Here is a 57,671-nt window from a genome sequence, read left to right as displayed (position 1 = left end):
ATTTTTGAAAAAAAGCAAATAAATTAATAACAAACAATAAATAATATAAAAAATATATATTGCCCATTTTGGGAAAAAAACCAGAAATAAAACTTTGAACAAATAAATACAAATAAAAAGTAATTAGCAATATCTGTATCAATGGAATAACAAAATCAACAGATTCACTAGTAGGGAAAAAACTCATCGAAAAAGGATACAAAAATTCCATAAAAAAACATCTGGATACAAAAAAAGAAACTATAATTATAAAAAAATGGATTAAAATTAATTTTAAGTTTTTCATGAATTCTCCAATATGTTATCGTATACATGCAATAATAACATTATTATAACATATTGGAGGATAAGTCATGGAGAAATATATGAAAAAGGTCGCATACTCATTGCTTGTGTTAAGCTTTCTAATTCCCGCTGTTGCACACGAAGCAACCGATATTACTTACAAAGGATAGGGTATTTGGTCTTGGTCATCTGTAAGTGATCGGTCAGTAAGCTCAACAAAAAAATACAAAGCAACACATAAACAAACAAGAACAACTGCAACCTCGATTACATCAATGACAGTATATATTATTCGTGGGTTCGAGCACTGCAGCTTCGTCTAGTTTTAAAGGTTCAACAAGCGGTTCTTTTTCAGCTAACCTAGGCAAAGGAACATACTCTTTAAGATTTGAACAAGAAAATTACTGAGCTACTTGCGATAGTTTCCGTCATTTACATTCCACTCTTTTAGATTTGACCCCCGCATCTATTACACGTTGAAGTAATAGGCTTTATAGTCCTCTTTCTGTCGATGTCCAAAATTTGAAGTAATTCATCCCCTTAGATACCATTATATATCAAAGGAAGCTTATATTCTAAGTACTTTTCGTTATCTGTCGTAACTAGGGGAAATCTGAGTTATTCGACATCGACAGACGAATCATTTAAAGCATTCTGTCATCAATTTTGGACTAATGAAACCAATACCCTTATTTTCGTATATTTTCAGATTAGTATTAAAAGAAAGATTCGGTCCAAATTTTCTCAGGTCTTCTGTCGAACGAACTTTTTGTGTTGGATTATTTTCTACGCAAAAACAAAAAAGAAGTGAATCCCAAAAATTATTTTACAATTTTTGAGTTCGCTTCTTTTTATAAACTTCCAGCAACATAACAATAGACTAAAGCCGAACTTTCTCTATTTGTACTCTGGCAAATAACCTGCATGGGCTTCAATTAATTCGTCTACTAGGCAAGTAATTGCTTCTAACGAGAGTTCTGAAGAGAGATGTGGATCTAGGTAAGCTGCTTGGTAGATTTTCGACCGATTCAACGTCAATGCAGCTTCGACTGTTAATTCTTGTACGTTGATGTTTGTTCGATTTAACGCTGCTAACTGGGTAGGCAGTTGACCTACATAGGTTGGTTGAACGCCGTTCTTGTCCACTAAACAGGGAACTTCGACACAGCAGTCTTCAGGAAGATTGGTTATGAGGCCTTTATTCAAAACATTCCCTGCGATAACAGAAGGAGTACCAGTCACAATTGAATCCATAATGTATGACGCATATTCATTACTGCGAGTATGGGTTAGTTCCCCATTCATAACAATACTTTCCCTCATCTGATTCCAGTCACTAATTTGATTTTCACAGCGGCGCAAATACTCATCTAGTGGAATATCGAAACTATCGATTAATTCTGGGTACAATTTTTTAATAAAGTAGGGATGATATTCTGCATTGTGTTCACTGGATTCTGTGATGTAATAGCCAAAACGTTTCATCAATTCAAAACGTACAGAATCCGAATGGGGATTGGGCTTTGCTGCTGCTAGCTCTCTGATTTTTGGATAAAAATCTTTCCCGTCTTTTGTCAATTCCAGTAAAAAAGCCATATGGTTGATCCCGGCGATCTTCCACTGAAATTCGTCAGCATTATATTGTTCTGAAATCCCAAGTTGCTTAAACAACTCTGACACACAAACTTGCACACTATGACAGAGTCCAACAGTTTTAATCTTCGTACCTTTCAAGATACCCATCGTCAACATCGCCATTGGATTGGTGTAATTTAATAACCAAGCTTGAGGGCAGACTTCCTCCATTTCTCTTGCAAACTCTAGCATCACTGGCAATGTCCGTAGGGTGCGGAAAATCCCACCGATCCCCATGGTATCACCAATGGTTTGTCTTAGACCGTATTTTTTGGGAATCTCAAAATCAATCACTGTAGATGGCTGGTAACCGCCTACTTGGATTGCATTGATGACAAAATCTGCGTCGGTTAAAGCTTCTTTGCGATTCTGATAGGTTCGGATTTTTGCCCGATCATGATTGGCATTTTTATTGATCGTTCTCAACATTAGCTCCGATTCTCTAAGCCGCTGTTCATTGATATCGTATAACGCAATATCAGCCTCAGATAAACTTGGGGTCAGCATCGCATCCCCTAACACATTTTTTGCAAATATCGTACTTCCTGCACCAATAAATGTAATTTTAACCATGTACTTGCTCCTCTCAATCTCCTCCATATTTTCTCGAAAAATCAATCTTCTATTTTCCTATTGGCAACATTTACTCCATCGATTGTTTGTCTATTTTTATCTGTAGCAAGACATAATTTTTCAACACTAGATACATTGATACACTTCCAGAAAAGAACAACAGAAACATCGGAAAAAGAAACCCTATACACGCTATGAGAATAAGCAAAGCCAAGACCTTAGCTGTTTGAACTGGAAATGCCAGTGCAAAGCATCCTGCTGAAAAAAAGGTCTGATACATCGATCTTCCCCAATAAACACTGATAGGAAACACATAGACAAGCATGGATAAAGTACCAATAATCGCTAATAGTATGGGAATGCGTAAACCGATAAACAGCGGCTCTTCGGAGGTTAAAACTATGTGAAAATTGATCCCTAAGCTGCCGAGAATCAACCAACAGATGCATCCTAATTTATTACTACGAAAAAATACTTTTTTATAGCAAATAAAGAAGTCCTGCGCTGTCCATTCGGTTTCACCATCAACGATGAAGCTCTTTAACAGAATGAAGCTAGTCATCGTAGCTGGAAAAAATCCAAAGAGACCAACCCCTAAAAGGGTAAACCCTAACCAGAGAATGTTGAGGTACGCAAATTTCATTACCCACTCTAGATACTGTGCCAGTTGATTGATTTTCACTTATTAATCATCCTTTTTTATCTATCCCTTGATCCCTGTCAATGTGATTCCTTCGATAATATAGCGTTGGGCAAACAAATAGACCAGAATAATTGGAATCACCGAAATCGTGGCACCTGCCATCATGTAAGACCAATTTGTCACATAGAGTCCTTTAAAGTTATTTAGCAACAAAGGAACCGTGAATTTTTCAGGCGTTGAAAGATAAATCAATGCATCCATGAAGTTATTGTACGTGCCCATAAAGATAAAGATCGTCATGGCTGCAAGCGCCGGTTTGATCAATGGTAATATGACACTCCAATAAATACGCGGGATGCTCGCACCATCCATCACTGCCGCCTCTTCTAATTCTTTGGGGATTCCTCGAATAAATTGTCTCAATAAAAAAACTGCAAAGGCGTTAAATAAAGCACCAGGAATGATCAATGGCAAATGCGTGTTTAACCAGCCTAACTTGTCCATAATCAAATACAATGGAATCATGGTGACTTGCTTAGGAATCATCATTGTCGCTAAAAATAGCAGAAACAGAGCCTCGGAACCTTTGAATTTCAATTTTGCAAAAGCATAAGCAGCCATCGATCCAGTGAAAAGCTGACTAACAACGACGATGATCGTAATGTAGAAGCTGTTCCAATAGGCGCGACCAAAAGGCATCGCTTGCAATGAATCAAGGTAATTTTGCCAGACAATCGGATTCGGGAACCAAACAGGTGGTATTGCAAAAATCTGTGTCATGTTTTTTAAGGAACTGCCGATCGTCCAGAGAAAAGGAAAGACCATCAAAAAAGAACCGATTGCTAGTAATCCGTGTAAGCACAATTTGCCTACACTAATTTTCTTATTCTTCATAATGAACCCACCTTTTTTGCGCATAAAATTGAATCAATGTAAGAACCAAAATCGCTACAAACAGGATAACCGCGCCTGCTGCACTTGACCCAAAGCGAAAATCAATAAAGGCCTGCTGATAAATGTGATAAACAAGTGTATAACTGGCTTTCCCCGGACCACCTCGAGTAAGAACAAACGCTTGGTCAAACACTTGAAACGAACTAATGATCGCCATAATGGATAGAAAGAATGTCGTTGGTGAAAGCATCGGTAAGGTGATTTTAAAAAATTGCTGCAACTTACTGGCACCATCCATTTCTGCTGCTTCATAATAGGATTTGGAGATATTTTGAATGCCTGCTAAAAAAATCACCATATTGTAACCTAGCTGCCACCAGATGCTTAACATAGCGATAGACAGCATCACGATCCGAGTATCCGTCAACCAATTAGGTCCTTGGATACCGATCATCCCCAATACCTGATTCAATATCCCAATATCACCATTTAAAATCCACATCCACATGACGGACACAGAGACTGAGCTTGTCACAACCGGCATGAAGAAGAACAATCGATACACATTTTTTCCAGTACGTTTATTCAAAACGACCGCTAATACCAGCGCCAAACTCAGACCGATCGGAACAGTGAATAAGGTATAGAGCAATGTATTGTATGTTGCTGTCCAAAAATCAGGATTGGCCAATTGATTGATATAATTCTGAATCCCTACAAATGTCCGAGCACCAAATCCATCCCATGACATAAAGCTCAAGCCAATTGCTATTGCCACTGGAATCAGAGAAAAAATGATGAGCCCCACTAATTGTGGCGTTAGAAATAACCAGGCCCATTTTGTTGTGCTTTTCCTCATCCTACCACCTCCTCATATATAATTATTGCTACGGTTGATTGGCTTCGATCAATTCATTGGCTGTTTTTTCCAAGCGTACTACAGCTTCATCAAGCTCTAACTGCCCTAAGAAGAGTAAATCCAGAATACTTTCTAATTGATCACTTAGTCCTGGAACCAATGCCTGTTTATCTTCTACTTTACCGATATCTCTGGCATCGATTAAATAGTTGGCATGCTCAGGTATCGTGGCATTTTCAATGATGTCATCTGCTGTCGTCACAGAAGGAACAGCATTCCCCTCATCTTCTAACCGATCCCGTTGTCCTTGCTCCGAAGTATAATAGGATAGAAAGCGCAACGCTTCTTCTTTATTTTTTGAATGATCACCTACTGCTAAATACGCGGTTGCAATAAAGCTAGGTTCGATTTGTTCACCTGTGTTAGTAGGATAGGGAATGTAATCAAATTCTAATGCCTCATTTTCGCTGAACATTGGGGTAAACCACCGTCCCGCTGACACAAAGGCTGTTTGGTTGGACATAAACATGGCATCCCCACCTTGCCCCTCTGGCAAAGCCCCGGCATAGGTAAAATTCCCGTCAACTACATTTTTCGTCAAATAAGCAAAGGTTTCTATTCCTCGTTCATTTTCAGGTAAAATAAACGAACCATCGTCCCCATACATTTCTCCACCATTCGACCACAACCAACTGAAGTAGTGATGTGCACCATTTTCTAGGACATGACCATATTTTCCATTAGCAGTGACCGTCTCATTTATCTTTTGGAAACTATCCCAAGTCCAATTTCCAGATTCATATAATTTTTGCGGTTCGTTAGGATCAAGTCCTGCTTCTTCCAGCACTTTTTTGTTGTAATACAACAACATCGGATTGGAATCGACAGAAACACCGTAGATCTGCTCCTCTCTTCGAGCAGGTCCCCAAATTCCTGAAGCAAAGTCATCAACTTTGACATAGCTATCCTCTGATTCCAAGAAATCTGTTAATTCAATCAATCGTCCCGTCGCAATCAGTTGCGCCATTTGTACTTCTCCTACATAAAATAAGTCGGGAGCTTGACTTCCTTGTAACTGCGTCAGTAATTGCTGCGCATACGTATCACCAGGAGCAGGAATCAGCTCAATGGATACGTTTTCATTTTGTTTCATATAGGCATCAATCGCTCGCTGATATACTTCTTGTTCTGCGGGATTTCCCCAGGCTGTCATGGTTAGCGAAACTTTTCCTTCATTGCTGCCAGACTCCCCTTGATTTGATTCATTGGAACAAGCCGATAGAAACAGGATACTGACAAAACAAACTACCCCTAGTAAACACAATCTTTTTCTCATATAAATTCCTCCTTATAATTTTTTGGTTGAAAATCAACTAAAATCTAAAACTTTTTAATACACTTGGTCTGAAAATAAAGTAGTAAACTCGTAGTAATTTTCCCCCTTTCGTTTACTACGATTGTAGTTTTATTATTGGTTCTTTTAGGAAAGTCTAAGGTGTGTTGTTAAAATCAAATTATTTTATGCGCTTATCGCATATAATGTCGCAACATAAATCCCCTCCCCTAAAATATAAGTGAGGTGATTTTATGTATTATAGAATTCGTGATTTACGAGAAGATAAAGACTTGAATCAAGAACAACTTTCTAAATTATTAAACATTAGCCAAACTACTTACTCTAGATATGAATCAGGGAAGCTAGACATACCGACACAATCCTTGATAAAACTAGCAGACTTTTACTCTACTAGCGTTGATTATTTGCTCAATCTAACAGATTACAAAAAGCCTTATCCTCGTAACTAACCTTATTTTATGCGAAAAACGCATAGAAGTCAATATGCATTTTTCGCATAAAGTAGAATGTTATCGAGGTGATAACTATGTTTCAGAGAATCCGTGATCTGCGAGAAGACAACGATTTAACCCAACGCCAAATTGCTACTCTTTTAAATGTTTCACAGTCAACGTATTCTCGGTACGAGAACGGTGCGCTGGATATCCCTATTCAAACGTTGATAAAGTTAGCAAGTCACTATGACACTAGTATTGATTATTTGGTAAATCTGACTGAGGTTAGGACTTCCTATAAAACCAGTGAGCGTTGATACCACAATTCATTGTAATACCACTTTTAAATCATTTTGAGAGACAAGTAGACGTTCACTAAGCCAGTCCTTCCTCTCCGGTTTTCCGTTTATTTTAAAAAAAGCACTCCTCAAAAATAGGAATGCCTTTTTTCGCTGATATAATAAGATTTATAACGTTTTGAAAACTGTGAAGCTTTACGAGCTTTCTTAAGACCTGGTTAGCTCAACTATTTTTTTAATCAGCTATAAAAGGCTTTAATAGCAACTATTTTTAGAGATTCAAATGATAAAAATTTTATTGACTTTCAAATTATTTGAAAGCAATGGTGTCAATTTTTCAAACAAGTAAACATGCGAGCTGAAATGTTTTATTAGTGTATACTTATTATCGACGAAGAACATATCATATTCACTCACTCTAAACTACATTCTCAAAAATCCATCATACGAATACGAGATTTGATACTCTGATTAGGTTCAAACATCCAAAAAATAACAAACAACATAATTGTTGTTTGCTTTCAATTCGTATAATCTTTACTTTAACCCTATGAAAGTATCCGTTCTTTCTCGTAACACGTTTAAATCATCAAGATGAACTTCTAATCTGCTAACCTGATAATCAAACATAAATAATCCCGCTTGATTATTTATAATTTCTAGCGGAAGGTATTCAGCATCCGTATGAGCTAAAATAGAGCGTATCAATACGTTCTTTATAAACTCATCAGTAATCAGAATTTTGTGCTTCGTAAGTTCATATACACCAGGCTTGCTACGAAATAGAAATCCCCAATCAACCAAGGAACCCAAAACCGTCAACACCCCTTTATTCACTGTCTCAGTCATTCCATAAGTGCTACGAACTTCTTCCATAATTGTTTTCGATTGAAACGTATCCTGCATACGTAGATACTTCCCAATTATATTTATGGTGTCTGAAAAAAATGAAAAAGAATAAAGCATCATCAAAACTTGCAACGATTTTTTCTCATCATAATTTGAAATAGCATATCGTTCTAGTACTTTCTCTTGAAAATCAGAAAGTGGCTTCTGGCCGTTCCCCCATACTTTCATTAAATTGTTTAGAGCTTTTCTGCGGAACGTATCCCCCTTAACTGTTTTTGCAAAGGTCTCATCTAATATTTGATACGCGTCTGTAGGTGAATATTTCACCATTACTTCAGCAGCTTTGTCCAACTCTTCAAATGTCATTACACGAAATAATCCCACCATTTTTTTCATCTATCGATCATCCCTTTTTAAAACTTTTACGAAAGGCACAATTACTTCTTCCACATGCATTCCACCATGGGTCATAATTATTTCACCTTCAGGTACAAATGCAAATTTTTCCTTAGCAATTAACGAAAAATAACCCTTATTCGGTAACGTTACACTCTCCCATTCTATGGTTGATTCAGTGTATAAATCATGTGTATTAGACCTAAGTACTTCTGAGTCATATATCCGAGCACGTTGCCCTTTCTCTGTAGCAAGAATACCTTCTTGGATTCGTCCAATCCCAGTTGCCTCCACATTTCCATGGTCAGACGTAATATACACATCATAATCTAAATTCATCAAGTCACGTAACATAAATTCTAAGAAGCCCTTCTCAAGCCAAATTCGTAATTCTGATTGAACTGTCTCCAGACCTTGCTTGGCGCCGTGCATAAACTCGTCCACCACATCGATGACGCAACCATAGATATCTGTACCAGCGTATCTATACTCAAGAACAGTATCTTGATAATCGGCATGCCCTAAACCCTTCTGATACTTGATTGAATTTTCTAGGAATCCTTTTTCTTTCCAAAATTTACGCCATTGAATTGGTTCCGAGGAAGTTCTTGTAATTGTTTCTGGGAACTCGCTAGGCCTTCTTCCAGAAAAAATTGCTTGTCTTGAAACAGAGGTAATGGTCGGAATCATCGCCATAGTTGCCATGGTTTGGAAATCAAAACTTTTATTAACTAACCATTTTTCAACAACACTCCATTGAGTAAAGCTCATTCCATCCATAACAATCAGAGCTAATTTTCTACCCGAAATACCCTGCATTCTGTGCAAATAATTCAAAATTTGATTTACATAATTTGGCTGTTTTGCCGGAGGCAGGGAAAGATTCCTGTCATAATCTTTTTTTAAATACTCTTGAAATTTTTTATTGGCATCATCGACTAATAGTTCAAACTCCTTATCCATTCTACGATATAAGCGATGTTCACCAATCAATCTAGCAATCTCGCCCCATTCACGTAAGATCGGAGCTTTTTTGTTAAATAGCATAAAATCTTCAACATAAGGATCAAGTATCATTGAAATGTATTCATCAGCTTCATGATAAATCACACATTCTATAAATTCCAGTGAAGAAACATAATCTTGTCTTGTTGTTAAACTTTGCTGGGCATTGTATAATTGCTCCCAATTTTCAATACCTAGCTCTTTCACAGCTTTACTATCCAAAAAGGGAAATATATCAGCAATTCCAATAGATTCACGAAATGCCTTTTGGTACACGTCCCAAGGAACCTCATAAAAATCAACACCTACTAAGCGAATAAGTAGCGTTCCATCAAATTTTCTGCCGAATTTGGTTCCGTAAGTATAACGAAAATGAACTGGATCTCCATAAGTTATTACAGAAATATCTAACTCAAACAATTTAACTTTAACATCATCTATCATCAGCAACTCATCATCATCTCTTACAAGATAAATATTTTTCTGCGGGAACTTATCTGTAATCTCCTTTATCCAGTTCATTTTCATCACTTCCCTCTATGTGTAGAATCTATCAAATTTCTTTATCATTAGTATTTGCTACATTTCTACTCGCATTAAAGCATTATCAAAATACATCAGAAGCTTATCGTCTTCTTGAATTACTTTTTCTGGAAGGCGCTCTCCTACTTTTACGATAGTTTGATATTCTTTTTCTGTCCACGCCTTCTTAAAACCAACACGGATTGCTTCTGTACGGAATACTTTTAATTTCTTCTTGCTATTATTGATTTCTTCAAGATAATGGACAAACTCACGCAATAAGTTCTTCTCTCGCAGTTTTTCCAAGTCGGCTTGTTGATTAGGATTTGGCACATACCAACGATTTTTCGCTTTTTCTTTTAACACTTCATCATCTTTGTCTAGCCCACGTAATTCATGATAGTTTTTTGTTAAGTAAGTGCTAATTTGATTGGGAACTGATCCGATTCCATTATAGAACAAAAAATTTTGCTGAAGTAAATCATCTAATTCAGGTAAATCTTCATGTTTTGCAATATTCATAATTTCTTTCATGAACAGAGGTTGTATATCTTGCCTTGTTTGTGGTTTTTTTAATAGTTGCTGCCTAATCCATTCAATAGCACTATTCTCATCAGATACAAACAATGATAATTTAGAAAAGTTTTTAGCCGTTATCCTTTTCTTATCATATTCAACAACCTGAGATTCAAGAAATATCATTCCATCACGTAAAGAGAATCGCCTCACAATTTCCTCCTGAAAATTCAAAGCAGAGATAGGGACAGGCAACCCATTTTGAACATGATAAGCAACCATTCGATCATACAGAATTCTAATAGTTCTTTCTACTATTACCGAAGCATCACCTCGAGTACCTACAAAAACTGGAAGTTTTTTTAAATGCTGTTCAATAAATGTCCAAGCTGATTCTTCGGAATTTCTTTCTGAAATCATTTTATTGACGCTTTCAATCGCTGGTTTATAAGCGGAAATAACTAAATCTTGTTTTACTGCTGTAGTTGTTATCATTGAATGGAAACCACCACGTTTTTTATCCAACGCATCAACACTCGCAATTACAAAACCAGCATTTTGTATGACGAATTGTAGCGCGTTCCATACACTAGCTTTCGTATTAGAAAATTCAACTGTAATCCATTTATTTGGTTTCAAAATTCGAAAAGCTTCATTAAATGCATCACTCATCAATTGAGTATAATCTGACAATCTCTTACCTTGACTTTTATTCTCTATTGCTTCCTTTTTATTATTAGTATATACACCCAACCAAGATTCTCTTATAAAGCTTAACTCTGAATACATAATATTGGCACCAAAAGGAGGGTCAATAAAAATATAATCTATTGAATTATTAGCAATAGGGACTTTTGTACTACTTTGAGTAGAAATTATCGTTCCCGAATAACAATTCCAAGCTTTTACAATCTTCTTTAATTGAAATTCAAACTGAGATAAAACATTATTTTCTACAGATAAAGGCGGAAAGTATAACGCGTTTGCCATTGGTCCCACTAATGCTCTACTACCATGTTGAGGCATATATCTGTTCATTTTGGTAAGCTTAGGAAGAGTACTTCCTAACAAAAACTGTATATCATCAATCATCACGGTATCCTCAACGTCTAAATAATCGTTTAAGATTGATAGGATTCTATCTGTGTATACATGATGGACGTAGGGCATTCCATTCCTGATTGGTTCTGAAGTTTTAATACCATTATTAAACTTTACAACTGGGATTTTATTGTAATTCCCTTGGAATTTAAAATAGTTAATAACTTTAATATCATACCAATCAGGGGACTTGTTGTATCTTTTTTTATTCACCGAATAATTGATTTTAACTGGTACCATCTTTGGTTGTAGCACTAGCTTATTAATCACTGGATCTAAGTGGCTTTCCATTGCCTTATCCAAATTTTTCTTTTCACTTCTTGCTCCGCAATGAGCACAAGTCAACACGCTCTCTACTTTTTTCTCATCTCTTGAAACAGCGACATCCCAGTAATTTATCTCGCTAGTACAGGAATTACAAATATACACTTCGCTCCATACAATATAATTAATTTCACCAAAATTTTCTTTATTTTCTTCATAAAATCGCCTTAAATTTGTATCGTTTTTTATCATACGAGAACCTTCGCAAATTGTTGAAAATGCCCAATCATATTTTTCTCTCAATTTTTTTAGTCTTTTCAACAAATAACGAGCTGATATTTCTGATTTTCCTTTTTTATTATAATTATGAGAAATAAATGTTGCTGCGGGTGCTAAGTCAATCAACATTGCTTTTCTGTAACCAACACTACTCTCGCAAAAATCATCTCCCATTAAATCTCTTACAGTTTCCTTATTATCACACATTTCAGCTGCAACACCTGTCATTCCGGATCCACAAAATCCGTCAAAAACTATATCTCCAGGATTCGTATAATAAAGCATATATCTCATAATTGCCTTATAAGGAACTTTAGTATGATAACTATGCGCATTATAGATTGGATCATTTTTACCTTCACTAACATCGACTGCTAACGGGTATTCAACGTCCTTTGTATAATTCTTATCAGTCTTCCAGTCGGAAAAAAAAGAACTTAACCATGGATTGGGACAAATTGTATAATATGGTGGATCAGATAACGAAATAATATCTTCGTCGCTACCAATTGGAAAGCCTTCAATTTTCTTCAACTCAGGAAGTTTTTTTCTCAGCTCCTCCCGGAAATACTCTCGACGAGCATCATCATTTTCAAATTCCATCCCGAGAACTGTCACTCTTTTATTTTCCTTTTGTTCAGAATCAAAAGACAATTGTTCATTTTCTAATGACATCTACTCACCTCTTAAACATAATTCTAACTTTATTTTTCTCTTTGCCTTCAGTTAGCTCTGCAATCAATTGACGGATACGTCCTTCTAGTTCATTAACTGACATTGGACTACCATCTCCCATCGCTTTAACCAGCTCCGCTTCAGTTATTTCGACCTTCTCAAAGCCTTTAAACAAATTATTTATGGTATTCAAGAATTGAGGACTAACCGGAAATGTTAATTCTTTTGTAGCAATGAATTGATTAATTTCTACTTTTTCTTCATTATTCAAGAGTTCCCGATTCTCAACAATGTCTCCCTGTTGTAAGCTACTTACAAGAATCTCCATCCAATTTTCATAAATTCTAGTTAATTTTTCTTTACCATTAGATACAACCAATTTAGAATTCCGATCAGTTTTTCCAATTTCGAAATTACAATGAATACATGTCGGATGCTGTTCTAGTTCAGCTTTTGTTAGTGAAAAACAAGCTCTTGTAGCACGTAGCTCTTGGACCCAATCAATAAGCTGTTGACCCGGAAGAATGTCGATATTGGCCTTTAGTGTAGCTAATACATCTGCCTCAACTGAATTAAGTAGCGCATCACGATTAATTTCCTCTTTACTTGTTAATCGCGATTTCTGATGAATATCATAATATTCATCTATATAGTGCTCTTTAATTTCTTTCAAGTCATCCATTTGCGACTTGAATCCAGCACCTTTCTTCACGGCTTCAACGACAGCATTAATCGCTTCTTGGGCATTCTTTGTCCAATCACTCTCAAGGCCATAGTTGTAAGTAGCCTGTGTAATGTATGTCACTAGTGTACCGACTTCGTCAACGTCTTTCTTCATCTGTTCAATTGAATCAATTAATTTCTTGTTTTCTTCTTGTTCTGAGATTTCAGTAACGCTAGCCGAAAAGTTTTTCATTTTAGCAACGGTATTATACCGTTGGACTTTTTCACAAAAGTCTTTATAAGAAGTGAGTCTCATAATTGTATCTTGTCGAGTATTTGCATCCATAACTTCTGTGCCGCCAATAGAAAAACCTTTCTTGACCATCTCAATAGTATTTAAGGTATGACTCACTTCTTCAATTGACTTGCTGCTAAGGCGCCTAATATATCCTTCTAGAATCTTTTCATCAAAGTTTGGGGCGTACTCATCAAATAGATTTAGTACTGCATTGATTTCATTAATTGGAAGACCAGATGGCTTTTTGATATAGTCGAAATTAGACAATATCTCGATATTTTCGGCAGCAAACTCTCGATAGTTCATTGCTGTATAATTCGTTCCAGCTACGCTTATCTCTAATTTCCCTGCATAAAGAAGCGCACCAATAACGACAACAACTAGTTCAGGCTCTAATTTAAACTCTTTTGAAAGTCGTCTATCACCTGTACCGCGTAAGGCGTCTTGGTCGTATATTTCTTTATTGTTAACCACCTTGCCGTTTCCTTTTTCTTCTAGCATTTCCAAAATCCAACGTGAAAAGCCAGAATTAGAAATGGATTCTGCAGTAACTTTCCCAGTGCTATCTTCCATAACCAAGCCATTGAGTAAGGCTTCACCAGTTTTTGTTGAACGTCCATTTAAGAATTGCAAAGCATCACTTGCGGAAGTTTTGATATTATCATTTGTTAGATATCCTGGCTTATATTCTTTAAAGGTTGGATAATCTGGGTATTTCTCTTGAAAGGCATCATTCAAGAACTCTGCAGAAGCATAGTTTACCATTGCTTTCAAAGTATCTTCTTGTGGAAGGAACATTCCAAAATCAGAAAGATATCCTTCTTTACCTTTATAAACCACCTTGAATACATCTACAAAATGTTCGAACAGCCATTTATTCAATTGCTTATAGTAGCTATCATACTTAGCTTTAAATAAAGGTTTTTGCGCTTGTGTTGTTTCAATGTACTGTTCTTTTGCTGCAGCATATTTTCGCAATGTCTTTTCAAAGTAATCGTCTTCTAAATTAAGTTTGAAGAAGACTTCATCCGAGCGCTTCTCATCTTTATAGTTTACGGTATTAAATGGTCGTAACATGTAAATGTAAAAATCTCTCTCTGGTTGCGCTGTAGATCGCTCATTGGGAGAACCCAAGAAAAGATATCCTTTTCGCATTACTCGGCGTTGTTCCCAAGGAAGCTCATATGACCAAATCTTATAACCAGAAATATAAGTAAGATCATCCAAAGCAATCGCATTTTGTAATAAATCAAAATAGTAGCGGTCCATTGTGTCTGCTTCAATAATTTCAGCACGATCTGCAATCAGACTATCTACATCAATATCTTTTTTCAAATCTAGATAATATTGTGCATTGACTTCATTTACTGAAATATATTGATAGCTGACGGTTTCCATAATTGTCTTAATAGCCACATCTATATTTGTTTTCAAAAATCCCGCAGGATCAGGATCTTCAAGCAGCATATCCATCTGACCAGGAATTGTTAGAAAAAGGTCATCTTTCAATTCATCAGAAGTCATCCCTACCTTAGAATAGATATCATCAGTAGTTAGACGATTCAATGCCATAGCATTCACTATACGAATAGACATTTTTTGATAGCGTCTTTTTGTTGAAGGAAAGGCACTATTTATTCTATCCTTCAAAATTGATACTTTATCCATCACTTCTCGAACTTCAGGAATTGTCTTGTAAGATGGGTCTTCCTCAATGTAAGCCCAATAACTATCATAGGAAACTAATCCTGGATCATCTATCGGTACGTCGTCATTAATAATCTTCTTCATCTCATTGGTGATGGTTTTCAATGCTATCCGTTTTTCAATATTATGAACATTCTCAAATGTCGATAAATATGCAGGATGAATTGGAAACAGCTCAACATATGTTTCCATATTCTCACTTAGTCGGTCGTAGAGCTTAGAAAACTCCGTTAAATGTTCACGAATTTTAGCTTTTTGTAAATCATTTTTCTTAAGTAAACGTTGTGAAATAACATAGGCAATATCTTCTTTAACAATACGTACTTGCTCGAAGCGTTCCTTTACCCGTCGCAGTGGATCTGCCACATAATAAAAACGCGGGTTATCGAATAACATCTCCTGAATCCCAGCCATAAACCTAAACCGGCTATCATACGCTACTTCACCTAACTCACGTAAGAACCCTAAATCCAATGTCATTTCTAACTCTTTACGTGAACGAAGATAATCCAGAAGTTCATCGACGACTACTAATAACCCTTTTTCTGGATATTTTGTATTGAAGGCATCCATCATTTCCAGTAGCCATTCTTTATTATTGGTTAACTTCGAATCATCTTCTGGAAATTCAAAGTTGACATCCATTTCAATAAAGCCTTTTTCGAGTTGTGAAATAATAATATCTTTGAACGGGCGATCCACTCCACCAATTTCAAACCGGATTACCTTGAATTGTCCTTCAATTTGTTTAGCGTGCTCAGCTACTTCTTTGTTTGCAATATGCTTACTAGCACCTTCATACTCAGCAATTGTTGAGATTACTGACATTAAATGAGACTTACCTGAGCCATAGTTACCCACAACCAATAATCCCTTGTTGTCTTCCGGTCTAGTGTATTGTAGTTGCTTAAAAATAATTTCATTAATTGTTTCTGCCATGCGATCTGAGATTACGTATGTATCCAACAGGTGCATTGCCTTTTCTGTTGAATTTGCATCTGTTAATTGGATGACTGAATCAATTGGTTCAAAATTTACTAATTCTTTATACAGCATTTTCTTCTCCTATCCAAAAAATAATTGATCTTCTCTCATTTCAATACGGCGGTATTCCTTGTGCCCAGGTTTTGCATATATGAGAGTGGTCCCTTCAATATCATAATGCCATGCAATCAAAACAACTTTTATCTTACTTAATTCTAGCAATAGATCCATAAAATTGACACCTAATTCTGGATTCATTATCAATTCAAAGTTATCAAACAGAACAACTTCTTCTGAAGATTGTTCTATTATTCCTTTGATAAAATCAGAAGCAATCAGATACCAACTTCGCCGACTCTTTTTCAGAAGTAATTCACTTAAAGGTAGATTCAAATTTACGAATTCCACTCTACCCGTATTAATTTCTTTATCTTGGCTAGATACTACTACTCCTAACTTCTGGTATTGTTTTTTCAAATGAGAAATAAACATCCATATATCATCCATTATCTATGATCTCCTTTTGAGCAAACTGGTGTATTTATGAATATTTTAATAGACAAAGACGAAACAATATCCGCAATATTTCAAAACAACCTGATTGATTTTCGATAATATAAAATAATATCTTATCGTCTTTTCGCAATTAAAAAACTGAAATATACTTATGTTAACTATCAGTGATTATACCATGCAAATTTGAGCATATAATTTTTTTGAAATAATCTAACCGGGAATAGTAAGTCAATTTATATCTTCTCGATAGTATAGCCTTATCCGTTGTCGGTTCAGCCTCAATTGATTACCTAGCGACATACCATCAACCCCTAATTTCAATTAATTTTACTTTTCAAACCAATCCTCAAGCTGATCAGCACTAATTCTATTGGACAGATTAATTAACGCTGGTCTTAACGTCTGAATCGTTTCTACTAACTCTTCCCCACCAAACAATCCTGTAAATGTCCTATCTGTCAACTCTTTAGACAAATGATTAAGTAACTGAATGGTCTGCTGATTGTCAGAAAGTATATTGATCAATTTCCCAATCAAATATTTATCTTCAAATTTACTATTTGCAAAAAAATCAAATTTCGCAACCTCTTCTTTTACTACTTTTATCATATCATCTTTTTTTTCATAATTAAATTCGCCTGCCACATCCAGATATTCGATGATACCGTTCGTAATAACGGTGACTGCTTCATCTTTCTTCTGTTTAGATAAATCATCGGCAATCGGTAAATTGTTTATCTTATCATGTACCATTTTTTGAATTTCTTCTTTAATGACGTCTTGCTGCAGTTCATAAAAATAATCATCCATGAACTCCTCACATGGATAACCAACTTCATTTTCCCATGCCGGATTCTTAAATTCCCCAGTGTAAAACTCTTCTTTGATTGCTTTCACAACTTCTGGATGTTCTTGCACAATCCTGTTCTGCCCTTTTAACCGCAAGTAGTCCGCAATATATTCTTCAATATCGCCAAAGTAAAACCAGCCTACTGGTTTCCCACTAATACTCGATAATTGGTTAATAACAATTTCCGGGGCTAAGGCATAGCCTTGAACATAGGAACTGATTGTTGGTTTCTTTATCCCCAAGCGATTTCCTAACTCTGTAAAGGACAAATTCATACTCTCTTTGATTTCTTTGATTCGTTGTCCTACCTTCACTTTATCCGGTTGTAATAAACCAAACATAGATTACTTCCTCCTTGTCATTTTTACTTATTATATCACTTGTATAAAATTTCGTATATATTTTTTCGCTAATTCTCTTGACTTCGTATAAATAAACGTATAAAATACAAATCATAGATGGCCGTCTATATTTTTTTAAACCAATCGTATAAATTATCGTATATCTAAAAAGGAGGGCTATTATGCCAATTAAAATCAACGATCTTACCTTACCAAAAGAAAAACTCGAAAAAGAATATCAAGTTGTCAATATTACTCGCTGGCAAAAAGATGGAGAAATTCTAGGTTGGAGTTATGAATGTATCCTACCAAAACTCCGCTACGAAAAAATCAATGTCAAAGTCAAATCTGAAAATCCTATAATCACTCTGGAAGAGCTTACCCAACAAGGTTTAGCCATGGTTACATTTGCCAATTTAGTGATTGCACCTTGGGGTCGCTCTAACGGTCAATTTGTCAGCTATGGTTTATCAGCCACGGCAGATGCGGCAACCTTGATTCCGAAAAAACAAGGTAACCCTACGCAAAACTAATTTTCCTATGGGTTTGTTGGGTGGTTAGGACGAAACGGCGAGGCAGCGCCCACAGAGCCGTTTCTGTCCGTTAAAACCGCCCAATAAACACATAGGCTGGAAGGACTGCTTTGCAGGACTTCCCCTTAACTTGATTTATAGAACAACATCAGGCGAAAAATGATGGTTCTTTGACAACTGAATACACATCAAGGAGTGATGATTTTTGAAAGCTTATAATCAGAAAATCATTGAAACTCCCACGTACCTTGAAATTTATGATTATGAAGCAATCATTACTCCTAAACAAAAAGCAGGAAATATTGAAATCAATCCAAAACGAAAAAAAGAATTAGCTTGGCTTTATGAAGAAGAAAATCCAACTAGCGATAAAAGAAAAAACTATGATGAACTATCTGCTCAAGGGCAATACGACAGCTTAAAACGAAAACAAAAATACTATCAAAATATGCGCTTTGAAATCGCCAGACTCGTGGATATGAACTTTGACAATCAGACAAAATTTTTAACCCTCACTTTCAGAGAAAACATTCAAGACATTGCCTATGCGAATAATGAATTCAAAAAATTTATCAAACGACTAAACTACGAACTCTATCACACAAAAAAAGCAAACCTGAAATACCTTGCCACGTGGGAAAAACAAGAACGAGGCGCCATCCATTATCACATCATCCTGTTTGACTTTCCTTTTATCTCTATCAATCGCCTTACTACCATCTGGGGACATGGATTTGTCAAAATCAACAAGATTGATGTGGATAGCATCGAAAATCGCGGGCGCTATATCAGTAAATATTTTGAGAAGGACTTGGATATGAAAGAGCATAAGAAAAAAGCATTCTTCAAATCCCGCAACCTCAAAGTACCCAGCGTCACAAAGCAACTCGTGGATCAACCTTTTGACATCACAAATCAAGAGGTACTTTATACCAATGAGTATCTCGTAAGACGTCCAATATTTTACAGTGCGATAAATGAAGGTGGAACTCCTGAACAAGTGATGGATTTTCAAGAAAGCACTGTTCACTATACCAAGATAAAAAAATAATTCATTATTCCCTACGCAAAATTCAAAGGAAGTGAGAATATGACCGAAATGAAAATTTTACTCAGCGATGATCAGATGGGAATCATTTCTACTCAACTATCTGATTTAATCACAACTGAAATCGAAAAAATTAAGACACAGGAAAACCTGCAACATCGCTATATGAATAAGAAGCAGACTTGTAACTATTTACAAGTTTCCAATAATACGTTAGATGGCTGGATTAAAGATGGCTTGCCCCTTATTCAAATCCACGGATCAAATAGATTTGACCGTATCGCCATTGATCAATGGCTAGCAAGCCTAGCAAAATAATTCCGACATCGTTATACTCCATATATAGTATTTGATTTCGGCTCGCAAATTCGGAGGGAAATACTATGGCAATTAGCAAAACAGAAAATGAGACTTACCGTTTACGGCTTTACTATCCACAAGATATCCAAGAGATGATAGGTGTAAACAAACTTTATTCCAAAACTTTCAAAACTAGAAAGGAGGCAAAAGAAGCAGAAATTGATTTTTATGCCAAAATTAAAGAGCTACGGGAAAACAAAGAAAAGAATGCTTTTGAACTAGGTGGCGAAGCACTGTTCAAAGATTTCTATGAAGATATCTGGATTGATGCTTATACAGCTGGCTTAACTTCTCGAAACACAAAGTCTCCTACTCCTGTCACAATCGCGAATACAAAAGATATTTTTCGACTTCACATCTTACCAATGTTTGGAAAATACACATTGAACTATCTGAATCAAAACAAAGCCTTTGTTCTAAAAATTATGACTCAAAAGGCTGCCGAATACGCAAACTTCAAAATACTACGTAGCTACGTTAATTCTATTTTTGATTGGGCAGAAGAGCTTGAATACATCGAACGGAATAAACTAGAAAAATCGCTCAAACGGATCAACGCTACTAAGAAAAACCAACTGCAAGAAGCTAAAAAAGAAGAAGACTTGTACCTTTCCTTTGAACAACTTCAAGAATGGCTAACTGCCGTCCAAAGTGATCATGAAAGTGGGCAATTGACTTTACAGGACTATGTATTATTTCTAACCACCTTCTTTTTGTCTGATCGCAAATCAGAAACTTACGCCATCAAATGGAAGAACGTGAATTTCACTACTTCCCAGATTATGATTGGCAAAGCCTTGGATAAATTCGGCAATGAAAAAAGCACAAAAGGGAATAAAACGACAATTTTCCATATTCCGAATGAACTAAAGCAATTACTTCAACAGTGGAAAGTCCAACAAAAAGAAGAACTAGCTCAATTTGAAATCGAACAAACCGAAGAGCAGCTACTCTTTACCTTCCTTTGATGATAAAGGGAATATCAATCAAAGACTTCATACAGATTATTTGAACTACCGTATGAAATCCATTGAGCGACGACATAAGCACCTTACCCATGCGACTCCACACAAGTTACGACATACTGGGGCAACTTTAGCCAAACAAGCTGGTGTCGCTCTAGAACAGATTTCTGAAGCATTGACTCACAGCGATACAAACATCACAAGAACTTATGTAAATACACCAAATGTGATTCAAATGCCTATTGGAGAAATTGCCTATCGTAAATTGTCTCAAAAAGAGTCAGACCGGAATGGTGTCAACAATGGTGTCAACTCAAAAAAAGACGCTTCGCAAAATGAATTACGAAACGCCTGAAAGTACTGATATGAAGCTGTTTTTAACGTTTAGAGAATTGTGAAGCTTTACGAGCTTTCTTAAGACCTGGTTTTTTCTTCGTATCATTGAATAAGTTTGAAAAACCTTGATGCATAAAGGTTTTACCGTAAATATATTTTATTGTATTTGATTAAATTTGAAATGTTTGTGTTCTAAAATGTGTTCTAATTTAAAGGCAGTATATTTCGTATTTTAGATTAAATTTTAGGCTCATTCATTCTCAAATCCATTCTTTTTGGTCAATAAATATTTCAAAAAGACTTTATAAACAAAGATGTTCAAGCGAGCATCTTATTTTTTCTGCTTATTTTGAAAGGAGAGCATTTCATGCATAAAAATAAAAATGAATTATGTGCATTGACTATTTTGGGTTTGGCTATTCAACCAATTGTTGGAACGATTGATTCAACAATTGCTTTTACTGATTCCAAAAATAGCAATTGTGTATTGCAATTTGTAACATTTATACGTAATAGAAGTCAAGTTTACTATTAAAAAAGCAGTTGATTCTCACATTTTTAATCTAAAAAAATCTGATTTTTTCAGTATTTATGTTTTGTTTTATACTATTAAATCTGCAGTTAGCAAACTGAAGAGAATATTATGAGCTTTCCTATCATTTTGTGTGTCACTTAAATTTTCTTATAGGTACCTATACCCCGGGTGTCGAACGAAGAAGCTAAGAACCGCTAGCGCTGCTGCACCGTGAGAACCTCGGTGTTCATCAAATGGAATAATCTCAATGGCTATATCACGTTTGGTAGGAATGAAGGAGAGCTGTTCTCGTACTGAATTTGTGATCTGTTCTTTAAAATCTTCATGATTCAGTAATTCACTGTTTAGGTAAATTTTTTCAGCATCTTGAAGGATCAATGTATTGGCAATGGAAGTAGCTAGCAATTTTAGCCCTAAATCAATTTGGTTATTCAGATAAATATCTCCGAGTTTGTAACCATTGATGATCGTACTCAGGGAAATTTCGTTGGAAGAATCCACTAAACTTTTCAGCGTCGTGTTGTTAGCGCGGTCAAATAAAAAGCGCGCATTCTTTAATAACCAAGAGTCTGAGATATACGTCTGCAGACAACCTCTTTTACCACATTCGCATTTTGGACCGTTAATATCTACTACTGTATGTCCAATTTCGCCTATGTAGTAATTGTCCTTGAATCCTAGCTGTCCTGCTTGAAAGAAAGAGCAAAACATGCCGGCTCCGATGTGGAAAAAAAGGAAGTTTTCCGGTGTAATGAGAGGATTGAAGAGGTATTCTCCTAGAGCCATACACTCAATATTATTGTCAGCAATAAATGGAAAAGAAAATTCATTTTTTATTTTTGATAAATTAAAATGTTTCCATTGATGATTGTTTGAAATAATGGTTTGCTCTTGACGATCGAAGTGTCCTGGTACGGCGATTCCAGCACCGCAGACTTGTTTTTCGTCTTGACCTTGTAAGACTTCTTGGAGAAGATTCACGATAGTTTCATTAATTTCGGTGGTAACATAATTGTCTATTGAAACAACTGATTTAGCCAAAAAATTCCCAGTCATGTCAGTAACTGTGGCGAAGATACCTTTCATGTTAATCTCTACCCCTACCAATAGTCCTGCCTGATGATTCAGTTGGATGACTTTGCGTTTGCGACCGGAACCGGCTCCACCGTTGATCTCCGCTCCGGTTTCAATGACTGCCTTACGTTCCATTAAGTCTCCCACAATGCTTGTGATAGCGGCTGGTGTCAGTCCGGTTTGTTTAGAGATTTCAATGCGAGATGTTTCCGGAGTTCGGTAGAGGTACTCCAAGACTGTTGCAGCATTTTGTAGATATGTATCAGAAATTTTTTTATGCATACTATACTCCTTTCAAAAACTCTTCATATCCTTATTCTACTCTATAGACGTAAATTTGTATTGTGTTTTATTATTTATTAGTAAAAAATATATCTTTACAAAAAAGCGCTTTCGAGTTATTATTTGTTTATTAAAAATAAATAAAAAGTGAGGTAGAGAAAAATGAAGGGATTTTTGAGTTTTCTCGAAAACAAGTTAGCGCCGTGGGGAGAACGAATTGGTAAGCAACGCCATCTGAAAGCATTGCGAGAAGGGATTATGATGGCAATGCCACTGGTCTTGATTGGGTCATTCTTTGTTTTAATCAAAGATTTTCCGGTACTGGCTTGGACGACATGGCTGAAAACACATTGGGACTTGGCCGGGTTATTGAACACAATGGCCAACAATTCATTTGGTTTGATGGCACTAGTCACAGTTTTCGGTATCGCTTATCGCTTGGCAGAATCCTATAAAACTGACGGGCCATCTGCGGGTGTCTTGGCGTTAGGGGCTTTTCTGTTGATGACTCCCTCAATTGTCGATGAAGCAAGTGCAATTGGGATTCCTTATGGAATGTTGGGAGGCAAAGGAATTTTTGCTGCCATTGTCGTCGGAATGATCTCAGCAGAAATTTATCGTTGGTTTATACAAAAAAATATTACCATTAAAATGCCTGACAGTGTACCGGATGTTGTTAGTAAATCTTTCTCTGCACTGATTCCAGGGGTGGTAATCCTGTTCCTATTTGCTGGTTTGCTGAAAGCTATCGAAGCATTGGGATTGGGTAGCTTGAACAATATTCTTTCCATCATTATTGGAACTCCGCTTGGGTACATTGCTAGCACGCTACCAGGAACATTTGTCGCAGTGTTGCTAAATTCTATCTTCTGGTTCTGTGGCGTTAATGGTGGTCAAGTCGTTGGTTCAGTGATGAATCCACTATGGATTCAATACGCAGATGACAACCGGATTGCTCAGGCAGCTGGAGAAGCGTTACCTCATATTGTAACTGCCCCCTTTATGGACTTGTTCGTTTACATTGGTGGTGGTGGTGCAACAATTGGATTGGCACTGTGTTTGATGTTCTTTAGTAAAAGTAAAGAGTACAAGACACTTGGAAAAGTCTCTGGGATTCCTGCACTATTCAACATCAATACCGCGATTTTATTTACATTCCCAACTGTCTTGAATCCGATTATGTTGATACCATTTGTGATCACACCGGTAGTGAATGCGATTCTAACCTACTTTTCAATGGCATTAGGATTAGTACCATTCACAACAGGAGTCACGTTACCATGGACGACACCTCCAATTATCGGTGGTTTTTTAGCTACAGGTAGCTGGCAAGGAGCTGTACTACAGGTTGTATTGGTGGCAGTTTCCTTCATGATTTATTTTCCGTTCTTCAAAGCTGCTGACCGCAATAATTTAATGGAAGAAACTATGAATACGAAAGAGGTAACAGCATGAGTATCAAAGTATGGTTTGACGAAAAACTCAAAGACTCTGACTTTATAGCAAGTGAGTGCGGCTACTATTTTAAGAACGTCTTTCAAATGGAAACTAAATTGGCAGACTCGGTAACCGAAGCGGATATAATCTTTAGCTTTGTAGAAGACAATACAGCGTTAGATAGTATTGTGATTTCTCTTACTAACGGTAAAGGGCGTATCACAGCGAATTCTGAAGTGGGACTTTTGATTGCTTTGTACCGACTATTCAAGGAGGTTGGGGTACGCTATCTCCGACCTGGACGGGACCAAGAAGTTCTCCCAGTGGTAGATTCTGAAGTTTTCGCCACTATGAAAATTGCCATCCGAGAAACCGCCAGCTTTAAACACCGGGGCGTCTGTATCGAAGGGGCAGATTCCTTTGAAAATGTGCGCAACTTTATTGATTGGTTGCCAAAAATTGGCATGAATTCCTTCTTTATTCAGTTTGAAAATCCCTATTCTTTCTTCAAGCGTTGGTATGAGCATGAGTTCAATCCTTATCTGGAAAAAGAACCATTTTCCAATGAAATTGCAGAAGCCATGAGCGATAAGATTGACCATGAAATTGAAATTCGTGGCTTGCAACAGCATCGGGTAGGCCACGGTTGGACTGGTGAAGTGCTAGGCTACTCCTCCAAGTTTGGTTGGGAATCAGGTCTGACGTTGCCAGAAGAAAAGAAACCACTAGTAGCCGAACTCAACGGTAAGCGGGAGTTATATGATACAGCACCAATCCTTACCAGTCTGGACTTTGCTAATCCTGAAGTCGGCAAGAAAATGGTTGCTTCTATTGTGGCATATGCAAAAGAGCGACAAGATGTGGATTACCTTCATGTCTGGCTTTCAGATGCTCGCAACAACATTTGTGAGTGTCCAGAATGCCAAAAGGATCTGCCGTCTGATCAATATGTTCGAATTTTGAACCAATTGGATGAAGCCCTGATTGAGGCTGGATTGAATACTAAGATCTGTTTCTTGCTGTATCATGAGTTACTCTTCGCACCGAAAAAAGAAACCATTCACAACCCAGAACGCTTCACCATGATGTTTGCGCCGATTACCCGGACTTTCGAAAAGAGCTATGCAGATGTAGATTACGAAAATGGTATCCCGGAACCAAAGCCCTATATTCGCAACCAGATTGTCTTGCCAAATTCCTTGGAAGAAAATCTTTCTTACTTGTTCAGTTGGCAGAATCAGTTTAAAGGGGACAGCTTTGTCTACGATTACCCACTTGGGCGAGCTCATTACGGTGATTTGGGTTACATGAAAATCAGCCGAGTCATCAGCCGTGACATCAAGTATTTAGATAAGCTTCATCTACAAGGATACATTAGCTGTCAGGAATTAAGAGCTGGCTTTCCTCATAACTTCCCTAACTATGTTATGGGAGAAATGCTTTGGAACAAAGAAGCTGATTATGAGGTAGTCTTGACAGACTATTTCAGCCATATGTATGGTGAGGATTGGCAACAAGTTATCGAATATTTAGAACAGCTTTCTCAGTATTCTTCTTGTGATTATTTCAATGCAATCGGACCTCGAGTTGCTCCAGAATTAAGTCTCCGCTATCAAACAGCTACCCACTTAGCGCAAGGAAGTCTGTCACTGATTGAAAAAAATGCCCAGGAGAAGACTGGGATCGTTAAAACACAATGGTTACAGTTAGGCTATCATCGAGAATATACTGAAAAACTTAGCAAAGCATTGGCGTTGTTAAGTGAAGGGCACTATCAGCCGGCTCAGTCAGCTTGGCGGGATTTTCTTGATTTCATTCGTCGCAACGAAGAAAATTTCCAGCCTAACTTAGATGTCTATCGAATCATCGAAGTAGCTAAAAATTATGCTGGTTTTACATTATAATAAAGATATAAGGATTTGACATCTTTTTAATGGTCTAGTCCTTTGTTTCCAAAGCCTTTTCGGATCTCAAATGATTCGTAGAGGCTTTGGGTGTCTTTTACAAAATGGCAGATACTAGGAGTGAAGGTATGTGGCTAACTTCGGATTGATTTTGTTTACTAAACAGCACAAGTCAATTTCGCAGTCTCGTGTGATACAAATGTATGAAAGGAGAATACCATGAAGCCAAGGAACAGCAAAAAATTAATTCGGATATTTTTGATGCCGATGCTGATATTCTATGTTGGGTTTACTATTTATCCATTTCTATTGAATATCTTGTACTCCTTTCTAAATTGGAACGGAATTACCAAGACAGCTAATTTTATCGGATGGGAAAATTACCGGCAGTTAATAGGTAATGGGATTTTTTGGAATGCTGTAAAAAATAGTCTTCTCTATGCCTTGTTCGGCACGACTTTTCAGATTCTAATTTCCTTTCTACTAGCATATCTGGTGGAATTTGGCTCGTTTAAACATAAAAAATTGCTGCGTATTCTCTTTATTTTACCTATCGTGGCAACAACAGCAACGATGGGGATGATGATGAAGAGTTTTTTCAATCACGAAGGTTTACTGAATACCTTTCTGACTAGTATAGGCTTGTCAGCTCAGCCTTTCTTAACAGATCCAAAATATGTTTTTGGAGTGGTGATATTGGTTTCTGTTTGGAAAGAAACCGGAACTCTGTTCATCTACTGGTTAGCGGGGTTTCAGATGGTGTCAGAAGAGGTGGTAGAAGCGGCGAAAATCGATGGTGTTACCACCTTTTCCCTATTGACGAAAATTATCATGCCCATGATCAAGCCGGTGGTAGTTATGATTACCACGGTAACATTTTTGAACTCATTAAAAGTTTTTGATTTGATTCAGACTATGACAGCTGGGGGTCCTTATTTTGCAACTGATGTTTTATCTACTTTTATTTATCGAACGGCCTTCTCTAGTTCATTCGGATCGCCACAACTTAGCTATGCTAGTTCAGCAGCCGTCGTTGCAGTCTTGTTAACGATAATCATGTCATTGATATTTCACTTAATTTCACAGAAACGGAAGGGGGAGGTCTCATGAAAAAAGTGTTGACCTACGCACTTGCTGCACTTTGGATACTGCCTTTTCTGGTAATGTTATTGACCGCTCTTAGTAGCAAAAACACCACGAGTTTTAAGAAATTGTTTGACCTGTCTGCCTTGACATTGAATAACTTTCGACGAGCCTGGACCGAGGGGGCGTTCTCTCGTTACTTTTTAAACACGGTCATTGTGACGTTTGTTTCAGTTGTGATCATCTTGGGGGTGACTGCGCTGGCGGGCTATGTGATGGGGCGTTTTGAGTTTGGTGGCAAGAAGGCGCTGTACCGCGTGATGATCTTATCTATGGGAATTCCCACAATTTTCTTTACTATTCCTGTGTATCAATTATTACGAATGCTTCATGCGGATACCTCAATTATTGGACTAATTTTAGCCGAAATCGGTGGTGGACACATCATCTTCCTTTTGCTATTTGCCAATTTTTTTAAATCAGTACCCTCTGAACTGGAGGAGTCAGCAGTTATTGATGGGGCAACGGAATTTGATGTCTTTTTCAAAGTTATGTTTCCCTTGTCCAGACCGGTTATTGGTACTGTAGCTATCACCCAGTCTATCTGGACATGGAATTCTTTTTTGTATCCTTTGATTCTATCGGTAAATGATCCAACGATACGCACACTTTCTGTCGGGATGTATGCATTTCAAGGGGAAAACATTGTAGACTGGAGTAGTATGGCAGCGGGTGCTTGTATGACGATTTTGCCGATGGTGATTCTCTTTATTTTCTTCCAACGTTACTTTATCAATGGTATTGCTGGCGCAGTAAAGGGGTGAGAATATGAAAAAACTAATTGGTTTAGGATTGGCCGGGTTGATACTCCTAACTGGCTGTGGCGTGAAGATTATACCAACAGATGAGAAAACGGGAACTACCTCGGCAACCATTAAAAAAATCACCACTGCTCCTGATGAAAAGGTCACGTTGAATATTGTGGACTGGAGCGATAGCACTAAAGAAGCTAGAAAACAATTGAACCAGCGATTTGAAAAAGACCATCCAAATGTGACTATCAACTACACTACTTTAACCCAGGCCCAATTCAATGAAACCATGCTTTCAGGCATCCGTTCAGGGAAAGCTCCGGATTTGTTTCCTCTCCCCAGTAATACGGATTTTCAAACTGCTGTCTCTGAAGGGTGGTTTGTATCGCTGAACACTTATCTTGATGAGGACTTTTTCCAGCAGCTGAAGCCGGAAGCCCTGCAGCAGAATATCACTCAGCAGGATGATGATGTCTATCTGTTACCAGAAGCTCAGGAAATCAGCAGTACGCTTATGTTTTATAATCGAGAGTTATTAACGGCTGACGAATTGCAGTTGGTAACTTCCGGTGAGGTGACCTGGCAGCAGTTTCGTGAGATTTGTCAGCGGGTAACTAAAGAGGGAAAAGGTAATGCTTATGGGATAATCACCAGTGGTGCACAGAAAAATCGCGTAGACTTAGAGTTGCGGGCCTTTTCAGAGTTGGCGGGAGCACCTTTAGGACCGGGAGAACAGATTTTTGTACAGCAAGGAAAGACTCTGTATGCTTCAGAAGCAGTTCGACAGGCTTTTGGTTGGTACCAGAAATTGATGACAGATGGTAGCTTCTACCCAGATTCTGCTTCATTGACGGCACCGGAAGCACGGAATCTTTTCGCGGAAGGAAAGGTGGCCTTTATTGTACAAGGGTCCTGGTGTATTCCTGCATGGGAAAGCCAAAATTCCCAATTAGACTTCGGCGTGATGCCACTACCTGTGCCGGAAACCAGCGAGAATAATCGGCAGATTCGACCGTTTACGAAAGGTTGGATGGGAATCTCCGCCACTAGCAAGCATCCTGACGTGGCAGCAGAATATTTAAAGTATCTGTATTCCTATGAGTATCAAAATCAGCTAGTACAGGAAGGGGGATTTGTCTCTATTCGTAGTGATTTGACAGAGACAGACATTTCCAATGAACGGATGCAGGCGTATTACCGACTAGCGGAAGCGCAAAGCCGACCAGTAACAAATCCTGTGATTCGAGATGAAGATTTGCACTTGGTTTACAGTATTATCCAGCCGGTACAACCAGATTTTGGGGATATTGCTGCCGGGCTACTAACTGGTGGAACCGATTATTCTTCACGTTTGAAAAGGTATAATGATCAAGTACAGTTAAATCTAGAACTTGCTGTAGATATTGTTGCTAAGGATTCATCAGTGACATTGGAGGATTTCGAGATAGATGAACCATGAAAGTATAGCTTGAACTATCCGCAATCTAGCGTTATTCTCCAATCGTTGGATTTGTAAGACATGGCTATGCCTGACTCTGAGACAGGTAAGTTCAGGTTCGATACCTGTTACCCTAATCATAAAGATTGTAGAACTGATAGTACCATTTAATTCAATATATAGGCCCAGATCTAGGGTCTATTTTTTATGGGAATTTTTATTTAACTTTTCATCTTTTTATAAAAATAGAAGGTTTCATTTTGCTGTAATTATGAAGCCGTTCAAATAAAAAAATTGGGAATAGGATGGATTTGAATAATGAATTACTACTAATTGAAACAATTAGAGCTACAATTGAATAATAATATAAAAGTCTCAGGTATATGTGTACATCAAAAAGTACCATACATTATATTTAATTTAAAAAATATATATTTTTAAATACAGTGCTCCACGCATATCAAGATTATAACGCTTCTATAAAGAAAATAAGGAGATTAAAAGTTATTTTAATGTGTCATTTCTTATAGACCTCAACTGTGGTAACACGTCAGAATGCAGTTTTAATCTTAAATAAAAATATATGAAGGCATTGAATAGAAATTATTCAATGCTTTTTGTCTGCAAAAATCTCGAGAAATGCGTGGAAAAAGGTAATTATTAAAAGAAAATAATTTGCGAAGGAGAAATGAAATGAAGAATATAAAATTTAAAAATTGGCGACTATATACATCAATAGCTTTGTTGTGTCAAACAATTTGTGGTTCAATTGCACCTAGTATTGCCTATGCCGATGAAATTACCCATCCACAAACTGTAACCGTAAAACTAGATTTAGCGCATCAATATGCTGTTGAAGGAACTTTTAGTGACGGTCGTCCAATGTCAGAAGTCACTGTTCCACATTATGCTGTATACAATGGCGTGAAACAAGATATTTTTTGTATTGAACCAGGAGTTCCGATTTACAATGAGTTCACTCCTGGATATGAGAAAAATCCATTGCCTGATATGCCTGAGAAAGCGAAACTAGTTTCCGTTTTATGGAAGAAAGCCGGTACAGATGTAGATACTCTTATTGTGGCACAGAAGATGATCTGGCAAGAAGTTAACGGTTATACCCTTCACTCAATCAAACGATCGGATGGTAGTGCCGTAAATATCGCAGCCATTGAAGCAAAAATCAATCAAGCCATTGCCGATTATCAGAAAAAACCAAGCTTCCATAATTCCACAGTAAAAGCAGTGTTAGGCCAATCGACCACGGTGACGGATACGAATAATTTGAATTTGTCAGAATTTGATGAAGTTGTGGAAAATACCGCAGACATTGATTATCGTGTAAATGGCAATAAATTGGTAATCACACCTAATGTCAATTCAAAAGAAAATGGTGTGTTGACGCTTAAGAAATCTGCTGGTACAGGAACACCAGTGGCCTATAAGATGGCTGGCCAGCAAACCCTGATGGCTGGGGCGATTGATAAACCGAACACTTACACGGTCAAAATTGATGTGGAAACAGAGGGTTCTTTAAAGATCAAAAAAGTTGATAAAGAATCAGGTGCTATTGTCCCACGAACGGTTTTCCATTTAGACTTTGGAAAAACTTTACCTGCAAAAGATGTGACTACCGATAAAGAAGGCATTGCGACATTGGATGGGATTCCTCATGGTACAAAGGTAACCATTACTGAAAAATCAGTGCCGGCGCCTTATACGGTTGATACCACACCTATGACTGCCACGATTAAAGCAGGCGAAACCATTTCTGTGACTTCAAAAAATACGCGAGAAAAAGGTCGAATCATTCTGGATAAAACCGGAGTTGAAACAGGAAATGATCTTTGGAACGACAATTACTCCTTAGCTGGCAATACGTTTGCCATTCGCAAAGACAGTCCCACTGGTGAAATCGTTCAAGAAATGATCACGGATGAAAACGGTCATGCAGAAACACCAAAAGAGATTGCTAATGCGTTGGAATTGGGAACCTATTATGTGACCGAAACCAAAGCATCTAATGGCTTCGTGAATACTTTCAAACCCGTAAAAGTTGAATTGAAGTATGCCAATCAAACCGTAGCCCTTGTTACGAGTAATGTAAAAGGGCAAAACCAAGAAATCACTGGTGAAACCACTCTGACAAAAGAAGACAAAAATACTGGAGATAAAACACAGGGTAAGGCAGTCTTTGAGGGTGCTGAATACACCTTGTTTACTGCTAAGGATGGAAAAGCGGTTAAATGGAGTGAAGCTTTTAAACCAGAATTAGTGAAGGGAACGAAAGCTTCCGATGAAACGGTCACTTTAACTTTAGACGAAAAGAACCAAGTTGCTGTTAAACATTTAGCCATCAACGAGTATTATTGGCAAGAAACAAAAGCGCCCGAAGGATATAGCCTTGATGAAGCAAAGTATCCTGTATCCATCAAAAAGGTGGATGATAGCGAAAAAAATGCCGTGATTACCCGAGATGTTACGGCGAAGGAACAAGTGATTCGCTTTGGTTTTGATTTCTTCAAATTCGCCGAATCAGCTGCGGAAACTGCCGAAACTGGCTTTAATGATCTGACCTTTAAAATGTCACCATTGGAAGGAACTAATGAAATCACAGGCGCTGAAGATGAAGCGACCACAGCTTATAACGAGCAATTAGGGTTTGATGGTTATGGCAAGTTTGAAAATCTCCCTTATGGGGATTATTTACTTGAAGAAGTAGAAGCCCCAGAAGGTTTTCAAAAGATTACGCCATTAGAAATCCGTTCTACTTTTAAGGAAAACAAAGAAGACTTTGTGAAGAGTGAGTATGTCTTTACCATTACCGAACAAGGCCAAAAACAACCAATTAAAACGGTGACCGTTCCTTACGAGAAACTGACGAACAAAGCATTTTCTGTTAGTTTGAATCGTTTAATGCTCTATGACTTTCCTGAGGAAGAAGATAGTTTGACTTCCCTTGCGACTTGGAAAGACGGGGATAAAGAATTGACTACCCTTGATTCTACCGATCTAGTTGATAAATTGAGCTATAACTTACATGAAATTAAAGAAGACTGGTATGTGGTAGCGCAAGCCATTGATGTGGACGCCACAAAAGCTGCCCAAGAAAAAGATGAAAAAGCCAAACCAGTGGTAATTGCCGAAACAACGGCTACCTTGGCGAACAAAGAGAAAACAGGAACTTGGGAAATTCTGCATAAATTAACCGCGGAACAAGTTTTAGACAAAACCATCGTCTTATTCAACTATGTGTATGAAAACAAGGAAGCCTTTGAAGCGGGCGATGAGCCAGTAGCGAAGGATGCTAGTTTGAATAATCAATCCCAAACTGTCAATTGTGCAGTGGAACGTCATGTTTCCATCCAAACCAAAGCCCACCTAGAAGACGGTTCCCAGACCTTTACTCATGGTGATGTGGTGGATATGTTTGATGATGTATCCATTACTCATGATGTACTAGATGGCTCAAAAGAAGCTTTCGAAACAATTCTGTACGCCTTATTACCAGATGGCACAAACAAAGAAATTTGGAATTCTGGAAAAATTGATTACGAAGTGAATGACAAAGAAATTACTAAAACCGTGTTTGCGGAAAAAGTAGATACAAGTAAATATCCAGAAGGGACAAGTTTTACTTTCAAAGAAATTAACTATGACAAAGATGGAAATATTAATGGAAAACACAATGAAGATTTGAAAGAAAAATCTCAAACCTTAACACCAAAAGAAGTGCCAACCACACCAAGTACGCCGGAACAACCAGAAACACCAACTGTTCCAAGTGACTCTCAAGAATCTAGTCCTACAGTGAAGACATTCCCTCAAACCGGGGAGAAAAATTCCAATGTGCTACTGTTCATTGGCTTTACCTTGATCTTTGCAACGGCTGGCTATTATTTCTGGAATCGCCGGAACTAAGGTGATGAGATGAAACAAGTAAATAGGAAGAACCAACGTGCGCGACCGCCTCCTAAAAAAGTTGTCGCGCTATTTTTGTATCCAAAACTAACAATGAAAAGAGGAAAAAATATGGAATTGAAATTTGTTGTGCCAGATATGGCCGAAACCTTTGGAAAGATAAGTTATGCCGGTGAAGGTGAAATTTTAACAGAAGGATATGGTCGGAATACTACAGTAATTGGTCGTAGTTACCATTTGTATTCCAGTAAACAACGAGCAGATGATATTGAAGTAGTGGTAGCTGCGGAAGCTGGTGAAAAAGATTTTGACCAAGATCAACCACTAAGAGCCGTAAATCCCCACTTGGTTGCCAAAGGGTATGAGATTGAGAATCGTGGGTTTACTGATTACGTGTTGTATGTCGATGATTTAGTGAAAGCATAGGAGGAAAAGAAGATGAGATTAACAGAAGGTATTGTCGTAGATTCAGGATTAACGTTTGGGAAGCTGCGCTTTTCTGCATTACGCCGGGAAGTACGGAAACAAAACGAAGACGGAACGATTAGTAATGAGGTAAAAGAACGAACCTATAATTTGAAATCCTCCGCGCAAGGTCGAATGATCCAAGTTAGTATCCCAGCAAATGTGCCCTTACGCGAGTTTGCCTATGATGCAGAGGTAGAGTTGGTCAATCCAATCGTGGATACGGTCGCCAATTATGTTTTCCGAGAAGGAACTACTGTCAATTGGTTCATTAAGGCAGATGATTTAGTCTTGAAACGACAACCGAATCAAGGAAATCCCACGAACCAAAATGAAGGAAAGAAATAGGTGAAGCGTATGGAAATTAATGTCGAACATATTTTAGATTGTCTCGATCAATATGGCAAAGGTGAGCTAACGGAGAAACAACTCACGAAAGCATTAACCTATGATGAAAAAATGTTTTTGATTATGCATCAAGGATTACTGGAAGTAGGTAACGATGCCAAAGAAGACTTTGATGTACTGGATTGGTTAGGGGAGGAAGAGTCCTTCTTTATGGTTGTCGAGGTAAATGAAAGTTTATGTCGTCAAGCAGAATCTGTCTTGGAAGAAATCGGTGTGGAGATGCCGGATGCTATTGAAGGTTTTTTAACACAATTGGTTGAAACGAAACAACTTCCCGTGTCAGTAAATGACTAGCATGACTTTTTGAAATTGCCCAATAAAATCCTATTGGGCAATTTTCGGTTGGAGGTGGAAACCATCAAAATGTACAAAGGGCATCGCATACGGGCAGGAAATCAGCACTTGGTTTATCACTTTGTTCTTGGCTGGCTAAGTGCCTTATTCATCGGTTGGATGGGCGTCTTTTATTTTCAAGAGCTTAGACAATTTGATCTTTCTAAGTCATCACTTTCTACTATTGAAATCGTTTGGTCTATAAAAGATTTAGCATGTCTACTTGGAAGTCTCGCTCTTGCAGGAGTTATGATGTTACTTTATATTCATTTTTTTCATGATCATTGGCGAAGTCTGTGGCATCGACAAAAGTTGGCTCGGATGATTCTAGAAAACCATTGGTATGAAGTGAAACAAACTCAAAGTGAAGGCTTTTTCAAAGATTTAAATAGTAGTCGGACCAGAGAGAGTATCAGTTACTTCCCCAAAATTTATTATCGAATGAAAGATGGCTTACTTTCTATTCGCGTTCAAATTTCACTGGGAAAATATCAGGATCAGCTTTTAAAGTTGGAAAAGAAGTTAGAAAGCGGACTGTATTGTGAGTTAGTAGAAAAGGAACTCAAAGACTCTTATGTGGAATACACCTTGTTATACGATATGATTGCCAATCGAATTGGAATTGAAGAAGTAGTGGCAGAAAACGGGACTCTGCGATTGATGAAAAATCAAGTATGGGCGTATGATTCTTTACCTCATATGTTAATCGCTGGTGGCACAGGTGGTGGGAAGACCTATTTCTTACTCACCATTATCGAAGCACTATTGAAGTCAGATGCAGAATTGTTTATCTTCGATCCAAAAAATGCGGACCTCGCCGATTTAGGTACGGTAATGCCCCATGTCTATTCACAAAAGGAAGAAATTTCTACTTGCGTGGAAGACTTTTACGAACGCATGATGGCTCGTAGCAAGAAAATGAAAGAAATGCCCAACTATAAAACAGGAGAGAATTATGCGTATCTTGGACTTCCGCCAAACTTTTTAATCTTTGATGAATACGTGGCTTATATGGAGATGTTAACAACGAAAGAAAGTGCGGTGATTTTGAATAAGCTCAAACAAATTGTGATGTTAGGCCGACAGTCTGGTTTCTTCCTAATACTGGCTTGTCAAAGACCAGATGCGAAATATTTAGGAGATGGAATTCGCGATCAGTTTAACTTCAGAGTGGCTTTGGGTCGCATGAGTGAACTTGGGTATTCCATGATGTTTGGAGAAGTTGATAAAAATTTCTTTATGAAACGAATCAAAGGACGAGGTTATGTGGATACAGGAGGAAGTGTGATAAGTGAGTTTTATACTCCTCTAGTGCCCAAAGAATACGATTTTTTAAAGGAAATTTCTAACATTTATTGCAATAGAAAAGTATTATGAAATAGTTCATTTGAAAAAACAGTTAGATTAATTTTCATCTTCACTTTAAAAAAATCAGGATAAATGCTTTCTTTTTTTAATAAATAAAGTATAATTATTTACAAATAGAAGAATATGAGGTGGATTGCGTGAACAAGTTTTCTTTGGCAAATGAATTGAGTCAATCAATCGTAGATGGTATTTTGAAGGGATATAAAGAGTATCTTGATGTAAGAAGACGGGCTCAAAAAGATTTAAAAGTCAGTGGAGCGTATGCCTGGGTTAAAGGGAATCATATAGATTCTAGTGTAGATGAAGCATGTTCGAATTACGATCAAGTTCAAAGTTCAATTGAGAAAGCAGGATATACTTGGGAATATCTTCAGTTCATTATGGAGGATACGCAAGAAAAGTATCTAGTAATTGTAAAAAATAGTCGAGGAATTACGAAGAATTTTAACGGGAAAGTGGATAGTAACAAAAAGGAAAATTATTTATATGAGTATGCTGGTATTAACAATCCAATCATTGATAGCGAGTCTTTGAAGTCGGTAGCATCTGAAAAAGTTGTTCAATTGGAACTTTCTCTTCCTGAATTGGAAGCAATAAATAAAAATATTGCTATAAAGGCTCCAGAGGGATACAATCGTTTTTATGTGGTAACATACGAATTTGATTCCCAATCCAAAATGATTAGCAAAATTGCTCTGACACTACCAAATCAATATGAAATGAGTCTAGTTGAAGTTGCAGACTTGACGCCACTAATAGAGAAAAGTATTTATTCAATTAGTGATGAAGAACTTGAAATTGTGAAGGGAGATAAAGTTCCTGAAAGTATCTATGCGGATGAAGATCAGTTTTTTGGTTATGGGGTTGCTGCAGAAGAACAAGATGATACAAAGAAAGAAGCAAATTAAGTAGAGAGTTGGGATGTTTCTATGTTTTACGGAGAGAAGTTAAGCAGTCTAAGGGAGTTAAACGGTCTCTCCAGAAAAGAACTAGCAGATCAATTGAAAATAACCGAACAGGCAGTATGGCAATATGAAAATGATTCTATACTGCCTCGAATTGAGATATTAAATCAATTGCGTAGTTTATTTTGTGTGGAGACGAAATATTTTTTCTCATCATGTTATCTGAAAGATAAAGTTAGTGAAGAAAAAATTGCATATAGAGCAGAAGATAGGGAATCTAGAAAAAAGACAAAACTTGAACTTACTTTTTTGAATTATGTTGATTATTATATCAATTATTTTGAACAGAAATTGATAATTCCAAAAGCACCAATAATTGATATTAGAGAACAAAGTTTGAAATTTGTTAAGGAAAGCGATTTAGAAAGAAATGAAGTAATAAGAAAAGTTGCAGAATTTGCTAGAACTGAACTATCTTTAAAAGACAATAAAAACCTAATGTATACTTTGGAGAATAGTGGGATCTATATTGTAGAAAAGAATTTAGGATCCAAAATTGATGCTTATAGTACAGTTACAAACGATGGACGATTATATATAATTTTAGGTACTGTTAAGAAATCAGCAGTTAGAAGAAACTTTGATTTAGTTCATGAATTGGGACACCTTTTATTACATGCTGATGTAGATATGGATATATTAACGCCTGCAGAATTAAAAGTTATTGAAAAGGAAGCACATTTGTTTGCGTCTATATTTCTATTGCCGGAAGAAGAGTTTACTAATGATTTTTTGGCACTAAAAAGAAAATCGAATCCTGATTATTATATTGACTTAAAAAGAAAATATTTAGTCTCGATTTCGGCTATGGAAATGAGAGCCTATGGTTTAGGATTAATGACTTATCAAGAAAATCGGTATTTTTGGGGACAACTAACTAAAAAAGGCTATAAGCTATTGGAGCCTTTAGACGATGAAATCCCTCCAGTTAGACCAGGTAAAATTCGCTCACTTCTTAAATTTGTACTCGATAAAAATGTAATCAGTTTAAAACTTTTATTGAATCAGTTTAATATCTTACCTAGCTTTCTTTCTAATTTGTTTAATTTAGAAGAACATTTTTTTGATCAGTATTTAGAGATAAAAGAGGATTACTTTAGTGATACTAGAATTGTAGATTTAGATGATTTTCGCGATAAAGCTTCTTTTAGTTGAGAAATTTATTTCCTACCACTTTAGAATGTTTCAATATTTTTAACCTGTTGTTTACAAAATTGGAGGAAGAGCTACATGATTGGAAAAGAAAAGTTGATGAAATTATGTCAAAGGACAACCATAACTTTTCTACAATACAAAAGAATGCCTCTGTGAAAGATCTAAAGGCAGTCTTTAAACTTGTAGCAGATGAATCCAACCGCAAACAACACGAATTGATTGGTTTGGATAAAGAAAAATAGATTTGAAATTGAAATAGTTTTAAGAGCCAAGAGCAAAAATGTTCTTGGCTTTTTTCTTTGCAATGAATGAGGTGAGTTATGACATTTTTAGATTTATTCGCCGGGATTGGTGGCTTTCGCTTAGGTATGGAACAAGCCGGTCACCAGTGTATCGGTTTTTGTGAAATTGATGAATTTGCTCGAAGGAGTTATAAGGTAATCCATGATACAAGAAAGGAGGTGGAAATGCATGACATCACAAGGGTATCAGACGAGTTTGTTCAATCACTCGGATCAGTGGACATCCTTTGCGGCGGATTTCCGTGCCAAGCTTTTTCAATTGCGGGAAAGCGGCAAGGATTTTCCGATACTCGAGGTACTTTATTCTTTGAAATCGCTCGGTTCGCCACTCTTCTCCGACCTAAGCTTTTATTCCTTGAGAATGTCCGAGGATTGCTCAATCACGAAAGAGGGGCTACGTTCGAGACGATCCTCCGAACGCTGGATGGATTGGGGTATGATGTGGAATGGCAGGTGCTTAACTCAAAGGCCTACGTTCCCCAAAGCCGCGAGCGGGTCTTCCTTATCGGACATTCTCGAGACGCATGTACCGAACAAGTATTTCCTATCATTGGACCGTCTCCAACATCTGGTCAAAACATCAGAAACTTGTTAAATATCAATCCTTCCAATCGAGGCATGGGTGGACAAGTCTATGGCTCAGATGGTGTAGCACCAACCTTAACTGGTGATGAAGGAATCAAAATCGCATTGCCAGTAAAGGATGGGATTTCTGTAGCTGGTATGTTGCCGGGAAATTTTGAACAAGGTAATCGGGTTTATGAAGTAACCGGAACAGCACCCACCTTGTCCACGAAACAAGGTGGAACAAAGGTTATGATTCGGAAAAATGGAACAGAATATCAAGAGGTGAAGCCAGGGGACAGTGTGAACCTGGCTTTTCCTAATTCCACAAGTCGCCGAGGCCGTCTAGGAAAACGAAGTGTGCATACCTTACTAACAGGAGACCAACAAGCAGTCGTCACAGATCAGTACCAGATTCGAAAGTTAACACCTAGGGAGTGTTGGAGACTTCAAGGATTTCCCGATTGGGCTTTTGACCGAGCTTCTCAAGTCAATTCAGATAGTCAGTTGTATAAGCAGGCCGGAAACTCAGTAACAGTTCCGATCATTTTTGATATTGCCAGAAGATTAAAGGAGGTAAAAATAGATGATTTATGATAAGTTGATTGGGGAAATCTACTGGGTGATTGGCGAGATTCAGTCAGATTCAGAACTGGAAGAAGAACTACGCCGACTCAATTTTGATATTCGTAAAAACGGGGTGAAAGTCTCTGGTGATTCATATGTAATGAAGGAGGAAACCGATGCTCGAATCGAGCTGAATCAAGTCATCAGTGAATTGGAACGAAATGCAGACCTTACCAAAGAACCGGATATCCGCCAATACTTGTTAGAAATGAAAGCAGATTTGGAAGTTAAGGGCATTATCGCGGAGTGACAACCAGATAAACCACTGATAGGCGCTGACCGCGGGGGATTTGCGAAGCAGGAATCCTCCGTGGTGCTGTGCCTATTCATGGACGGCGCTAGCCGGCCATGATGTCTCACCCCCCGTATCTAACAGGGGGGTACAAAAACACAAAAAATAAGCAAGTAGCCACTAAGAATGCTTGTTGTATCAAGGATATTAAGTGATTTGCATACGTGTTAACTCATTTGAAAAAGTTAACACTTTGAATTTGGAGGTGAGAACTTGGCACAACGGAATTTAGATTATCGGCTATTAAAAGACCGACGCAACGAATATGGCGTTTCGCAAAATAAATTGGCTACTGCTTGCGGACTTAGCCGCCCATATCTAAATCAGATAGAAAACGGTGGCGTAACCGCCTCTACAAAGACCATGAGAAAAATTTTTGATCAACTGGAAAGTTTCAATCCCGATTTACCTTTAACGTTACTGCTTGACTATGTAAGGATTCGCTTTCCCACAACGGATGTGCGGAAAATTATTCAAGAAATTCTCCATTTGAAATTTGAGTATATGCTTCATGAAGATTACGCCTTTTACTCCTATCAAGAACAATATGTCATGGGCGATATTGTAGTGATGTTATCTCATGAAGAAGATAAAGGTGTCCTTTTGGAATTAAAGGGTCGTGGTTGTCGACAGTTTGAAACTTTTTTACTCGCTCAAAAGCGTAGCTGGTACGACTTTTTCGAGGATTGTCTAAAAGCCGGTGGCGTGATGAAACGGTTGGACTTGGCAATCAATGATCGAGTGGGCTTATTGGATATTCCTGAGTTAACGAAAAAATGTCAGAAGGAAGAATGTATTTCCTTGTTCCGTACCTTTAAAAGTTATCGTTCCGGGGAGCTGTTGAAAGCCGATGAGAAGGATGGTATGGGTAATACTTTATATATCGGTAGTCTCAAAAGCGAGGTTTACTTTTGTTTGTATGAAAAAGATTATGAGCAATATATCAAGTTAGGGATTCCATTAGACCAAACTGAGACGAAAAATCGCTTTGAGATTCGACTGAAAAATGACCGTGCTTATCATGCGATTCAAGATTTGTTAAAAGGTCGTAGTATTGAAAGTACCACGTTCTCCATTATCAATCGTTACTTGCGATTTGCGGATAAAGTAGAAGGAAAAAGGCGAACCAATTGGCCCTTGAATGAACAATGGGGTCGTTTTATTGGACGGAATCGGAAAGAGATTCAATTAACTTCTGAACCGAAACCGTATACCATTGAACGAACGTTGAATTGGCTTGGACGCCAAGTCGCCCCTACGTGGAAGATGGCTAAGGAATTGGATCATTTGAATCAGACAACCTTTATCCAGGATATGGTAAACAATGCGCGCTTATCAGACCGGCACAAAAAGATTTTGGAGCAACAAAGTATGGCAATCGAAAACTTGATTATATGAAAAGAGGAATTGTGGTGGGAATTGTAAAAGATATGTTATTGGTAGTTGGTGGCAGTATGCTTGGTGTTACTGTGATGTGCTTGATGCATGCAAGTGCAGCGGCGGATCGAGCAATGGAAAAGAAAGGAAAGTGATGAGATGAATTTCGGACAAAATTTATATCAATGGTTTTTAACCAATGCCCAATCCTTAGTCTTACTGGCAATTGTGGTCATTGGTCTATTTTTAGGATTTAAACGTGAATTTTCCAAATTGATTGGCTTTTTGGTGATTGCCTTGATTGCGGTAGGTCTGGTATTTAATGCCTCTGGCGTGAAGGATGTCTTACTCAATTTGTTTAACCGAATCGTCGGTGCGTAAGGAGGAATCACGATGGAACAGATGCGTGTTTATATTGCGAACCTTAGAAAATACAATGAAGGTGAGTTGGTGGGGGCGTGGTTTACCCCACCTGTCGATTTTGATGAAGTCAAAGAACGGATTGGATTAAATGATGAATACGAAGAGTACGCGATTCATGATTATGAACTGCCTTTTGAGATTGATGAGTATACACCAATTGAGGAAATTAATCGGTTGTGTGGCTTGGCGGAAGAACTTGAAGGAACGCCAGTTGGTGAAGTTGTTTCAGAGATTCAACACGCTTTCTTCAATTCATTTGAAGAAATGGTGGAGCATCTGGATAATATTGTTTATTATCCAGATTGTAATGACATGAGTGATGTAGCGTATTACTTGATTGAGGAAACAGGCGCTTTAGGTGAAGTTCCTACTCATTTACAAAATTATATTGACTACGAGGCTTATGGTCGAGATTTAGAAATTGAAGGGAATTATTTGGTTACGAGTCGTGGGGTCTTTGAGCTATGTGAGTGAGAGTATATTGAATACTGCCCTTAAAGATACTACAATAGAAAATATCGAGTAGTATTTCAAAGGAGTGGAAGTGGTGAATATTGACGAGGCAAAACAGCTTGCAAATTATTTTTCAGACGGATCTCCTGGATATATATTGGAATTCAATAATCTTGAATGGGACCTATATACTAAGAAAATAGTTGGATTTGGAATTCAAGAAAGATTTGGTGGCTCTAAAGGAAATTCCTTCAAAGAATTTCTTGTCTCAGAGGATATTAGTGATCACCTAAAGTTCAAATTAATATACTCATTAAATGAAACTATGAAGCAAATTGCTTCTATTCGCCAATTTGAAAATCCAAGTTCATATAAGTCACCTAAAATGAATCCACTTGTGACTCTATTGATTGAAGAGGCATATCATAAGAAAGATAGTGCAAGATTGCTTAATGGTACTAAGTTTTCGAAAAAAGTGAATTTAGAGTATATTCAACAACTTCCTACTCGTATAAGTAAGGATATTCAAAATAAAGATTTCGATTCTGTTTTAACAAAATCAAACACTATGATTGATGAAGTCTTGAAATATATCATTGAGAACACAAAAGGAAAAAGCATTGATAATAATACTGTAAGGTCTAAAGACTTAAGAAATCAAGCCTTTGAAAGACTAAATATAAAAATTGACAAAGATATGGATAAAAGAATAAAAGCTTTAGTTGGTGCTCTAAACACTTTGTCAGACAAAATTCTTGAGATGAGGAATAGTCAAGGTGATGCCCATGCTCAGGGCTCCAGGAGGATTGTAATTAATGAAGAAGAAGCTATCCTTACTGCGAACTCAGCAATGATTTTATGTGAGTATCTATTTCGAAAGTATGAAAAGAGAAAAAGGTTCAGTGATGCAAAAGAGAGTTGATTTTTATCAGCTCTCATTTTCTATCTTTTCAATTTTTGCGAATAGCTTCATAAGAATACTAGTTTGTTCTATAACAAATTCTACTTCTAGGTCAGTGAATGTTTGACTATGTTTAACATTTTCATTTTGATAGCTTATAAGTCCTTTAATAATTAAACGGACCAAATTGATTATTTCTTTTGGAATGCCCTTTTTTCTCAATAAGGGCAGGAGTTCTCCTTCGATAGGCTGGTTTTCTAAAGACTTTGAGTTTTTTAAAATATCCTGCATAAAAAACTCAAAGGCCAGCCTGATACTGTCTAAAGTATAACGGTTATAGATGCTGTTGTCGTATGACTGTATGGCCTTTTCAAACTCTTCTTTTGCTCTTGAGGAAGCAGCCAACCAAGTGTTAGTTTCATTGATGATATTTCTATCTATTTTATCACTAGAATAAACTGAACCATAATTTTTTAGTAACAGTTTTAAAACCTTAGCAACGTCTTTATTTGTTGGATTTTGAGTAAGCACTCTTTCACAAAGATCTTTTATAATTTTAAATTGCTGTTCTTCTGTGAAAGCTTGTAAATTATTTTGAATCGCGGTAGCCTTAGAAGTAAAGTTCGGAAAGGGAGTTGAGACAAAGGGAACAGAAGCGTTAAATTCTGCTCCATATTCAGCAAATAAAGTTGCAATCTCAGTTCCCGAGTAAGCTTCGTTAAGTGTTCCACTTGCCATTGTTACTAAGTTTTGCATATGTACCTCCTTAAAAAATTAAGCATGATGTTTATATTATATTAGAAAGCGAGCCGATTGAATATGAAAAAAATAAAAAGCTACACCAGTATCTGGGCAGTTGAAAAGGTCATTTATGCAATCAATGACTTTCAGCTACCTTTTCCTGTGACCTTTAATCAGATGGCTTGGTTTGTTTTGTCCTTGCTGTTTGTCATCGTTTTTGCCCATGTGCCTCCGCTATCTATGATAGAGGGGGCCTTTTTAAAATACTTAGGCATACCGGTGGTGGTCACTTGGTTCATGTCGCAAAAAACCTTTGATGGTAAGAAACCACTGGGATTTTTACGATCCTTTCTCAGTTATCACTTACGGTTTAAGGTCACTTTTGCAGGAAAGAAGGTCAAAGAACAGAAGAAACGATGGGATGAACCCATCACTCTAGTAAGGAGTGTGAACTATGTACCCGATTAAGTATGTTGAAAATAATCTTGTCTTTAATCAAGAGGGAGAATGTTTTGCCTACTATGAACTTGTGCCTTATAACTATTCCTTCTTATCGCCTGAACAGAAGTATCAAGTGCACGATAACTTTCGTCAATTGATTGCTCAGAATCGTGAAGGCAAGATCCATGCCTTACAAATTGCCACAGAAAGTAGTATTCGTGCCACGCAAGAACGATCAAAAAAGGAAATTACAGGCAGACTCAAAGAAGTCGCGAAACAACGAATTGACCTTCAAACAGATGCATTAGTATCTATGATTGGCGATAGTCAGATTGATTATCGCTTTTTTATTGGCTTTAAACTAATTGCAACAGATGAAGAGGTCAATTTAAAGAGTCTCAAGAAATCTTTCCTTTCTGGGCTTCAAGAATTTGTCTATGGGGTGAACCATCATTTGATGGGTGATTTTGTTTCCTTATCCAATGAAGAAATTCGCCGATATACCAAGCTTGAAAAACTAATGGAAAGTAAATTGGCTAGAAGATTCAAAGTCAGACGGGTCACACCGAGTGACCTGACGTATTTAATTGAACATATTTATGGCGAAAAAGGCACACCGTTTGAAGAATATGAATTTCAGCTACCAAAGAAAAAGCTAAAATCAGAAACGCTGGTGAAACGTTATGATTTATTACGTCCTAGTCGTTGCTTGATTGAAGAAAATCCTCGGTACTTACGCATGGAACATGAAAATCATGAATCGTATGTAGCCTATTTGACAATCAATACGATTATAGGGGAGATGGAGTTTCCTTCTTCAGAACTTTTTTATTACCAGCAACAACAATTCACTTTTCCCATTGATACTTCAATGAATGTGGAGATTGTGACCAATAAAAAAGCTCTTGCCACTGTTCGCAATAAGAAAAAAGAACTGAAAGATTTAGACAACCATGCCTACCAATCCGATAATGAGACAAATTCCAATGTCTTAGATGCTTTGGATTCAGTAAATGAGTTGGAAACTACCTTGGATCAATCCAAGGAGTCGATGTACAAATTAAGTTATGTAGTTCGAGTGAGTGCGGAATCCGTGGATGAATTAAAACGCCGTTGTGATGAAGTGTTCGATTTTTATGATGATACTAATGTAAAACTAGTCCGACCCTTTGGCGATATGATGGGGCTACATGAAGAATTCTTGCCCTCAAGCAAACGCTATATGAACGATTATATCCAATATGTTACTTCTGACTTTTTAGCGGGACTTGGTTTTGGGGCTACTCAAAAGCTAGGGGAATTAGAAGGCATCTACTTTGGCTACAATGTAGATACGGGGCGGAATGTTTACCTGAAACCGGCATTAGCTTCACAAGGGGTCAAGGGTTCAGTTACCAATGCTTTGGCTGCTGCGTTCCTTGGTTCACTCGGTGGCGGAAAGTCCTTTAGTAACAATCTCTTGGTCTACTATGCTGTTCTTTTTGGTGGGCAAGCTGTGATTGTCGATCCAAAAGGAGAACGAGGTGGTTGGAAAGAAAACTTGCCAGAAATTGCGGATGAAATCAATATTCTCAACTTGACTAGTAAACCAGAAAATCAAGGCTTACTTGATCCTTATGTGATTATGAAGAAAAAGAAAGATTCAGAAAGTTTAGCGATTGATATCCTGACTTTTTTAACAGGAATTTCCAGTCGGGATGGGGAGAAGTTTCCAGTGTTGCGCAAAGCTATTCGGACGGTTACCCAAAGTGATCAACGAGGATTGCTGCAAGTCATTAATGAGCTTCGAAAGGAGAACTCTCCAGTCGCGGAAAATATCGCCGATCATATCGAGTCCTTTACCGATTATGATTTTGCCCATTTGCTTTTCTCAGACGGCACAATTATCCAATCGATTAGTTTAGATAAACAGTTGAATATAATTCAAGTAGCGAATTTGGTTTTACCAGATGCAGAAACTACTTTTGAAGAATATACCACGATGGAGTTGCTGAGTGTTTCGATGCTAATCGTCATTTCCACTTTTGCCTTAGATTTTATCCATAGCAACAGAGAAATCTTCAAGATTGTGGACCTGGATGAGGCTTGGTCATTTCTTCAAGTAGCACAAGGAAAGACCTTGTCGAATAAATTAGTGCGTGCAGGTCGGGCCATGAATGCTGGGGTCTATTTCGTCACTCAAAATAGCGACGATTTATTGGATGAACGTTTAAAAAATAATATCGGGTTGAAGTTTGCTTTTCGCAGTACCGACATTCATGAAATCAAGAAAACCTTGGAATTTTTTGGATTGGATCAAGAAGATGAAAGCAATCAAAAACGTCTGCGAGATTTGGAAAACGGCCAATGCTTGATGCAAGATTTGTATGGTAGAGTAGGTGTAGTCCAAGTTCACCCTGTATTTGAAGAACTCTTCCATGCCTTTGATACTCGTCCGCTGGTTCAAGAGAGAACGGAGTGAGGGGATGAAAAAGAAACTTTTTCGGATTGTGGGGATGATCGCAATCAGTTTCTGTGCTATTTTACTTCTTCTCAGTCTGATTGGAACGGTGGCCGAGGCAACAGGTTTGGTTGATGATATGGTGGAAGCCGGAAATCTATATTCCCAATATTCACTTGGTAACTATCAGTTGGATTTCTATGTGGATAGTTCGTGGGATTGGCTGCCTTGGAATTGGGGGGATGGCTTAGGCAAGAGCGTGATGTATGGACTTTATGCCATTACCAATTTTATTTGGACCGTAAGTTTGTACTTATCAAATGCCACGGGCTATGTAGTTCAAGAAGCCTATAAATTGGATTTCATTTCGGATACAGCTGAAAGTATTGGGAAGAATATCCAAACCTTAGCCGGCATTACCGAAAATGGATTACAGACCTCGGGCTTCTACTTTGGATTTCTACTATTGATGATTTTAGCTCTAGGAGTTTATGTGGCGTATACAGGTCTACTCAAACGAGAAACTACCAAAGCAGTTCGAGCCGTGATTAATTTTGTGATGATTTTTCTACTTTCGGGTTCGTTCATTGCTTATGCACCTACCTATATCACAAAAATCAATGACTTTAGCTCAGATGTTAGTGAAGCGGCTCTTAGCCTTGGGACCGAGATCGTTGTACCGAATTCTGAAAGCCAAGAGAAAGATAGTGTCGATTTGATTCGGGATAGCTTATTTTCCATTCAAGTCCAACAACCTTGGTTACTCTTGCAATTTAATGATTCCAATATAGAAGAAATTGGCGAAGACCGAGTCCATAAAATCTTATCCGTGAGTCCAGATGAAAATAAAGGTAAAGATCGGGAAGAAGCGGTCAAGGCCGAGATTGAAGACAATGACAATGCGAATTTAAGTATTACCAAGACCATGAACCGCTTAGGGACCGTGGTCTTTTTGGTGTTGTTCAATATTGGGATTTCCTTCTTTGTTTTCCTCCTAACCGGGATTATGTTATTCTCCCAAATTCTCTTCATTATCTTTACGATGTTTTTGCCGATTAGTTTTTTATTGTCCATGTTGCCGACTTATGAGAGTTTGGGAAAGAAGGCGATTATTCGTTTATTCAATACGATTATGATGCGAGCGGGAGTGACCTTGGTGATTACAGCTGCTTTTAGTATCTCCACGATGTTTTACAATATTTCGGCGACCTATCCCTTCTTTATGGTAGCTTTTCTACAAATTGTGACCTTTGCCGGTATCTATTTCAAATTGGGTGATATTATGAGTATGTTCAACCTCCAGAGTAATGACAGTCAGTCAATGGCCAGACGGGTGATGCGAAGACCGCAAATGTTAATGAATCGTAAATTACGGCAACTCAATCGAAATGTGGGCCGAACTCTGGCTTTTGGTGGAGGTGCAGTAGTTGGAAATAAGTTGTCAAAGGATCAACAAAAGTCCAAATTTCATTCTTCTGGTTTTTCTCCACGAAAGAATCCATCGCTACCTAACAATAACGAGACATCACCTGATTCGACTAAGGAAAATCCAATCTCAAAAAATAAGAAACAGTCTCGAATGAATTTAGCTGGGAGAAAAATCGGCAAAGTTTTGGATACCCAAGCTTTGGTGAAAGATAAGACCAAACAAGTAAAGGATCAAGTACGAAGCACACCGACTAACTTGAAATACAATCTCCATAAAGGAATCGAAAAAACGAAAAAAGCACCAGAAGAATTCAAACGCGGACTAGTCCAAGAAAAAGCGGATCGAGGAGAGTTGCGAGAAAAACAACGACAACGTAGAGATGAAAAAATGGCTGAAAAGCGCAAAGTATTGAACGAAATAGGGAATCGTCGTGGGAAAAGAAGAGAAAATGTTCCGATTAATGCAGAGGTCCAACCTCAGAAAGATAAGACGCCGAAAAAACAAGTACCAAAGCGAATTGTGAAAGGAAATTCGAATCCCGAAATCAAACGAAACCTAATTAGTCAGGAAATTGTTCCCAAAAGAATAAGTCAACCATCAAGTAAGAAAAATTCTTTCCAACAAGTGAAACAGAGGTCTACTCTGCCCAAGCGAACCAATCAAAAAGTACAAAAAAGAATGACCCCTCGGCCAAAATCAAGGTCAGGTGAGAAAAAATGAACTTGAAAAAATTGGGTGTTATTTCGTTAACTTTTCTGACAATCTCTTTTATGGGCATCTTGATATGTGTGGGCTTGTTGTTTGGGGAAGACAGTGAAGGAAGTATTAGTTCAGGTGCTTCTCTTGGGGGAAGTAATGTCTCGGAAGAAGTTTTGAAACACCGTGCAATGGTGGAAAAATATGCCAAGGAATCAAGCATCTCAGAATATGTCCCGATTCTTTTAGCGATTATTCAAGTGGAATCTGGTGGCACAATGGAAGATGTCATGCAGAGTTCTGAATCGGCAGGCTTACCACAAAATTCGTTAAGTACCGAGGCATCCATCAAACAAGGATGTCTCTATTTTGCGTCTTTGGTTAAGCGTTCCAAAGAACTGGGATGCGATCAGGATAGTATTATTCAAGCGTATAACTATGGTGGCGGGTATCTAGATTATGTCGCGAAAAACGGAAAGAAGCATAGTTTTGCTTTAGCTGAATCTTTTTCAAAGGAAAAATCGGGCGGTCAAAAAGTCAATTACCCTAATCCCATCGCGATTAAGGAAAATGGTGGATGGTGCTATAACTACGGCAATATGTTTTATTGCTTGTTGGTGAAGCAATACTTAACTACAACACAGTTTGATGATAAAACAGTCCAAGGAATTTTTGACGAGGCCTTTAAGTATGAAGGAACGGCCTATGTATTTGGTGGCTCAAGTCCAGAAACGGGTTTTGATTGTAGTGGTTTGACCCAATGGTGTTATGCCAAAGTTGGTTTGAAACTCCCTCGGGTCGCTCAGGAACAGTATGATGTTATGACTCATATTAATTTAAAAGATGCCAAACCGGGTGATTTGATTTTCTTTCATTCAACCTATGATGCCGGTACTTATGTAACTCATGTGGGTATTTATGCAGGGGAGAATCGCATGTTTCATGCAGGCGATCCAGTGGGCTGGACAAATTTAACAGAAAGCTATTGGCAGCAGCATCTTATCGGAGCTGGCCGATACAAATAAGAGAAAAGAGGAAAAATAATGAAGATAAAAATTGAACGGAGTCAAAAGGAAAAGACCCTAAAAAAGAAGAAAGAACGAGTCATTTCAGTGGGCAAGCATCGAAAAATGGTGCTCGCCCTTTGGGTTTTATTATCTTGTAGTCTTACTTTTGGAATCTACAAAAACTTCACTGCCATTGATCAGCACACGATTCATGAGAAAGTGGTTCTAAAAGAGAAAGTAGTGAATACTTCTGGTGTTGAAAATTTTACAAAGGATTTTGCGAAAGAATATTTTTCGTGGAAGAATAACAAAGAAGCAATTGAAAAAAGAATGAGTACTCTTGAACAGTACCTTACAGAAGAAGGTTTCTCTTTAAGCCGAGATATGGTTCGAGCAGATATTCCCACAAGTTCCGAAGTTCAATCTGTAAAAATTCTAGATGTTGAAAAACACTCGGAAGAATTTGTCGTGTCATTTCTAGTGGATCAAAAGATTACAGAAGGAAAAAAGACACAATCAATTTCTTCAGCATATCGAGTGATAATCTTTGAAGATGAAAATGGGAATCATATAGTAATAAGTTTGCCTACTATGGTTGGCAAACCAGAGAAGGCACAGTATGAAGATAAACAATTAGAAAGCGATTCAGAAATTGATGCCAAAACAAAGGAAGAAATTACTGAGTTTTTAGAGACATTTTTCAACCTATATCCAGCAGCATCAGAAAAGGAACTTGAGTACTATGTTGAAAACAAAGCAGTTCAACCAATTAATAGTAATTTAAAATTTGTAGGATTAATTAACCCTATCTTTCAACAAAAAGGAAAAGAAATTCAAGGAGAATTCTATGTCAAATATCTTAATATGACAACTAAAGTAAGTAGTACTTTTCAGTATACCTTTCTATTAAAAAAGAGCGAAAATTGGAAAATTACAAAGACGAAATATAATTAGTATTGCTTTTATTCGTTTCAATGATTTTTTTGGTTATGATAAAATCAATAAATCTAGTTAATAAATGAACAATTAATTATAGAATAAAAGTATTAAATTTTAAAGGAAAGACTCATTAATTTTACTACAATTACAAACAAAATGAGTTTCTTATAATTAGTCATCCAAAGATTGGACTATGTAACAGCGTTCTTTATTATTTTTAATAATGTATCTTAATAGTTAATTACTTTTTCAACTAAGTTTATTATCTCTTTTATAAAAATGAAAAACAATAAAATGAACGCTCATTTTATTTGACAAAATAATTATCACTTGATATCATCATTGCATAATTTATTACGAGGCCAAAATAATAAATTGTTTATTTTTCAAATAAGTAATTCTTTCTTTAAGGATATAGCTTTTATGATAAGCAGTTTTAAAAGTAGTAGTAAAAAATTTAGTATATTAACAAACAAATAGAATAGACATTTCTTAGTTTTAATTGGTAGAAGAATTTTAATTTATATCATAGGTTTATTTCTTTTGTAAGAAATTCATTTCTTAACGGCTTTTATAGCTTTGTTCGTTAGGAGCCGTAAGGAAGGTTGCTAATTGTAGTAAAACTGATGGCAATCTAAATCAGTTTTAGTAATTCAATAAATTAAAGGAGAAAGCTATGAAGATAAAAACAAAAAAATACTTTTATGAAATTTCAGATTTTGTCTCTTTTATTGAAAATGAAAGGAAAAAACAGTATGAAGATCCAGAATTAACTTCTTATGACTTAATTTTAGTTAATATTGTGAAAGACTTAAGTTCTAGAGCTAAAAACCTTATCAAAACAATAGATGGTAATAATTTCAAATGTTCCATGGAATCATTAATAGAAATTGATGCGAAAGTTTCAGAATATCTTTTTCATTTAATCACTTGTAAATTTTTAAATAATGATGATGTAAATAAGTGTATTGAAAGTGTAGAAAAAGATAGTCTAGACGATTATTATTATAGCTTAGATTATGAAGATGTACTGAATGAATATAAAGTTATTGTCTATTCAAAATTACAAAGACGATATTAGTTATTGTATTTTTGGACATTGAAAGAATACAAACGAGGGGTACTATGCGAAAAAGTATAAAAATAATACTATCACTGATTTTATTTCTCTTATTTTTTCCACTAGCACATACGATAATCTCCATGCAAAGTGTTGCTAGTCTATCATTTTATTTCTTACCATTTACAGAATACACTTTTATTGGAAGTAGTATGTCTCAATTTTTATTTTGGATTAGTGTATTCTTACTAATATTATTAATTATTAGTCTACTTATTATCTTATTTTATCCTAGTGAAAGTTCTTTTATTCAAAAAAATAAGAACACTGGAAAAATAGCTATTCAGAAAAAAGCTATTGAAAACTTTGTACTAATTATGGCAAAAGAAGAACCTTTTATTGTTGATCCAACAGTAAAAGTCGCAATTAAGAAAAAGAAAATTAAAATATATGTAAAAGGAAAATTACGCAAAGCTTTTCAAACAATGGAAAAACAAACAGCATTTACAAGAAAGATAAATGCTGATTTGAATGAATTATTTGGTATAGAACATACGATTATTACAGATGTAATATTTAAGAATTATCATGGGAAAAATACAGATACTAAATCAAGAGTTTTATAGGAGGAAACGATGAGAGAAATTGTATCAAAGAACAAATATCCTATAATTTTTGGGTTTTTTGGTTTTTCTTTAGGACTATTAATGTTGATATTAGGCTTTATTAAAACATTAATATTAATATTAGTTACTTGTAGTGGCATTTACTTGGGAATTCACTTGGATTCTATTGAATTTTTCGATAGTAAAAAGAAGTAGTTAATAGCCGTTTTTCGGTTAATAATAATTTTTATATTTTTAGGAGGAAAAATAATGGAAAACAAAACAATTAATGCAAAAAAAGATATTGAAAAGAAAGATATATCAAAAACTTTTGAGGATGTTAAAGGAGAACTAGTTTTTGAAGATAAAGTAATCCAAAAAATAATTGGAATTGCGATAGATAAGATTGACGGTCTTTTAACGATTGATGGAGGTTTCTTCTCAAATATAGCTGGTAAATTAGTGAATACAGATAGCAATACTTCTGGTGTGGATGTTGAAGTAGGAAAAAAACAAGTTGCAGTAGATCTTTCAATAGTAGCTGAGTATGGTAAAGATGTAACTTCAATTTATGAAAAAATGAAACAAGTTATTTCAGAAGAAGTTAAAAAGATGACAGGATTAGATGTGATTGAAGTTAATGTAAATGTTGTAGACGTAAAAACGAAAGAACAACATGAAAAAGATTCTGTTACTCTACAAGATCATCTTTCAGATGCTGCTTCTGTAACTAGTGAATTTGTCACAAAACAAACCGAAAAAACAAAAGAAGCTTTTGGCACAGCAAGTGAAAAAGTAAGCGATGGTGTCCAAGATGTTAAAGACAATGTTAAAGAAGCAAAAGAACCACGGGTCAAATAATTATCAGTTTCTTTAATTTAAAAATCTCCTAATAAAATAGATACGGAATAATAAAAGTCCCGTTCTATTGGCTCTTCGACATTTAGTGTTGGTAGAGAAAGATACAACTGAAAATTTAGTTATAACCAGTTAGGTAGAGTGCTTAACTTATTTTTGTGGCTCTTTGTCAATAAGGACTGATGAGTTGTGCAAAATCAAATCTGGGTCAGAATGAACCACATTCTAGCTCAGATTTTTTGTTATCTCACTTTGATTAATTGATTGATCAAAGAGATTCTAATCCTCATGTTCTCGAATGATTTAAATCCGTAGGATACTCGTTTTATCACTTTTATCTTGTTGTTTGTTCCTTCCAATGCACCATTGCTATACCTGGTTTTTAAAGCATATTGAATCCCTAATTTATATTTATTTAAAAACGTCAGTTTCTTACAAAACCATTGTGGGAGGTATTGATCTAAGCTGTTGATCGTATCGAAAAAGCTTTGGCTGTCCTTGTGTTTAAAGTGATAGAGGTGTAGCTGACAGGTCTCGTAAGCTCTTGTTAATTGCTCGTCATAACTCAAAAGTTCATCGACGATCGCTTTTTGCGTCATTGGTCTACAAAAGGATCGATTATATTGATAATTGGAACTATACAGATCATAGGCATACTTAATGAGTAATTTCCAGAATCGCTTCAATCGTCGATACTTTTTCGGTTCTGTTTTTTGAAAGCTATTCATTGTTTTAATTCGCAACTGATTTAATGCCCGAGTGATTTGTTGGACAATGTGAAAGCGATCGGTCACGATTTTGGCGTTTGGGAAAGACCGCCTTTACAAGTTCAAAATAATGGGCATTCATATCCATCACGATGTATTTCACGTTCGCTCGTGCTTTTCGAGTGAATGAATTTAAGGAAATATGGTTTTAAGAAAGCCAGGCGGCGATTCTCCAATACACCGATTAATTACTGGGTCAGCCCATTCATAAAAACAAAACTCATTTTTCCACTGCAGGACTTCATCGATTTGAACTCGTCAAAACAAAGGACCGAAGGTAATGTGTCAAAACGAGGATGATACGTTTTTAAACAGGTGTGCAGGACACGCAGAACGGTTACGTCAGAGACAAAATAGCGATTGGCAATTTCTTTTCTTGTTGTATTCTTCGCCAGTTCCAAGGCAATTTGAACCTTTAATTCCTTTGAAAGATAGCAGTTTTCATCCACCAAATTGGTCTGAGCGTTGCGTTGAATGTCGACTGACATTCTTTACAGTAAAAGTGCGTACCTACCAAGCGTAATTCTGTTTTGGTTGCTCGATAAGGTAAAAGTTGGACTTTTGTTTTGTGTGAGCCATTCTTGATGATTTGTCCTTCATTTTTGATGCCACATTTACGGCAATCGCTTGGTATATAGCTAAGTTTGGCATGGATAAGATTGGTGCGAAACCTCTCTTCTTCTACAGTCTCTAACCATTCTTCTTCGAAGAATAAATTTTCATCTGTTAAACCTAACAATTTTCTAGTACAATGATCCATGGAGATATCCTTTTTTGGTTTGGTTTTGTTTTAGTCGACTAAATTCTACCAGTTAGGCTATCTCTTTTTCTATCTTTTTTTACAAAAAAAGTGTCAGTAGAAAATCCGTAGATTTTCCACCAACACTAAATATTGTAGAACCAAATTTTATTTTATTGGAAATAGAATTTTCTGTAATTTATCTCTATGAAATAATTATTTTTACGATATTTAGTTTTTCTATATATAAAAGTAGGAAATATCTAAAAAATGAGTGATCGTTTTTAAATACTGAGTGTGTTATACTATTTTAAATTATATTTTCAGGAGATATCTATGTATAAAACAGCAAATAAATTGTTTAATAGACTCAAAATAGAAAAAAAGGAAATTATATTAACTCATATTTTGGATGAGTTTGGTAGAATTGGTTATAATTCAGCTTCTGTACGGAAAATTGCCAAGGAAGCACATTTAAGCGTAGGTTCATTATATCAATACTTTAACAATAAAGAAGGAATGTTAGCAGTAGCAATAGAGCATATTTTTGCTATTTTAGAGGAATATATTATTATTATTAACAATACCCCTTTAAAGCTGGAAAACCGTTTAGAAGTAATATTTGAAATGATTTTGGAGCTAGGAAGAAAACATCCTGAACTGATTGTATTTTATAATAAAATTCCTAGTGATGAGCAAATGATAAATGAATGGGTTAAACAGTTTTATGATAATAAAAGTTTTTTTGAAATATACTGGAACACTGTTAACGAACTACAAAAGAAAAATGAAATTAGTGAAAAAATAGATCCAGTTGTATATACTTTTATTATCGATACAATGATGCTATCTGGCGAGCTACTCCAAAACACGCAGTATCAAACAATAAAAGCTGAAATTTTTCTGGAAGATACTATAAAGAGTTCATTAATATTAAAAGAGAATGTCATCGATACGCTATCTTTAATTGCGAAGGAGTAAGATGAGCTTATGTCAATAATTAATAAAAACAATAAGCGAGAAGAAGTTATAATTATTGCAATGGAACATTTTTCTAAATTTGGTTATGAAAAAACAAAACTTTTAGATATTGCTAATGAATCTAAAACTAGTACTACTATTATATATAGTTTTTTTAAAACAAAACACGATCTTTATGAAGCAGTGATAGAGTATAATTTAAATAAAATAAACTGTGAATTAGAAAAAATTGTTGATAAAAGCTCTACAATCAATGAATACATTACAAATATAATTGATAGAGTACGCATAATCTCTGATAAGAAGCAATTATTTTTAAATTTTTACATGCTTATTTCAACTAATTCTGTTCAGATTAAAAACATAGAAATTGTAAAAGAGTTTGAACGAAAAAAGTTTTCTTACTATTTAAAATTTATAGAACATCCCAAAGTAAATGATCGCTATACAATACTATTTATAGATAATATAGTTAATATTTATATCTATTCGTATTTTAACGAATTCTATCGAAAAAAAATATTACTTTACCTATCGCTATATCAACAAGATGAACAATCTATAGAATTTGAAAAAATTCTTTTAACACAACTGAAAATATTGATAGAAAGAAGACTTTTTTCAAAAAATAACTGATGAGCTGTGTAGAAAATGATCAGTTACAAATTATGGGACTAATAATTCAAATATTGGTCTTACATCTACCCCAGAAAGTTAGACTAAAATCTCACTTCTGGATTCACTACACTCTTAAGTCCAATAATCATAAAGTACAAAAACAGATTAAAAACAAATATCTGGTAAATCTATCCACGATTTCAGTAAATCACTGTCAATAATCAATTTAAAAGGCAGGTTTTCCGCTATTTACAATTCACTCTACAACTTGGTATTTTGGCTGTTTTTATGTTTTTCTCCCCAGATTTCAATAATTGGTTTAAATACTTGATTTGAATATTCGGTTAATTTAATTGCTGCAGAAAGATTTAGTTTTTCTACTTTTCGACTACCTGATTTTAAGCTTGAAATAGTGCTTTTACTTAACCCTGTTCCCGCTACTAAGTCTTTTATGGATTCTTGTTTCAATATCCGTTTGATTTTTTCAATATCAGCGACTCCTTTTTCCAAAAAAAAGACTCCTTTTTATATCAAATTTTTAAATACTGTAGTAATAATATAGCACATTTTCGTATGCTGTGGTAATATAACCTGAAAATCTAAGAAAGGGAGCAAAATACAAGAAATTATACTCAGTTACTAAGTTAAAAAAATTACGGTATACTATAAATGAAAGTAATTTCTTCTAAAATAGATAGTAATCTAATTTTCTTTTATATACTAAAATTAACTTTAAAAGAAGATTATTACTTAATGTTTTTTAACTGTTTATATATTTTTGTTTCTAATTATTTGGGCAAAAAAACTGAAAAAGAACCGGCGCTTTTTGCTAAAAAAACGTGCAAACATCACCATTATGAATACGAAACATGGAAAAGTTTCCGAGCACCAAAATACCTATTTCTTACTAAAGCGATGATGATTGATTGCTTGGCTTTTCTACGCCATTGAAGGAGACGTATCCCTATTTTCATGAATTAGTTGAAGCCTTTCGAGACAAAGACCCTGACTTATTTTTCTCCTTATTGGCAGAACTTCCCGAAA

At 36.5% G+C, this 57,671-nt stretch carries 51 protein-coding genes and 3 pseudogenes (1 of these 54 running past the window's edge); 38 read left to right on the top strand and 16 right to left on the bottom strand.

Annotated features, from left to right (window positions below; genetic code table 11):
* The 6 genes from ACI3E5_RS13300 to ACI3E5_RS13275 form a co-directional block, all read right to left on the bottom strand.
* A protein-coding gene (locus ACI3E5_RS13300) for a VanZ family protein (protein ID WP_428208195.1) crosses the window boundary here: on the bottom strand, window positions 1–18 show its 5' end (the start). It extends 294 nt beyond the left edge of the window; only the first 18 of its 312 coding nucleotides appear in the window; its start codon is at window positions 16–18; its stop codon lies beyond the left edge, outside the window.
* A 1,164-nt stretch (window positions 19–1,182) separates the two neighbouring features.
* Window positions 1,183–2,493 (bottom strand): alpha-glucosidase/alpha-galactosidase, encoded by a 1,311-nt coding sequence (locus ACI3E5_RS13295; protein ID WP_325845096.1) that lies wholly within the window; start codon window positions 2,491–2,493, stop codon window positions 1,183–1,185.
* A 70-nt stretch (window positions 2,494–2,563) separates the two neighbouring features.
* Window positions 2,564–3,175, bottom strand: coding sequence for a YesL family protein (locus ACI3E5_RS13290; RefSeq protein ID WP_086338812.1), 612 nt, complete (start codon window positions 3,173–3,175; stop codon window positions 2,564–2,566).
* Between the two features lie 21 nt (window positions 3,176–3,196).
* A complete protein-coding gene (locus tag ACI3E5_RS13285; RefSeq protein ID WP_005233037.1) occupies window positions 3,197–4,030 on the bottom strand; it encodes a carbohydrate ABC transporter permease in 834 nt (277 codons plus the stop codon).
* Window positions 4,020–4,889, bottom strand: a complete 870-nt coding sequence (locus ACI3E5_RS13280; RefSeq protein ID WP_325845098.1) for a carbohydrate ABC transporter permease — start codon at window positions 4,887–4,889, stop codon at window positions 4,020–4,022. The genes ACI3E5_RS13285 and ACI3E5_RS13280 overlap by 11 nt, the downstream gene beginning before the upstream one ends.
* 28 nt (window positions 4,890–4,917) lie before the next feature.
* On the bottom strand, window positions 4,918–6,225 hold the full coding sequence (locus ACI3E5_RS13275; RefSeq protein WP_325845099.1) for an ABC transporter substrate-binding protein: 1,308 nt from the start codon (window positions 6,223–6,225) through the stop codon (window positions 4,918–4,920).
* Window positions 6,226–6,476: 251 nt separating this feature from the next.
* Between ACI3E5_RS13275 and ACI3E5_RS13270 the strand changes: the two genes are divergently transcribed.
* A complete protein-coding gene (locus ACI3E5_RS13270; RefSeq protein WP_080650843.1) occupies window positions 6,477–6,695 on the top strand; it encodes a helix-turn-helix domain-containing protein in 219 nt (72 codons plus the stop codon).
* 77 nt (window positions 6,696–6,772) lie between these two features.
* Complete coding sequence (locus ACI3E5_RS13265; RefSeq protein ID WP_231473159.1) at window positions 6,773–6,997, top strand: helix-turn-helix domain-containing protein; 225 nt, start codon at window positions 6,773–6,775, stop codon at window positions 6,995–6,997.
* Between the two features lie 519 nt (window positions 6,998–7,516).
* Here the strand turns inward: ACI3E5_RS13265 and ACI3E5_RS13260 are convergent.
* The 6 genes from ACI3E5_RS13260 to ACI3E5_RS13235 all read right to left on the bottom strand — a co-directional run bounded on the left by ACI3E5_RS13260 (window position 7,517) and on the right by ACI3E5_RS13235 (window position 17,945).
* Window positions 7,517–8,224, bottom strand: a complete 708-nt coding sequence (locus tag ACI3E5_RS13260; RefSeq protein WP_202065228.1) for a hypothetical protein — start codon at window positions 8,222–8,224, stop codon at window positions 7,517–7,519.
* On the bottom strand, window positions 8,225–9,757 hold the full coding sequence (pglZ, locus tag ACI3E5_RS13255; RefSeq protein WP_202065237.1) for a BREX-3 system phosphatase PglZ: 1,533 nt from the start codon (window positions 9,755–9,757) through the stop codon (window positions 8,225–8,227).
* Between the two features lie 51 nt (window positions 9,758–9,808).
* Window positions 9,809–12,586, bottom strand: coding sequence for a DNA methyltransferase (locus tag ACI3E5_RS13250; protein WP_202065239.1), 2,778 nt, complete (start codon window positions 12,584–12,586; stop codon window positions 9,809–9,811).
* A 4-nt stretch (window positions 12,587–12,590) separates the two neighbouring features.
* Window positions 12,591–16,310 (bottom strand): DUF6079 family protein, encoded by a 3,720-nt coding sequence (locus ACI3E5_RS13245; protein ID WP_202065241.1) that lies wholly within the window; start codon window positions 16,308–16,310, stop codon window positions 12,591–12,593.
* A gap of 9 nt (window positions 16,311–16,319) precedes the next feature.
* Window positions 16,320–16,745, bottom strand: coding sequence for a BREX-3 system P-loop-containing protein BrxF (gene brxF, locus ACI3E5_RS13240; protein ID WP_202065243.1), 426 nt, complete (start codon window positions 16,743–16,745; stop codon window positions 16,320–16,322).
* 336 nt (window positions 16,746–17,081) lie between these two features.
* A complete protein-coding gene (locus ACI3E5_RS13235; protein ID WP_202065245.1) occupies window positions 17,082–17,945 on the bottom strand; it encodes a helix-turn-helix domain-containing protein in 864 nt (287 codons plus the stop codon).
* Window positions 17,946–18,127: 182 nt separating this feature from the next.
* Here ACI3E5_RS13235 and ACI3E5_RS13230 point away from each other — a divergent pair, with 182 nt between their 5' ends.
* The 5 genes and pseudogenes from ACI3E5_RS13230 to ACI3E5_RS13210 all read left to right on the top strand — a co-directional run bounded on the left by ACI3E5_RS13230 (window position 18,128) and on the right by ACI3E5_RS13210 (window position 21,722).
* Complete coding sequence (locus ACI3E5_RS13230) at window positions 18,128–18,478, top strand: hypothetical protein (protein ID WP_202065246.1); 351 nt, start codon at window positions 18,128–18,130, stop codon at window positions 18,476–18,478.
* Window positions 18,479–18,683: 205 nt separating this feature from the next.
* Window positions 18,684–19,529 carry a rolling circle replication-associated protein gene (locus ACI3E5_RS13225; protein ID WP_202065248.1) on the top strand — a complete coding sequence of 282 codons (846 nt, stop codon included), beginning with the start codon at window positions 18,684–18,686 and terminating at the stop codon, window positions 19,527–19,529.
* A 39-nt stretch (window positions 19,530–19,568) separates the two neighbouring features.
* Window positions 19,569–19,844, top strand: a complete 276-nt coding sequence (locus ACI3E5_RS13220; protein WP_095803878.1) for a helix-turn-helix transcriptional regulator — start codon at window positions 19,569–19,571, stop codon at window positions 19,842–19,844.
* Window positions 19,845–19,909: 65 nt separating this feature from the next.
* A pseudogene (locus ACI3E5_RS13215) lies at window positions 19,910–21,206 on the top strand (site-specific integrase).
* Window positions 21,207–21,554: 348 nt separating this feature from the next.
* Complete coding sequence (locus ACI3E5_RS13210) at window positions 21,555–21,722, top strand: hypothetical protein (RefSeq protein WP_498821876.1); 168 nt, start codon at window positions 21,555–21,557, stop codon at window positions 21,720–21,722.
* A 147-nt stretch (window positions 21,723–21,869) separates the two neighbouring features.
* On the opposite strand, the gene ACI3E5_RS13205 is transcribed toward ACI3E5_RS13210, so the two are convergent.
* A complete protein-coding gene (locus tag ACI3E5_RS13205; RefSeq protein ID WP_171918204.1) occupies window positions 21,870–23,078 on the bottom strand; it encodes an ROK family protein in 1,209 nt (402 codons plus the stop codon).
* 162 nt (window positions 23,079–23,240) lie between these two features.
* Here ACI3E5_RS13205 and celB point away from each other — a divergent pair, with 162 nt between their 5' ends.
* From celB to ACI3E5_RS13110, 19 genes are all read left to right on the top strand, one after another.
* Window positions 23,241–24,533, top strand: coding sequence for a PTS cellobiose transporter subunit IIC (gene celB, locus ACI3E5_RS13200; RefSeq protein WP_171918205.1), 1,293 nt, complete (start codon window positions 23,241–23,243; stop codon window positions 24,531–24,533).
* Entirely contained in the window at window positions 24,530–26,419 is a 1,890-nt protein-coding gene (locus tag ACI3E5_RS13195) for a DUF4838 domain-containing protein (RefSeq protein WP_171918206.1), read from the top strand. Before celB ends, ACI3E5_RS13195 begins: the two co-directional genes overlap by 4 nt.
* Before the next feature lie 219 nt (window positions 26,420–26,638).
* A complete protein-coding gene (locus ACI3E5_RS13190) occupies window positions 26,639–27,529 on the top strand; it encodes a carbohydrate ABC transporter permease (protein ID WP_498821873.1) in 891 nt (296 codons plus the stop codon).
* Window positions 27,526–28,326, top strand: a complete 801-nt coding sequence (locus tag ACI3E5_RS13185; RefSeq protein WP_171918208.1) for a carbohydrate ABC transporter permease — start codon at window positions 27,526–27,528, stop codon at window positions 28,324–28,326. Before ACI3E5_RS13190 ends, ACI3E5_RS13185 begins: the two co-directional genes overlap by 4 nt.
* Window positions 28,327–28,330: 4 nt before the next feature.
* A complete protein-coding gene (locus ACI3E5_RS13180) occupies window positions 28,331–29,773 on the top strand; it encodes an ABC transporter substrate-binding protein (protein WP_171918209.1) in 1,443 nt (480 codons plus the stop codon).
* 672 nt (window positions 29,774–30,445) lie between these two features.
* Window positions 30,446–33,673: a fibrinogen-binding MSCRAMM adhesin Fss3 gene (gene fss3, locus ACI3E5_RS13175; RefSeq protein WP_498821871.1), complete on the top strand. Its 3,228-nt coding sequence runs from the start codon at window positions 30,446–30,448 to the stop codon at window positions 33,671–33,673.
* A gap of 111 nt (window positions 33,674–33,784) precedes the next feature.
* Complete coding sequence (locus ACI3E5_RS13170; RefSeq protein ID WP_498821869.1) at window positions 33,785–34,099, top strand: YdcP family protein; 315 nt, start codon at window positions 33,785–33,787, stop codon at window positions 34,097–34,099.
* Between the two features lie 12 nt (window positions 34,100–34,111).
* Window positions 34,112–34,486, top strand: a complete 375-nt coding sequence (locus ACI3E5_RS13165) for a YdcP family protein (protein WP_029487158.1) — start codon at window positions 34,112–34,114, stop codon at window positions 34,484–34,486.
* Between the two features lie 9 nt (window positions 34,487–34,495).
* Complete coding sequence (locus ACI3E5_RS13160) at window positions 34,496–34,840, top strand: hypothetical protein (RefSeq protein ID WP_498821867.1); 345 nt, start codon at window positions 34,496–34,498, stop codon at window positions 34,838–34,840.
* A 69-nt stretch (window positions 34,841–34,909) separates the two neighbouring features.
* Window positions 34,910–36,256 carry an FtsK/SpoIIIE domain-containing protein gene (locus ACI3E5_RS13155; protein ID WP_498821865.1) on the top strand — a complete coding sequence of 449 codons (1,347 nt, stop codon included), beginning with the start codon at window positions 34,910–34,912 and terminating at the stop codon, window positions 36,254–36,256.
* A gap of 128 nt (window positions 36,257–36,384) precedes the next feature.
* Window positions 36,385–37,155, top strand: a complete 771-nt coding sequence (locus ACI3E5_RS13150) for a spr1630 family ClpXP-sensitive toxin (RefSeq protein WP_498821863.1) — start codon at window positions 36,385–36,387, stop codon at window positions 37,153–37,155.
* A gap of 21 nt (window positions 37,156–37,176) precedes the next feature.
* On the top strand, window positions 37,177–38,367 hold the full coding sequence (locus ACI3E5_RS13145) for a spr1629 family repressor/antitoxin (RefSeq protein ID WP_498821862.1): 1,191 nt from the start codon (window positions 37,177–37,179) through the stop codon (window positions 38,365–38,367).
* A gap of 320 nt (window positions 38,368–38,687) precedes the next feature.
* Entirely contained in the window at window positions 38,688–39,830 is a 1,143-nt protein-coding gene (locus ACI3E5_RS13140) for a DNA cytosine methyltransferase (protein WP_498821860.1), read from the top strand.
* Window positions 39,820–40,110 carry a hypothetical protein gene (locus tag ACI3E5_RS13135; RefSeq protein WP_498821859.1) on the top strand — a complete coding sequence of 97 codons (291 nt, stop codon included), beginning with the start codon at window positions 39,820–39,822 and terminating at the stop codon, window positions 40,108–40,110. The genes ACI3E5_RS13140 and ACI3E5_RS13135 overlap by 11 nt, the downstream gene beginning before the upstream one ends.
* A gap of 255 nt (window positions 40,111–40,365) precedes the next feature.
* Window positions 40,366–41,550: a MobT family relaxase gene (gene mobT, locus ACI3E5_RS13130; protein WP_498821857.1), complete on the top strand. Its 1,185-nt coding sequence runs from the start codon at window positions 40,366–40,368 to the stop codon at window positions 41,548–41,550.
* On the top strand, window positions 41,547–41,684 hold the full coding sequence (locus ACI3E5_RS13125; protein ID WP_010709987.1) for a DUF3789 domain-containing protein: 138 nt from the start codon (window positions 41,547–41,549) through the stop codon (window positions 41,682–41,684). Before mobT ends, ACI3E5_RS13125 begins: the two co-directional genes overlap by 4 nt.
* Before the next feature lie 4 nt (window positions 41,685–41,688).
* On the top strand, window positions 41,689–41,910 hold the full coding sequence (locus ACI3E5_RS13120; RefSeq protein ID WP_002298822.1) for a hypothetical protein: 222 nt from the start codon (window positions 41,689–41,691) through the stop codon (window positions 41,908–41,910).
* A 12-nt stretch (window positions 41,911–41,922) separates the two neighbouring features.
* Window positions 41,923–42,426 carry an antirestriction protein ArdA gene (locus ACI3E5_RS13115; protein ID WP_498821853.1) on the top strand — a complete coding sequence of 168 codons (504 nt, stop codon included), beginning with the start codon at window positions 41,923–41,925 and terminating at the stop codon, window positions 42,424–42,426.
* Between the two features lie 64 nt (window positions 42,427–42,490).
* Complete coding sequence (locus tag ACI3E5_RS13110) at window positions 42,491–43,327, top strand: abortive infection family protein (protein WP_498855877.1); 837 nt, start codon at window positions 42,491–42,493, stop codon at window positions 43,325–43,327.
* 6 nt (window positions 43,328–43,333) lie between these two features.
* Here the strand turns inward: ACI3E5_RS13110 and ACI3E5_RS13105 are convergent, their stop codons facing one another.
* Window positions 43,334–44,062 carry a hypothetical protein gene (locus ACI3E5_RS13105; protein ID WP_498821851.1) on the bottom strand — a complete coding sequence of 243 codons (729 nt, stop codon included), beginning with the start codon at window positions 44,060–44,062 and terminating at the stop codon, window positions 43,334–43,336.
* Between the two features lie 63 nt (window positions 44,063–44,125).
* Between ACI3E5_RS13105 and ACI3E5_RS13100 the strand changes: the two genes are divergently transcribed.
* From ACI3E5_RS13100 to ACI3E5_RS13060, 9 genes are all read left to right on the top strand, one after another.
* Window positions 44,126–44,515: a conjugal transfer protein gene (locus tag ACI3E5_RS13100; RefSeq protein WP_002298826.1), complete on the top strand. Its 390-nt coding sequence runs from the start codon at window positions 44,126–44,128 to the stop codon at window positions 44,513–44,515.
* Window positions 44,502–46,949 (top strand): conjugal transfer ATPase TcpF, encoded by a 2,448-nt coding sequence (gene tcpF, locus ACI3E5_RS13095; protein WP_498821848.1) that lies wholly within the window; start codon window positions 44,502–44,504, stop codon window positions 46,947–46,949. The genes ACI3E5_RS13100 and tcpF overlap by 14 nt, the downstream gene beginning before the upstream one ends.
* A 4-nt stretch (window positions 46,950–46,953) precedes the next feature.
* Window positions 46,954–49,077 (top strand): CD3337/EF1877 family mobilome membrane protein, encoded by a 2,124-nt coding sequence (locus ACI3E5_RS13090; RefSeq protein ID WP_368264755.1) that lies wholly within the window; start codon window positions 46,954–46,956, stop codon window positions 49,075–49,077.
* On the top strand, window positions 49,074–50,078 hold the full coding sequence (locus tag ACI3E5_RS13085; protein WP_498821847.1) for a bifunctional lytic transglycosylase/C40 family peptidase: 1,005 nt from the start codon (window positions 49,074–49,076) through the stop codon (window positions 50,076–50,078). Before ACI3E5_RS13090 ends, ACI3E5_RS13085 begins: the two co-directional genes overlap by 4 nt.
* 18 nt (window positions 50,079–50,096) lie before the next feature.
* Window positions 50,097–51,014, top strand: a complete 918-nt coding sequence (locus tag ACI3E5_RS13080; protein WP_428208175.1) for a conjugal transfer protein — start codon at window positions 50,097–50,099, stop codon at window positions 51,012–51,014.
* A gap of 661 nt (window positions 51,015–51,675) precedes the next feature.
* The gene (locus ACI3E5_RS13075) at window positions 51,676–52,080 is read left to right on the top strand and encodes a hypothetical protein (protein ID WP_368264758.1); all 405 of its coding nucleotides are present in this window, start codon (window positions 51,676–51,678) and stop codon (window positions 52,078–52,080) included.
* 44 nt (window positions 52,081–52,124) lie between these two features.
* Complete coding sequence (gene amaP / locus ACI3E5_RS13070) at window positions 52,125–52,685, top strand: alkaline shock response membrane anchor protein AmaP (RefSeq protein WP_428208174.1); 561 nt, start codon at window positions 52,125–52,127, stop codon at window positions 52,683–52,685.
* A 9-nt stretch (window positions 52,686–52,694) separates the two neighbouring features.
* Window positions 52,695–52,880 carry a DUF2273 domain-containing protein gene (locus ACI3E5_RS13065; protein ID WP_368264760.1) on the top strand — a complete coding sequence of 62 codons (186 nt, stop codon included), beginning with the start codon at window positions 52,695–52,697 and terminating at the stop codon, window positions 52,878–52,880.
* Window positions 52,881–52,934: 54 nt separating this feature from the next.
* Window positions 52,935–53,525, top strand: a complete 591-nt coding sequence (locus tag ACI3E5_RS13060) for an Asp23/Gls24 family envelope stress response protein (protein ID WP_368264761.1) — start codon at window positions 52,935–52,937, stop codon at window positions 53,523–53,525.
* 239 nt (window positions 53,526–53,764) lie between these two features.
* Here ACI3E5_RS13060 and ACI3E5_RS13055 read toward each other — a convergent pair.
* A pseudogene (locus ACI3E5_RS13055) lies at window positions 53,765–55,049 on the bottom strand (ISL3 family transposase).
* 315 nt (window positions 55,050–55,364) lie between these two features.
* On the opposite strand from ACI3E5_RS13055, the gene ACI3E5_RS13050 reads away from it, so the two are divergent.
* Both ACI3E5_RS13050 and ACI3E5_RS13045 read left to right on the top strand, forming a co-directional pair.
* Window positions 55,365–56,009, top strand: a complete 645-nt coding sequence (locus ACI3E5_RS13050; RefSeq protein WP_498821839.1) for a TetR/AcrR family transcriptional regulator — start codon at window positions 55,365–55,367, stop codon at window positions 56,007–56,009.
* Between the two features lie 9 nt (window positions 56,010–56,018).
* Window positions 56,019–56,645, top strand: a complete 627-nt coding sequence (locus ACI3E5_RS13045; protein WP_137264915.1) for a TetR/AcrR family transcriptional regulator — start codon at window positions 56,019–56,021, stop codon at window positions 56,643–56,645.
* Window positions 56,646–56,888: 243 nt separating this feature from the next.
* On the opposite strand, the gene ACI3E5_RS13040 is transcribed toward ACI3E5_RS13045, so the two are convergent.
* Window positions 56,889–57,137, bottom strand: coding sequence for a hypothetical protein (locus ACI3E5_RS13040; protein WP_137264916.1), 249 nt, complete (start codon window positions 57,135–57,137; stop codon window positions 56,889–56,891).
* Window positions 57,138–57,423: 286 nt separating this feature from the next.
* Between ACI3E5_RS13040 and ACI3E5_RS13035 the strand changes: the two are divergent.
* A pseudogene (locus ACI3E5_RS13035) lies at window positions 57,424–57,671 on the top strand (ISL3 family transposase); the annotation flags it as partial.

Origin of the sequence: Candidatus Enterococcus avicola, assembly GCF_047470845.1 — a bacterium.
GTDB lineage: Bacteria > Bacillota > Bacilli > Lactobacillales > Enterococcaceae > Enterococcus_D > Enterococcus_D casseliflavus.
The sequence above is the reverse complement of the archived record's forward strand: the minus strand, read 5'-3'. Positions and strand labels throughout refer to the sequence as shown.

Excerpts from the sequence above, each read along its gene's own strand:
- ACI3E5_RS13295 (WP_325845096.1), bottom strand. The coding sequence starts at position 2,493 with ATGGTTAAAATTACATTTATTGGTGCAGGAAGTACGATATTTGCAAAA.
- ACI3E5_RS13285 (WP_005233037.1), bottom strand. The coding sequence starts at position 4,030 with ATGAAGAATAAGAAAATTAGTGTAGGCAAATTGTGCTTACACGGATTA.
- ACI3E5_RS13280 (WP_325845098.1), bottom strand. The coding sequence starts at position 4,889 with ATGAGGAAAAGCACAACAAAATGGGCCTGGTTATTTCTAACGCCACAA.
- ACI3E5_RS13275 (WP_325845099.1), bottom strand. The coding sequence starts at position 6,225 with ATGAGAAAAAGATTGTGTTTACTAGGGGTAGTTTGTTTTGTCAGTATC.
- ACI3E5_RS13270 (WP_080650843.1), top strand. The coding sequence starts at position 6,477 with ATGTATTATAGAATTCGTGATTTACGAGAAGATAAAGACTTGAATCAA.
- ACI3E5_RS13265 (WP_231473159.1), top strand. The coding sequence starts at position 6,773 with ATGTTTCAGAGAATCCGTGATCTGCGAGAAGACAACGATTTAACCCAA.
- ACI3E5_RS13260 (WP_202065228.1), bottom strand. The coding sequence starts at position 8,224 with ATGAAAAAAATGGTGGGATTATTTCGTGTAATGACATTTGAAGAGTTG.
- pglZ (WP_202065237.1), bottom strand. The coding sequence starts at position 9,757 with ATGAAAATGAACTGGATAAAGGAGATTACAGATAAGTTCCCGCAGAAA.
- ACI3E5_RS13250 (WP_202065239.1), bottom strand. The coding sequence starts at position 12,586 with ATGTCATTAGAAAATGAACAATTGTCTTTTGATTCTGAACAAAAGGAA.
- ACI3E5_RS13245 (WP_202065241.1), bottom strand. The coding sequence starts at position 16,310 with ATGCTGTATAAAGAATTAGTAAATTTTGAACCAATTGATTCAGTCATC.
- brxF (WP_202065243.1), bottom strand. The coding sequence starts at position 16,745 with ATGGATGATATATGGATGTTTATTTCTCATTTGAAAAAACAATACCAG.
- ACI3E5_RS13235 (WP_202065245.1), bottom strand. The coding sequence starts at position 17,945 with ATGTTTGGTTTATTACAACCGGATAAAGTGAAGGTAGGACAACGAATC.
- ACI3E5_RS13230 (WP_202065246.1), top strand. The coding sequence starts at position 18,128 with ATGCCAATTAAAATCAACGATCTTACCTTACCAAAAGAAAAACTCGAA.
- ACI3E5_RS13220 (WP_095803878.1), top strand. The coding sequence starts at position 19,569 with ATGACCGAAATGAAAATTTTACTCAGCGATGATCAGATGGGAATCATT.
- ACI3E5_RS13210 (WP_498821876.1), top strand. The coding sequence starts at position 21,555 with ATGCATAAAAATAAAAATGAATTATGTGCATTGACTATTTTGGGTTTG.
- ACI3E5_RS13205 (WP_171918204.1), bottom strand. The coding sequence starts at position 23,078 with ATGCATAAAAAAATTTCTGATACATATCTACAAAATGCTGCAACAGTC.
- celB (WP_171918205.1), top strand. The coding sequence starts at position 23,241 with ATGAAGGGATTTTTGAGTTTTCTCGAAAACAAGTTAGCGCCGTGGGGA.
- ACI3E5_RS13195 (WP_171918206.1), top strand. The coding sequence starts at position 24,530 with ATGAGTATCAAAGTATGGTTTGACGAAAAACTCAAAGACTCTGACTTT.
- ACI3E5_RS13190 (WP_498821873.1), top strand. The coding sequence starts at position 26,639 with ATGAAGCCAAGGAACAGCAAAAAATTAATTCGGATATTTTTGATGCCG.
- ACI3E5_RS13185 (WP_171918208.1), top strand. The coding sequence starts at position 27,526 with ATGAAAAAAGTGTTGACCTACGCACTTGCTGCACTTTGGATACTGCCT.
- ACI3E5_RS13180 (WP_171918209.1), top strand. The coding sequence starts at position 28,331 with ATGAAAAAACTAATTGGTTTAGGATTGGCCGGGTTGATACTCCTAACT.
- fss3 (WP_498821871.1), top strand. The coding sequence starts at position 30,446 with ATGAAGAATATAAAATTTAAAAATTGGCGACTATATACATCAATAGCT.
- ACI3E5_RS13170 (WP_498821869.1), top strand. The coding sequence starts at position 33,785 with ATGGAATTGAAATTTGTTGTGCCAGATATGGCCGAAACCTTTGGAAAG.
- ACI3E5_RS13165 (WP_029487158.1), top strand. The coding sequence starts at position 34,112 with ATGAGATTAACAGAAGGTATTGTCGTAGATTCAGGATTAACGTTTGGG.
- ACI3E5_RS13160 (WP_498821867.1), top strand. The coding sequence starts at position 34,496 with ATGGAAATTAATGTCGAACATATTTTAGATTGTCTCGATCAATATGGC.
- ACI3E5_RS13155 (WP_498821865.1), top strand. The coding sequence starts at position 34,910 with ATGTACAAAGGGCATCGCATACGGGCAGGAAATCAGCACTTGGTTTAT.
- ACI3E5_RS13145 (WP_498821862.1), top strand. The coding sequence starts at position 37,177 with ATGTTTTACGGAGAGAAGTTAAGCAGTCTAAGGGAGTTAAACGGTCTC.
- ACI3E5_RS13140 (WP_498821860.1), top strand. The coding sequence starts at position 38,688 with ATGACATTTTTAGATTTATTCGCCGGGATTGGTGGCTTTCGCTTAGGT.
- ACI3E5_RS13135 (WP_498821859.1), top strand. The coding sequence starts at position 39,820 with ATGATTTATGATAAGTTGATTGGGGAAATCTACTGGGTGATTGGCGAG.
- ACI3E5_RS13125 (WP_010709987.1), top strand. The coding sequence starts at position 41,547 with ATGAAAAGAGGAATTGTGGTGGGAATTGTAAAAGATATGTTATTGGTA.
- ACI3E5_RS13120 (WP_002298822.1), top strand. The coding sequence starts at position 41,689 with ATGAATTTCGGACAAAATTTATATCAATGGTTTTTAACCAATGCCCAA.
- ACI3E5_RS13115 (WP_498821853.1), top strand. The coding sequence starts at position 41,923 with ATGGAACAGATGCGTGTTTATATTGCGAACCTTAGAAAATACAATGAA.
- ACI3E5_RS13105 (WP_498821851.1), bottom strand. The coding sequence starts at position 44,062 with ATGCAAAACTTAGTAACAATGGCAAGTGGAACACTTAACGAAGCTTAC.
- ACI3E5_RS13100 (WP_002298826.1), top strand. The coding sequence starts at position 44,126 with ATGAAAAAAATAAAAAGCTACACCAGTATCTGGGCAGTTGAAAAGGTC.
- tcpF (WP_498821848.1), top strand. The coding sequence starts at position 44,502 with ATGTACCCGATTAAGTATGTTGAAAATAATCTTGTCTTTAATCAAGAG.
- ACI3E5_RS13090 (WP_368264755.1), top strand. The coding sequence starts at position 46,954 with ATGAAAAAGAAACTTTTTCGGATTGTGGGGATGATCGCAATCAGTTTC.
- ACI3E5_RS13085 (WP_498821847.1), top strand. The coding sequence starts at position 49,074 with ATGAACTTGAAAAAATTGGGTGTTATTTCGTTAACTTTTCTGACAATC.
- ACI3E5_RS13080 (WP_428208175.1), top strand. The coding sequence starts at position 50,097 with ATGAAGATAAAAATTGAACGGAGTCAAAAGGAAAAGACCCTAAAAAAG.
- ACI3E5_RS13075 (WP_368264758.1), top strand. The coding sequence starts at position 51,676 with ATGAAGATAAAAACAAAAAAATACTTTTATGAAATTTCAGATTTTGTC.
- amaP (WP_428208174.1), top strand. The coding sequence starts at position 52,125 with ATGCGAAAAAGTATAAAAATAATACTATCACTGATTTTATTTCTCTTA.
- ACI3E5_RS13065 (WP_368264760.1), top strand. The coding sequence starts at position 52,695 with ATGAGAGAAATTGTATCAAAGAACAAATATCCTATAATTTTTGGGTTT.
- ACI3E5_RS13060 (WP_368264761.1), top strand. The coding sequence starts at position 52,935 with ATGGAAAACAAAACAATTAATGCAAAAAAAGATATTGAAAAGAAAGAT.
- ACI3E5_RS13050 (WP_498821839.1), top strand. The coding sequence starts at position 55,365 with ATGTATAAAACAGCAAATAAATTGTTTAATAGACTCAAAATAGAAAAA.
- ACI3E5_RS13045 (WP_137264915.1), top strand. The coding sequence starts at position 56,019 with ATGTCAATAATTAATAAAAACAATAAGCGAGAAGAAGTTATAATTATT.